The organism is Streptomyces sp. NPDC052064 (assembly GCF_055585925.1).
This window is the reverse complement of record NZ_JBVJJE010000008.1, coordinates 115,343-171,763: the sequence shown is the minus strand read 5'-3', so window position 1 is coordinate 171,763 and position 56,421 is coordinate 115,343. Positions and strand designations below refer to the sequence as shown.

The following is a 56,421-nucleotide window of genomic DNA, read 5'->3' as shown; positions in this document are numbered from 1 at the left end:
CGTGTCAGGGACGCCGACCCGATGAGGCTGGGGGTCCACCGCTCTATTCGCGTCACAGGTGCCGAGTCCACGGCATTGCCCGTCTACGTACCCCGTGACCTGGACGATCGGGACGGTGGGGTGCGTCCGATGATCAGAGCGGCCGCACGGCACGGCGGATTCGTTCTCCTGGTGGGTGGCTCATCGGTCGGCAAGACCCGGTCGCTCTACGAGGCGATCCGCGCCCTGCTGCCCGACTGGTGGCTACTGCATCCTGCCGATGCCGGCAGGATCGCTCCCGTCATGGACCAGTTGCCCGGCCGGCTGGTGATCTGGCTCGACGAACTACAGAATCATGTGTCCGGCACGCACCAGCTCACGGCGGCGACCGTCCGAGCCCTGCTGGCCCGGCCGGATCCCGTGGTGCTCGTGGGCACGCTCTGGCCGCACTACTACGACGCCTGGACTGCGACACCCCTCTCCGCGACGGACGAGGACCGACACCGTGCCGAGCGGGAACTGCTCAAGCTCGCGGAGACAGTGCACGTCAGCGCCGTTCTCAGCCCCGCCGAACGGGAACGCGCGGTTGCTCTCGCCGAGTCGGACGGCCGGCTGCGCGTGGCTCTGGAGTCCCAGGACTTCGGGTTGACCCAGGTCATCGCCGGCGCTCCGCAGCTCGTCCATCGGTGGGAGAACGCCGACCCATATGCCCGCGCCCTGATGACCGCGGCCGTGGACGCGACCCTCATCGGGGTCCAATCACCCATCCCGGAGGGGCTCCTGCGATCCGCCGCGCCGGGCTACTGCAGCCCCGCCCAACGGGCCGGCGCCTCGGACGGCTGGTTCGAGGAAGCGCTCGGCTACGCGACCGGACCGCTGCTGGGCGCCACCTCGGCTCTCGTCCCCGTCAGCCACGGCACTGAGATGGGGCGTCCCGACGGCTATCGGGTGGCCGACTACGTTCTGCACCACACCGGCCGGGCTCAACGTGCCGTACCGCCGCCGGAGACCTTCTGGCAGGCATGCGCCGAGCATCTCACCGACCGTGCGGATGTCGTCAGGACGGGAGCGGCCGCCGCTGCACGGCAACGCCTCGCTGCCGCCGTTCCCTTGTTGCGCAAGGCGGTCGAGGCGGGCTCCGTGTCCGCCATGTGCGAGCTCGGTGAGCTGTACCGCCGGTCGGGGGACGCGGCCGGTGCCCAGGAGATGGCCGACCGGCTGACGGCGTCCAGCGCCCCGGACGCCGCTCTGTACCGGACGATTCTGGCGGGCTGGGACTTCGAGGAACTGCTCGACCTGGCGGAGGCCGGCAACAAGTACGCGGTCGGCCATCTCATCGAGTACGGGGACCCCCAGCTGGCGATCGAACTGCTGCTGGACGATCTCGACCCGGACGACCTGTGGTCCTGGTACCGGCTGGCGGAGCTCTTCCATGACGAGGACGAGAACGAACGGGCCATCCCCATCCTGGAGATGCTCCACCGACGCGAGTACCCCGACGCCCTCCTGTTCCTCGCCGAGCTGCACAAGGAAGAGGGCAACGTCGAGCAGCTGTACGAGCTCGCGGAGGACGGGTACTTCGACGCGGCCTGCTGTCTCGCCGACCTTCTCCACGAGAAGGGCCGAACGGACGAGGGCATCGAGATGCTCTGGGACTTCGTGGATCAGGGCAACGGCGAGGTCGACTTCATGCTGGCCCATCTGCTGGCGCAGAGCGGTGACGTCGACACGTTGCTGGAGCGGGCGGCGGACGGGCACGCCGATGCGGCGCGGGAGGCGGCTCGGCTCCTGCGGGACCGAGGTGACGTCGAGCAGGCGGTGGCGGTTCTCACCCGTCACGCCGACGAGGGTTCTTACGTGGGCGGGGACTTGGCCGAACTGCTGCGCGTCACCGGGCGGGTGGAGGACCTGCGGGCGCGCGCGGCGTCCGGTGACACCTACGCGGTGGGCGAGCTGACCAGACTGGCCATCGAGGAGGACGATCTCGACGAGGCCGTCCGGCTGCATGCCCTCGGAGGCCGCACAGCCGGCTTGTTCGACACCACGCGTGAGCTCGTGAACGCCCTCGTGGCGCGTGGCGAGACCGACCGGGCCGTAGCCCTCCTCACCGGACCCGGCGGGGACACTCCGCCCTACCACCGACGAGACCTGCTCAAGAAACTCGGCCGGACCGAGGAGCTGCGCGCGCTCATCGACCAGGGTGATCACCACGCCGTGAGGGACCTCGTCGAGGTGCTCCGGGCCCAGGGCGGGGCGGACGAGGCCTATGCCTTGCGGACCCGGGGTCTCACCGCCGACGGCCGAGTACTGCCGACCGGCCCGCCGGACTGACGGTAAGGCCGCGCTACGCTGCGGACGCATGTCCCTGCGTTCAGGGATCGGAGAAGAAGGAGAGCCGTGCCCGAGTTGCCCGAGGTCGAGGTCGTACGGCGCGGTCTGGAGCGGTGGGTCGCCCACCGGACCGTCGCCGAGGCCGAGGTGCTGCACGCGCGCGCGGTGCGCCGCCACCTCGCGGGCGCCGACGACTTCGCGCACCGCCTGAAGGGCCACCGCATCGGCGTCCCGAGCCGCCGCGGCAAGTACCTGTGGCTGCCCCTGGAGGACACGGACCAGTCGATCCTGGCCCACCTCGGCATGAGCGGCCAGCTGCTGGTCCAGCCGCAGACGGCCCCGGACGAGAAGCACCTGCGCATCCGCGTCCGCTTCACCGACGCCCTGGACACCGAACTCCGCTTCGTCGACCAGCGCACCTTCGGCGGCCTGTCGCTGCACGACAACACCCCCGACGGCCTGCCCGACGTCATCGCCCACATCGCCCGCGACCCGCTCGATCCGCTCTTCGACGACGAGGCCTTCCACCGGGCGCTGCGCCGCAAGCGGTCCACGATCAAGCGGGCCCTGCTCGACCAGTCGCTGATCAGCGGCGTCGGCAACATCTACGCGGACGAGGCCCTGTGGCGCGCCCGCATCCACTACGAGCGCCCGACCGCGACCTTCACCCGCCCACGGGCCCTGCTGCTCCTGGGGCATGTGCGGGACGTGATGAACGCGGCCCTCGCGGTGGGCGGCACCAGCTTCGACAGCCTGTACGTCAACGTCAACGGCGAGTCGGGCTATTTCGACCGGTCCCTCGACGCCTACGGCCGCGAGGGCCTGCCCTGCCGGCGCTGCGGCACCCCGATACGCCGACGGCCCTGGATGAACCGGTCGAGCTACTACTGCCCGAAGTGCCAGCGGCCCCCGAGGATCACGCCCTAGCGGAGTCGTACCGCTCCCGCGCGGCCAGGACGTCGTCCATGTTGCCCTCCACGAAGTGGATCAGGGCGAGCAGCCGCTCGGCCACGCCGTGTCCCAGCGGCGTCAGTTCGTAGTCCACGCGGGGCGGATTGGTCGGCTGCGCCTCGCGGTGCACCAGGCCGTCGCGCTCCAGCGCGTGCAGCGTCTGGGAGAGCATCTTCTCGCTGACGCCGTCGACGCGGCGACGCAGCTCGTTGAAGCGGAGCGAACCCTCGTACAGGGCGCCCAGCGTCAGTGCGCCCCAGCGGCCCGTGACGTGCTCCAGCGTGCCGCGCGAGGGACAGGCCTTGGCGAACACGTTGTACGGGAGGTCGTCCAGCCCCGCCGTGGGCTCCTGGGTGGTGGTCATATGCCCAGCCTACGCCAGTGCAGCGCTGACCAACAGATTGCGCTAACTCTTGGTTAGCGCTCCTGGTGGGGCTCAGTAGCCGAAGTTCTGGGTCCACCACGGACCGCCCGACCCGAACTCGACACCGACGCCGAGCGTCTTGAAGTCGCAGTTCAGGATGTTGGCGCGGTGGCCGGGGCTGTTCATCCAGGCGTCCATCACGGCCGCGGCGTCGGCCTGGCCGCGGGCTATGTTCTCCCCGCCGAGGTTGGATATCCCGGCCTTCTCGGCCCGGTCCCACGGCGTCCTGCCGTCCGGGTCGGTGTGGTCGAAGAAGCCCCGCGCGGCCATGTCCTCGCTGTAGTTCTGCGCCAGCTCGGTCAGCGCGCTGTTCGCGGCGACCGCGCTGCACCCCACCTTGGCCCGCTCCTCGTTCACGAGCTTGAGCACCTGGGCCGCGGCGGCGGACTCCTCGGAGAGGACGGCGGACGCGCTGGGTTTCTGCGGCGCCTTCGTGGCCGTACGGGAGGGGGTGTTGTCGGGCTTCTCGCTGGGGGTGGCCGCCGGCTTCTTCTTCTCCGGGGTCTTCTCCGGGGTCTTCTCCTGCGTCTTCTCCGGCTTCTCCGGCTTCTCCGGCTTCTCCGGCTTCTCCGGCTTCTCCGGCTTCTCCGGCGTCTTCGTCGGCGCGGCCGACGACTTCGAGGCGGACGGCGACGGCGACAGGGAACGCTCGGCGTCCCGGCTCGTGGGCGCGCCGTCCCGGTCGTCGGCGCTGCCGGTGGTGCCGCCCTGCTCGATCGGGCTGTTCGTCGGGGTGTCCCCGGCCTGCACCTTGTCGGCGCCGCCGCCACCACCGAGCTGGTAGTTCTCGAGGCCGGGCACCGCGCCCGTCGCGACCGCGACCGTGCCGAGGGCGACCGCCGCGGACACGCCGAGCAGCCCGGTGCGCATCGGCCGCGCGGTCTTCTTCCGGCGGCGGTGGGAGCCCGGGCGCCGGGCGCCGCCGTCGGGCGTGAAGCCGTCGGCGGCGAAGGCGGCCGTGTCGGCAGTCCGGGCGTCATACCCGTCACCCGACTCGGAGGCACCCGTGTCGAACAGGTAGGCATCGCTCGTCGCGTAGGTGTCGGCGTACGCCTCGGGGTTCAGGTAGGGCGCGATGCCCATCGTCGGGCCGTCTCCCGCGGTGGGGTGCAGCGGGTCCTGGCCCGCCACGGAGCCGTCGGCCTGCGTGATCCCCGTGGCGCGGCCCGTGGCGGCGCGGCCGGCGGCGGAGCGTCGGTGGCGTCCCATGTCCTGGCCTTCCTCGTCCTGGCGGTCGACTCGTCCTCGAGATCAACACCAAACTCACTCGATCGTGTGAGTTTCATATGAGATTCGTTGGGTGGGGACGGTACCGCATGGCGCAAGTGGAGGAAGTGTCCGGAGAGGAGATCGGGCGGTTAGGTTGCAGTCATGAGCGAGGATGTGCGACTGGTCGCCTGGGTGCGTGGACGCGTCCAAGGTGTGGGTTTCCGCTGGTTCACACGGGCCAAGGCCCTGGAGATCGGCGGCCTGAGTGGTTTTGCTCTCAATTTGGGAGACGGACGCGTCCAGGTGGTCGCGGAGGGCGCGCGAGAGGGCTGTGAAGGCCTGCTGGAGTGGCTCCGGAGTGACGACACGCCCGGCCGCGTGGACGGCGTCACCGAGATCTGGGACACACCTCGCGGCGGCTACGAGGGCTTCGCCGTCCGCTGATCCCACACCGCCGGGCGGCCCCCGGGGCCGCCCGCGGACCGGTCGCCGACGGCCGCCTCGGACGGAAACTTGCTGGTGATTGCCAAGAATCACTTGCCTTGGCAGGCCGCACACGCAAGGATGATCGCCACGCCCCGAGGGCCCCGCAGAAGTCGCAGCACCGCCGTTCCAGGCCGTGCGCGCCCGGGTCGCCGCCAATACGGGGCGTGATCGTGTTGACCGTCAAACTTTTTGGTGAGACGCTGAAAGCACCCCGCGCACCTAGCTGTTTGGCATGGCTGAACGGCAGTACAACTCCAGGCCCTGCCAAGACTGCGGGTGCGGAATCCCTCACGACCCACACCGCATCGGTCGGTCACTCATTGTGGAGGACCATCCATCATGGCAAAGGCGCTTCTCGGTTACGTCGGCGGCTCCGACCCGCGACTCCTCGCCGAGATGCGACGGCTCCAGCAGCGCGTCCAGGACCTGGAATCCGAGCTTGTACGGATCCAGGCTGAGAACGAAGCGCTGACGGCTGCCGCTTCTCACGACAGGATCATGGAGAGCGTTGACGCACACCAGGCGGAGCCTGCGCTCACCTGATCACTGCACCGCTCCACAACAGCACCGCAGTGGTTGGGCCGCCCGTCACAACCGCTGAGTTGTCAGAAGTGCAAGGGACGCCGTCGGCGTCCCTTCTTTCTTTCCCCCGCGCATCCTTCCACTGTCTTTAACGTCTGATGTGCCCTGCGCGTTCAGCGGCGAAACCGTGGGTTCATGGAGTGAGACGAACCCGAGCGGTAGAGTCCAGCGGCGTGCACCTCAAGGCCCTGACCCTCCGCGGGTTCAAGTCGTTCGCCTCGGCGACCACCCTCCGGTTCGAGCCGGGGATCACGTGCGTCGTCGGACCGAACGGCTCGGGCAAGTCCAACGTCGTCGACGCGCTCAGCTGGGTCATGGGCGAGCAGGGCGCCAAGTCGCTGCGCGGCGGCAAGATGGAGGACGTCATCTTCGCCGGCACCACCGGCCGCCCACCGCTGGGCCGGGCCGAGGTGTCCCTGACCATCGACAACTCCGACGGGGCCCTGCCCATCGAGTACGCCGAGGTCACCATCACGCGGATCATGTTCCGCAACGGTGGCAGCGAGTACCAGATCAACGGCGACACCTGCCGCCTCCTCGACATCCAGGAGCTCCTCTCCGACTCCGGCATCGGCCGCGAGATGCACGTCATCGTCGGTCAGGGCCAGCTCGACTCCGTGCTGCACGCCGACCCCATGGGCCGCCGCGCGTTCATCGAGGAGGCCGCCGGCGTCCTCAAGCACCGCAAGCGCAAGGAGAAGGCGCTGCGCAAACTGGACGCGATGCAGGCCAACCTCGCGCGCGTGCAGGACCTCACCGACGAGCTCAGGCGCCAGCTCAAGCCTCTCGGCCGTCAGGCCGCCGTGGCCCGTCGGGCCGCCGTCATCCAGGCCGACCTGCGTGACGCCCGGCTGCGGCTGCTGGCCGACGACCTCGTGCGGCTCCGGGAAGCCCTCAAGGCCGAGGTCGCCGACGAGGCCGCGCTGAAGGAGCGCAAGGAGGCCGCCGAGCAGGAGCTGCGCAGGGCGCTCCAGCGCGAGGCCCTCCTGGAGGACGAGGTACGGCAGCTCACGCCGCGCCTCCAGCGCGCGCAGCAGACCTGGTACGAGCTCTCGCAGCTCGCCGAGCGGGTGCGCGGCACGATCTCGCTGGCCGACGCCCGCGTGAAGAGCGCCACCTCCGCCCCTCCCGAAGAGCGGCGCGGCCGCGACCCGGAGGACATGGAGCGCGAGGCCGCCCGCATCCGCGAGCAGGAGGCCGAGCTGGAAGCGGCCCTGGACGCGGCCGAACGCGCCCTGGAGGACACGGTCGCCCACCGCGCCGAGCTGGAACGCGCGCTCACCCAGGAGGAACGGCGCCTGAGGGACGCCGCCCGGGCCATCGCCGACCGGCGCGAGGGCCTGGCCCGGCTCAGCGGCCAGGTCAACGCCGCCCGCTCCCGCGCCGCCTCCGCCCAGGCCGAGATCGAACGCCTGGCCGCCGCCCGTGACGAGGCGCAGGAACGTGCAGTCGCCGCGCAGGAGGAGTACGAGGCACTCAAGGCCGAGGTCGACGGCCTCGACGCCGGCGACGCGGAACTCGCAGAACAGCACGAGACGGCGAAGCAGCAGCTCACCGAGGCCGAGGCCGCCCTCACGGCAGCTCGCGAGGCGAGCACGGCGGCGGAACGCAAACGCGCCGCGACCCAGGCCCGCCACGAGGCCCTGGCGCTCGGCCTGCGCCGCAAGGACGGCACCGGGATACTGCTCGCGGCGAAGGACCGTCTCTCCGGCCTCCTCGGCCCGGCGGCGGAACTCCTGACGGTGACCCCCGGCCACGAAGTCGCCCTGGCCGCAGCGTTCGGTGTCGCCGCCGACGCCCTGGCCGTCACCACCCCGTCCGCGGCCGCCGACGCCATCCGCCTGCTGCGCAAACAGGACGGAGGCCGGGCAACTCTGCTCCTGGCGGGAGATCCTCGCCCTGGGGGCGCGGGGAACTGCGCGACCGGCCACGACGGTCCCGCAGACGCACGACACACGTTCGCCGCCGACCTGGTCCGCGGCCCCTCCGAACTGATGCCTGCCGTACGACGGCTGCTCCACGGCATCGTCGTCGTCGGCACCCTCGAAGACGCCGAAGAACTCGTCTACGCCCACCCCGACCTCACCGCCGTAACGGCCGAAGGCGATCTCCTCAGCGCCCACTTCGCCCACGGCGGCTCCGCAGGCGCCCCCAGCCTCCTCGAAGTACAGGCCTCCGTGGACGAGGCCGCAGCCGAGCTCGAAGAGCTGGCCGTCCGCTGCGAGGCGCTGACCGAGGCCCAGCAGACGGCGGTGGAACGCCGTAAGGAGTGCGCCGCGCTGGTCGAGGAGCTGGGGGAGCGGCGCCGGGCCGCCGACCGGGAGAAGTCGGCCGTCGCCCAGCAGCTCGGCCGGCTCGCCGGGCAGGCACGGGGAGCGGCGGGGGAGGCCGAGCGGTCCACCGCCGCCGCGGCCCGGGCACAGGAGGCCCTCGACAAGGCACTCGCGGAGGTCGAGGAACTCGCCGAGCGGCTCGCTGTCGCCGAGGAGATGCCGATCGAGGAGGAGCCCGACACCTCCGTACGGGACCGGCTCGCCGCCGATGGTGCCAACGCGCGCCAGACGGAGATGGAGGCCCGCCTCCAGGTCCGTACGCACGAGGAACGGGTCAAGGGCCTGGCCGGCCGGGCCGACTCCCTGGACCGGGCCGCCCGCGCGGAACGCGAGGCACGCGCGCGTGCCGAGCAGCGGAGGGCCCGGCTGCGGCACGAGGCCGCCGTCGCGGAGGCCGTCGGCTCGGGCGCCCGGCAGCTGCTCGCGCACGTCGAGGTCTCCCTCACCCGCGCCGACGAGGAGCGCACCGCCGCCGAAGCCGCCAAGGCCCGCCGCGAACAGGAACTCGCCCGTGCCCGCACCGAGGGACGCGATCTCAAGGCCGAGCTCGACAAGTTGACGGATTCGGTCCACCGCGGCGAGGTACTCGGCGCCGAGAAGCGGCTGCGGATCGAGCAGCTGGAGACCAAGGCGCTGGAGGAGCTGGGTGTCGAACCGGCGGGGCTGGTGGCGGAGTACGGACCGCACCAGCTCGTGCCGCCCTCGCCCCCCGCCGAGGGCGAGGAGCTGCCGGAGGACCCGGAGCACCCGCGCAACCGGCCGAAGCCGTTCGTCCGGTCCGAGCAGGAGAAACGTCTGAAGTCGGCCGAGCGCGCCTACCAGCAGCTCGGGAAGGTGAACCCGCTCGCCCTGGAGGAGTTCGCGGCGCTGGAGGAACGCCACCAGTTCCTCAGCGAGCAGCTCGAGGACCTCAAGAAGACGCGGGCGGATCTCCTCCAGGTGGTGAAGGAGGTCGACGAGCGCGTCGAGCAGGTCTTCACCGAGGCCTACCGGGACACGGCCCGCGAGTTCGAGGGCGTCTTCAGCCGGCTGTTCCCGGGTGGTGAGGGGCGGCTGATCCTGACCGACCCCGACAACATGCTCACCACGGGCGTGGACGTCGAGGCCCGTCCGCCGGGCAAGAAGGTCAAGCGGTTGTCGCTGCTCTCCGGCGGGGAGCGGTCGCTGACCGCCGTGGCGCTGCTCGTGTCGATCTTCAAGGCACGGCCGAGCCCGTTCTACGTCATGGACGAGGTCGAGGCCGCTCTTGACGACACCAACCTCCAGCGGCTCATCCGGATCATGCAGGAGCTCCAGGAAGCCTCCCAGCTGATCGTGATCACGCACCAGAAACGCACGATGGAGGTCGCCGACGCGCTCTACGGCGTCTCCATGCAGGGCGACGGTGTGTCGAAGGTCATCAGCCAGCGCCTCCGCTAGGTGAGTGTGCTCTACACCGGTCTCACCTGCGGCCCTCGGTGACTTCAATTCTTGAACACATCACCGACACACTCCTGCCTCAGATTCACAGCTACTGATCTATTGACTTCGAAACTTGAAGGCATAGTCTCGGCAACGTTCCTTTTACCTTCAGGTACCTTCAGGTGGCACCTCGAAGGCTGATCCGCTCCGGCAGCGTTGCCGGTGGCCCGAGGAGTACACGTGACCAGCACAGCGCAGGCACCCAAGTCAGGAGCCAGGGCGGCTCATCCCGAGCATCTCGGGCATGTCATCTTCATCGCGGCGGCGGCCGCGATGGGCGGTTTCCTCTTCGGCTACGACAGTTCCGTGATCAACGGCGCCGTCGAGGCCATCCGGGACCGCTATGACGTCGGCTCCGCAGCCCTCGCCCAGGTCATCGCCATCGCCCTCATCGGCTGCGCCATCGGCGCCGCGACCGCCGGCCGCATAGCCGACCGCATCGGCCGCATCCGGTGCATGCAGATCGCCGCGGTCCTCTTCACCGTCAGCGCCGTCGGCTCCGCGCTCCCCTTCGCCCTGTGGGACCTCGCCTTCTGGCGCGTCGTCGGCGGCTTCGCCATCGGCATGGCCTCGGTGATCGGCCCGGCCTACATCGCCGAGGTCGCCCCGCCCGCCTACCGCGGTCGGCTCGGCTCCTTCCAGCAGGCCGCGATCGTCATCGGCATCGCCGTGTCGCAGCTGGTCAACTGGGGTGTACTGAACGCCGCCGACGGTGACCAGCGCGGCAAGCTGATGGGCCTGGAAGCCTGGCAGGTCATGCTCGGCGTCATGGTCGTCCCGGCCGTCCTCTACGGGCTGCTCTCCTTCGTCATCCCGGAGTCCCCGCGCTTCCTCATCTCCGTCGGCAAGCACGAGCGCGCCCGGGAGATCCTCACCGAGGTCGAGGGCAAGGACGTCGACCTGGACGCCCGTGTCACCGAGATCGAGCACGCCATGAAGAGCGAGCACAAGTCCAGCTTCAAGGACCTGCTCGGCGGCGGCTTCTTCTTCAAGCCGATCGTCTGGGTCGGCATCGGCCTGTCGGTCTTCCAGCAGTTCGTCGGCATCAACGTCGCGTTCTACTACTCCTCGACGCTGTGGCAGTCGGTCGGTGTCGACCCGACGGACTCGTTCTTCTACTCCTTCACCACGTCGATCATCAACATCGTCGGCACCGTCATCGCGATGATCTTCGTCGACCGCATCGGCCGCCGGCCGCTCGCGATCATCGGCTCGGTCGGCATGGTCGTCGGCCTGGCGCTGGAGGCCTGGGCGTTCTCGTACCACCTGGTCGACGGGAAGCTGCCCGCCACGCAGGGCTGGATCGCCCTGATCGCCGCGCACATCTTCGTCCTCTTCTTCGCCCTGTCCTGGGGTGTGGTCGTCTGGGTCTTCCTCGGCGAGATGTTCCCCAACAAGATCCGCGCCGCCGCCCTGGGTGTGGCCGCCGCCGCGCAGTGGATCGCCAACTGGGCCATCACCGCGAGCTTCCCGTCGCTGGCCGACTGGAACCTGTCCGCGACCTACGTGATCTACACCGCGTTCGCCGCGCTCTCCATCCCGTTCGTCCTGAAGTTCGTCAAGGAGACGAAGGGCAAGGCCCTGGAGGAGATGGGCTGAGCCCGTCCCGCACACTCGGGGAGGAGGGCCAAAGTCCCCGCTGCCCCCTCCCCGTAACCCGCCGTCGCCCCGGTTCGGCCACTGCCAGAGCCGGGGCGGCGGTCTCTTGTGTCACCGGACGACGCCGCCCCCCGATCACCCGGGCGGGCAGCGCGGCGACTTCCAGGTCCCGCAGCCGCCGTACCAGACTCTGCCGGTGCTTCGCGAGCCTCGCGGCCGCCGCGTGCTCTCGGCGATCGCGTCGAGGTGGTCACGCGGCAGCGCCGCCTCGTCCAGGAACTCCGCGACATCCTCGGCCTCGATCTCCAGATCACCGTCGGCCGACACCGGAAGGAACCGGGCGCCCAGCGCACGCACCGGCTCCGATACCCGCACTGTCGTGCGTCAGGATGCAAAGCCGGCCGAGTCGTCGCGTCCCTCGGTGGCGTCGGGCATCCGCCGCCGTCCGTCCGGCCCTCGCGGGAGTACATCGACCGACAGGCTCATGGCGTCAGTGGCTCACCGAGGGGCAACGGCTGACCACCGGATATCCGTGAGCGTCAGCTCCCCAGGCCCGGCAGCACCTGCTCGCAGAACAGATGCAGACTCCGCCACCCCTCCTCCACCGGCATTCCGCCCGCCAGCGGATGCAGGACGAAGGAGTCCATCCCCAGTCCCACGCACTGCTCCGGCGTGAGGATCCGGTACACGCCCTCCGCCCGCAGATCCTCGACCGTCGTCGCGGCCGACTTCACCGCCGAGCGCACGCCGCCCGACTGCCAGGAGGCGTACGTCCGCGCCTCGTGCAGGAAGTGCTCCCCGTACTCCTCCCAGGCCCGGTCCGGATCCTCGGCCACATGCAGCAGCGGTGTCTCCGCGGCCGGCATCATCACCCAGCCCTCGGTGCCGTACTCCACGAGCCGCTCCTTGTAGTACGCCTCCAGCTCCGGCAGATGGGCGCTGGGGAAGAAGGGCAGGCCGAGCCGGGCGGCCCGGCGGGCGGCGGCCCTGGAGGAGCCGCCGACCAGGAGCAGGGGGTGCGGTTCGGTGTACGGACGCGGGGTGATCCGGACCGTGCGGCCCCGATAGGTGAAGGGCTCGCCCGTCCAGGCCGCGAGCAGCGTCTCCAGCAGCTCGTCCTGGAGCCGCCCGCGCCGGGCGAAGTCCACGCCGAACAGGTCGTACTCCTCGGGCCGGTACCCGATCCCGGCGACCGTCACCAGCCGGCCGCCGCTCAGCAGGTCCAGCACGGCGATCTCCTCGGCGAGCCGCAGCGGGTCGTGCAGCGGGCCGATGACCGCCGAGACGGTGACCGCGACACGCCGGGTCGCGCCGAAGACGGCCCCCGCGAAGGCGAACGGCGACGGCAGCCAGTTGTTGCCGGCCCCGTGGTGCTCCTCCGTCTGCACGGTGGTCACACCCCGGTCGTCGGCGTACGCGGCCATCTCCAGGGCCGCCCGGTAACGGGCGCCGAGCTCGGCGGAGGTGGCCCCGGGAGCGACGAGGTTGAAGCGTACGACCGAGACGGGCATGGGACGTCTCCCTTCACCGGGCGGGTGTCCGGAGGACGTTAGCTGACGGGGCGTCAGACATCCAGGGGCGTGGAGATCCGGCAGCCCTTGTCCCGGGAGGACGGCACAAGCAGGGTGACCCGGGGCCCCATGGCTGATACTGGACGGGTTATGGACATCGTCATCCTTGCTGTAGTCATCGCCGTGGTCGTGCTCGCCGCGCTCGGCGGGCTCATCGTCGGCAGCCGGCGCAAGAAGCAGCTGCCCCCGCCCCCGCCCGCAGCGCCCGACATCACCGCCCCACCGGCCGAGCCGCACGTCGGCGACGAGGCCGAGACGCCGCGGGAGGAACCGCGGCGCACGATAGAGGAGGTGGATCTCCCCGACGGCTCGGCTCCGGTCGTCGTCGAGGAGCCGCCCACCGAGGCTCCCGAGATCGAGATCCCGGAGCCCACCGCGGGCCGCCTGGTCCGGCTGAGGGCCCGGCTCTCCCGCTCGCAGAACGCTCTCGGCCAGGGCTTGCTGACCCTGCTGTCGCGCGAGCACCTCGACGAGGACACCTGGGAGGAGATCGAGGACACCCTGCTCACCGCCGACGTCGGCGTGCAGCCCACCCAGGAACTGGTCGAGCGCCTGCGCGAGCGTGTGAAGGTGCTCGGCACCCGCACCCCCGAGGAACTGCGCACCCTGCTGCGCGAGGAACTCATCACGCTGGTCGGCCGGGACATGGACCGTGCCGTCAAGACCGAGCCGGAGGACCGCAAGCCGGGCATCGTGATGGTCGTCGGCGTCAACGGCACCGGCAAGACCACCACCACCGGCAAGCTCGCCCGTGTCCTGGTGGCCGACGGCCAGAGCGTCGTCCTCGGCGCCGCCGACACCTTCCGGGCCGCCGCAGCCGACCAGCTCCAGACCTGGGGGGAGCGCGTCGGGGCCCACACCGTGCGTGGACCGGAGGCCGGCGACCCCGCCTCCGTCGCCTTCGACGCGGTCAAGGAGGGCAAGGAGATGGGCGCGAACGTCGTGCTCATCGACACCGCCGGCCGCCTGCACACCAAGACCGGCCTCATGGACGAGCTCGGCAAGGTCAAGCGGGTGGTGGAGAAGCACGCCCCGGTGGACGAGGTGCTGCTCGTGCTCGACGCCACCACCGGCCAGAACGGCCTGGTCCAGGCCCGGGTCTTCGCCGAGGTCGTCGACATCACCGGCATCGTCCTCACCAAGCTGGACGGCACGGCCAAGGGCGGCATCGTGGTCGCGGTCCAGCGCGAGCTGGGCGTTCCGGTCAAGCTGGTCGGACTCGGGGAGGGCGCGGACGACCTGGCGCCGTTCGAGCCGGAGGCGTTCGTCGATGCCCTTATCGGAGAGTGAGCTGCGGCAACCGCCGAGCAGCCACGTCCGAGAATTCGTATGCGACAACGAAGCGCCCGCCCCGATATGCCGTCGGGTCGGGCGCTTCGCTGTGCACGACAGGTCCTAGGCCCGTGACCGGTGCGCCACATACGCCAGCGTGCCCAGCACCAGGCGGGCCTCCGGTGGCCTGGACGCCGAGTCCAGGGCGGGGGAGCGCAGCCAGCGCACCGGACCGAGTCCGCCGCGATCGGAGGGCGGTGCCGTGATGTGCGTGTCGGGGCCGAGACCGCGCAGGTCGAGGGCGGCCGGGTCGTCCCAGCCCATGCGGTAGAGCAGGCCGGGCAGATCGGCGGAGGCGCCGGGGGCGACGAAGAAATGGGCGCGGCCGTCCGGGGTCGCCGCGACCGGGCCGACGGGCAGGCCCATGCGCTCCAGCCGGGCCAGTGCGCGGCAGCCGGCGGGTTCGGCCACCTCGATGACGTCGAACGCCCGGCCGACCGGCAGCATCACCGAGGCGCCTGGGAACTCGCCCCACGTCTCGGTCACCTCGTCCAGCGTCGCCCCGGCGGGGATCACCGGCGCGAAGTCCAGCGGATGCGCGCCCGGCGCCGGGCAGTCACGGCGGCCGCAGGAGCAGGCGCCGGCCGCGGCCCGGGCCCCCGGCATCACGTCCCAGCCCCACAGGCCGGTGTACTCGGCCACGGCGATGCCGTCCGACATGCGGCCGCGGCGGCGTGAGCCGGACCGGATGTCGCGCATGCCCCGGCTGATGCCGATCGTGAAGCCCATGCCCCCTCCAACGGGTCCGAACCACCGGTAGTTACGCAGCGGACGCAATACGTGACTCTCTGTTCCGGCCTTCCCGGTGGTGATCGGTTCACTCGGCGCCCGGAAGTGCTCAGGGCGGTGCGTCTGGCGGCACGCGCCCCTGAGTGCACCGCTGCACCCGCTCCTGGTTGTCCCGTGTCAAGTGAATCGCGATGACGCGTGCGTGAGTTCATTCGTTGGGGTGGCGAATGGTGGCGTTTCCGTGTGGACCATGGTTGGACGGGTGATCGTAGGATTACTTTGTGTGCACGAGTCCTGGGGGCACATGCACTCGTGGGTATGCCGGAGGCAAGTCGGCATTCCGTTCGAAGGGTGACAAGGACCGGACGGGCGGCCGTACGAACCGGCATGCTGATAGGGCTTGGCGCACTAGGCGACAAGTGGTCTCAGGGATGGGGGCGTTCCAGTGAGCGGCAACGGCGGAAGCGGGACGAACGCTGCAAACGCGACGCACGCTGACAAGCGCCCGAACGAGCTGCTCACCTCCTGGTTCGTGCGCAGCGGCTGGTCCAAGGGCGAACTCGCCCGCCAGGTCAACCGCCGGGCACGCCAGCTGGGCGCCAACCACATCTCCACGGACACCTCGCGCGTCCGCCGCTGGCTCGACGGCGAGAACCCCCGCGAGCCGATCCCCAGGATCCTGTCCGAGCTGTTCTCGGAGCGCTTCGGCGTCGTCGTCTCCGTCGAGGACCTGGGGCTGCGCACCGCGCGGCAGTCACCCTCCGCGACCGGCGTCGACCTGCCCTGGACGGGCCCGCAGACCGTGGCCCTGCTCAGCGAGTTCTCGCGCAGCGACCTGATGCTGGCGCGGCGCGGCTTCCTCGGGAGCTCGCTGGTCCTGTCTGCGGGCCCGGCCCTCATCGAGCCCATGCAGCGCTGGCTCGTCCCCTCGCCCCCGGCTCCGCGGCCGGAGCCCGAGCCCGCGGCCGGCCCCTCCGGGCGGGCCCGCGGCCGGCTCTCCAAGCCGGAGCTGGACCTGCTGGAGTCCACGGCCGTGATGTTCCGGCAGTGGGACGCCCAGTGCGGCGGCGGCCTGCGCCGCAAGGCGGTCGTCGGGCAGCTGCACGAGGTGACGGACCTGCTTCAGGAGCCCCAGCCCGAGGCCACCACCCGGCGCCTGTTCAAGGTCGCCGCCGAACTCGCCGAGCTGGCCGGCTGGATGTCGTACGACGTCGGGCTCCAGCCGACCGCCCAGAAGTACTTCGTCCTCGCGCTGCACGCCGCGAAGGAGGCCGGTGACCGGCCCCTCGGTTCGTACGTGCTGTCCAGCATGAGCCGGCAGATGATCCACCTCGGCCGACCCGACGATGCGCTGGAGCTGATCCACCTCGCGCAGTACGGCAGCCGGGACTGCGCGAGCCCGCGCATCCAATCGATGCTGTATGCGATGGAGGCCCGCGCCTACGCCAACATGGGCCAGCCCGGCAGGTGCAAGCGGGCGGTCCGGATGGCCGAGGACACCTTCGCCGAGGCCGACGAGTGGGACGAGCCCGACCCCGACTGGATCCGCTTCTTCTCCGAGGCCGAGCTGTACGGCGAGAACTCCCACTCGTACCGCGACCTGGCCTATGTCGCCGGCCGCAGCCCCACGTACGCCTCGCTGGCCGAACCCCTGATGCAGCGGGCCGTCGAGCTCTTCGCCGAGGACGGCGAGCACCAGCGGTCGTATGCGCTGAACCTGATCGGGATGGCCACGGTGAACCTCCTCCAGCGCGAGCCCGAGCAGTGCACGGTCTTCGCCTCGCAGGCCATGCAGGTCGCCAAGAAGGTCCGCTCCGAGCGGGTCAACACTCGTATCCGAAAGACGGTCGACTCGGCCGCACGCGACTTCGGTGACCTCGGCGAGGTTGTCGACCTCACCGAGCGGCTCGCCGCCGAGCTGCCCGAGACGGCCGAGGCGGTCTGAGCCCCCCTCTCCGAAGAACCTGCCCGCGCCCCTGAACCCCGGCCGTGGCCGGCCCTCCCGAACTGCCCGACTCGGCTCCCCCATGCCAGGTCATCGGAAGGCCGACCGCGGCCGGACCCGCTTCCGCGCGGAAGATTGCGGCACGATAACGATCGACGCAGCCGCAATCCGGCAGTTCATCGAGGCGTAACACACAGAGCGCCTTCGTCACGGCGGCGAAACAACGAGGGGCTTCCACCGAAACCGCGCTGCGCCAATCTCGTGGCGCATAACCGGCCCACCCCTCATACCGCTCGAGGCTTCGCCCGCACGGGGCCGTACCAACGACGAGGAGACGCCGATGGCACCAGCCATCACCCTTGCCGCAGAAGCACCCAAGCTGTCTGCCGCCAACACAGGGTTCATGCTCATCTGTTCCGCCCTGGTGATGCTCATGACACCGGGCCTGGCCTTCTTCTACGGAGGCATGGTCCGCGTCAAGAGCACCCTGAACATGCTGATGATGAGTTTCATCAGCCTTGGGATCGTCACCATCCTGTGGGTGCTGTACGGCTTCTCCATGGCGTTCGGCACCGACTCCGGCCACCTCATCGGCTGGAACTCCGACTGGATCGGCCTCAGCAGCGTCGACAAGGGCGAGCTGTGGAGCTCGGCGGGCACGACGTACAACATCCCGCTGCTGGTCTTCTTCGTCTTCCAGCTGATGTTCGCGATCATCACGCCCGCCCTGATCAGCGGTGCTCTCGCGGACCGCGTGAAGTTCTCCGCCTGGGCGCTGTTCATCGCGCTGTGGGCCACGGTCGTGTACTTCCCGGTCGCCCACTGGGTCTGGGGCGATGGCGGCTGGGCCTTCGACATGGGCGTGATCGACTTCGCCGGTGGTACCGCGGTCCACATCAACGCGGGTGCCGCGGCGCTCGGCGTGATCCTGGTCATCGGCAAGCGGGTCGGTTTCAAGAGGGACCCGATGCGTCCGCACAGCCTCCCGCTGGTCATGCTCGGCGCCGGTCTGCTGTGGTTCGGCTGGTTCGGCTTCAACGCCGGCTCGTGGCTCGGCAACGACGACGGCGTCGGTTCCCTGATGTTCGTCAACACGCAGATCGCCACCGCCGCCGCCATGCTGGCCTGGCTTGCCTACGAGAAGATCCGCCACGGCGCGTTCACCACGCTGGGCGCCGCCTCCGGTGCGGTCGCGGGTCTGGTCGCCATCACCCCGGCCGGTGGTTCGGTCACCCCGATGGGCGCGATCGCCGTCGGCGCCATCGCCGGTGTCCTGTGCGCCATGGCCGTGGGCCTGAAGTACAAGTTCGGCTACGACGACTCGCTCGACGTCGTGGGTGTCCACCTCGTCGGTGGCGTGGTCGGCTCCATCCTGATCGGCTTCTTCGCCAGCGGTAAGGGCCAGTCCGAGGCCACGGGCGTGTTCTACGGCGACCACACGTTCGACCAGCTGTGGAAGCAGCTCGCCGGTGTCGGCGGTGTGCTCGCCTACTCGCTGATCGTCTCGGCGCTCCTCGCCTTCATCCTCGACAAGACCATCGGCATGCGGGTCCCCGAGGACGACGAGATCGCCGGCATCGACCAGTCCGAGCACGCCGAGACCGCATACGACTTCAGCGGCGCCGGTGGCGGTGCCGCCAAGACCGCCGCCGTCGCGGCCGCCGTGGCCGGAGCCGAGAGCAAGAAGGTGGACGCATGAAGCTCATCACCGCCGTCGTGAAGCCGCACCGGCTCGACGAGATCAAGGAAGCCCTCCAGGCCTTCGGCGTACACGGCCTGACGGTCACCGAGGCCAGCGGCTACGGTCGGCAGCGGGGCCACACCGAGGTCTACCGCGGCGCCGAGTACACCGTCGACCTGGTCCCCAAGATCCGCATCGAGGTCCTGGTCGAGGACGACGACGCCGAGCAGCTGATCGATGTCGTCGTCAAGGCGGCCCGCACCGGCAAGATCGGTGACGGCAAGGTCTGGTCCATCCCGGTCGACACGGCCGTACGGGTCCGGACCGGCGAGCGCGGCCCCGACGCGCTCTGAGGCAGGCAAACAGAACAGGAGTCGCTGGGTGACGGGTACGGACGTGCAGAAGGAAGCAGAGGACTCGGGACCCAGCGGCTACGCGGCGGCCCGGCTGCGTCTCCTCACCGAGGAGGCGCGGTCCGGGCCGCCGCGCCGTGCGGCCCTGGCCGAACTGACGGACGACTGGCTCACCGGGTTGTTCACCGCGGGCGCGGAAGGGCTGCGCGGGGCCTCCCTGGTCGCCGTCGGCGGCTACGGACGCGGCGAACTCTCCCCGCGCAGCGACCTCGACCTGCTCCTGCTGCACGACGGCAGCGACAGCAAGGCGGTCGCCGCCCTCGCCGACCGGCTCTGGTACCCGGTGTGGGACCTGGGCCTGGCCCTCGACCACTCCGTCCGGACGCCGGCCGAGGCCCGCAAGACCGCCGGCGAGGACCTCAAGGTGCAGCTCGGCCTGCTGGACGCCCGGCACCTCGCCGGCGACCTCGGCCTCACGGCCGGGCTGCGTACGGCCGTGCTGGCCGACTGGCGCAACCAGGCGCCCAAGCGCCTCCCCGAACTCCAGGAGCTGTGCGCCGAACGCGCCGAGCGCCAAGGCGAGTTGCAGTACCTCCTGGAGCCCGACCTGAAGGAGGCCCGCGGCGGGCTGCGCGACGCCACCGCCCTGCGGGCCGTCGCCGCCTCCTGGCTCGCCGACGCCCCGCGCGAGGGCCTCGCCGACGCACGGCGCCGGCTCCTCGACGTACGGGACGCACTGCACCTGGCCACCGGTAGGGCGACCGACCGGCTCGCCCTCCAGGAGCAGGACCAGGTGGCCGCCGAGCTGGGTCTGCTCGACGCGGACACGCTGCTGCGGCAGGTGTACGAGGCGGCGCGGCTCGTCTCGTACGCCAGTGACGTCACCTGGCGCGAGGTAGGGCGCGTACTGAGGTCGCGCGCCGTGCGGCCCCGACTGCGCGCCATGCTGGGTGGCGGGAAGCCGACCGCCGAGCGTTCTCCGCTGGCCGAAGGCGTGGTGGAGCAGGACGGCGAGGTGGTGCTCGCCCGTGCCGCGCGCCCCGAGCGCGACCCCGTACTGCCGCTGCGCGCCGCGGCCGCCGCCGCGCAGGCCGGACTCCCGCTCTCCCTGCACGCCGTACGGCGCATGGCGGCCACCGTGCGCCCGCTGCCCACGCCCTGGCCCGCCGAGGCGCGTGAACAGCTCGTCACCCTGCTCGGCTCCGGCCGCCCGACCATCGAGGTCTGGGAGGCGCTGGAGGCCGAGGGTCTGATCACGCGGCTGCTGCCCGACTGGGAGCGGGTGCGCTGCCGCCCGCAGCGCAACGCCGTGCACCTCTGGACCGTCGACCGGCATCTCATCGAGACCGCCGTGCGCGCCTCCGAGTTCACCCGCAGGGTCAGCCGCCCCGACCTGCTGCTGGTCGCCGCGCTGCTGCACGACATCGGCAAGGGATGGCCCGGCGACCACTCGGTGGCCGGCGAGATCATCGCCAAGGACGTGGCCGCCCGCATCGGTTTCGACCGCCACGACGTGACGGTCGTCGCCACCCTCGTACGGCACCACCTGCTGCTCGTCGAGACGGCCACCCGGCGTGACCTGGAGGACCCGGCCACCGTGCGCTCCGTCGCCGAGGCCGTCGGCTCCGAGGGCACCCTGGAACTGCTGCACGCGCTCACCGAGGCCGACGCTCTCGCCACCGGCCCGGCCGCCTGGTCGTCCTGGCGCGGTTCGCTCGTCGCCGACCTCGTCAGGCGGGTCGCGGCGGTGCTCGCCGGGGACGCCCCGGCCGATCCCGAGGAGGCCGCGCCGACCACCGAGCAGGAGCGGCTCGCCATCGAGGCGGTCGCGACGGGCAGCCCGGTCCTCTCCCTGCGGGCACAGACCGAGCCGCCCGCCGGGCAGGAGCCCTCCGGTGACCCCGAGCCGCTGGGCGTGGAGCTGCTCATCGCCGTGCCCGAGCAGCCGGGTGTGCTGTCCGCGGTGGCCGGTGTCCTCGCGATGCATCGGCTGACCGTACGAACGGCGGAGCTGCGGTCGCTGACCCTCCCGGACGGTGTCGACGGCTCCGTCCTGCTGCTGGACTGGCGGGTCGCCGCCGAGTACGGCTCCCTGCCGCAGGCGGCCCGCCTCCGCACGGACCTCGTCCGGGCGCTGGACGGCTCCCTGGACATCGCCGGCCGCCTCGCCGAACGGGACGCGGCCTATCCGCGCCGCCGGGGCGTGGTGGCCCCGCCGCCCCGGGTGTCGGTCCACCCGGCCGCCTCCCGGCTGGCCACGGTGATCGAGGTCCGCTCCCAGGACGCCCCCGGCCTGCTGTTCCGCATCGGCCGCGCCCTGGAGGACGCGAGCGTGCAGATGCGCAGCGCGCACGTCTCGACGCTCGGTGCCAACGCCGTGGACGCCTTCTACGTGACCGGCCCGGAGGGCGCGCCGCTGCCCGGTGACGAGGCCGAGTCGGTGGCGCGGAAGCTGGAGGAGACACTGCGTGGGTGAGGGCGACCCGGCGACTTGTCACGCCGGGATACCCTGGAGGGCGATTCCCCAGTCTGTCTCCGACCCCGAGGACCGCGAGCGCCGTGTTCGATACTCTTTCCGATCGCCTCTCAGCGACCTTCAAGAACCTGCGCGGCAAGGGACGGCTCTCCGAGGCGGACATCGACGCCACGGCGCGCGAGATCCGGATCGCGCTCCTCGAGGCGGATGTGGCGCTGCCGGTCGTCCGCACGTTCATCAAGAACGTCAAGGAGCGCGCGCTCGGCGCCGAGGTCAGCAGGGCGCTGAACCCTGCCCAGCAGGTCCTCAAGATCGTCAACGAGGAACTGGTCACCATCCTCGGCGGCGAGACCCGCCGCCTGCGCTTCGCCAAGCAGCCGCCCACCGTGATCATGCTGGCCGGTCTGCAGGGTGCCGGTAAGACCACCCTCGCGGGCAAGCTCGGCCGCTGGCTGAAGGAGCAGGGCCACTCGCCGCTGCTGGTCGCCTGTGACCTCCAGCGCCCCAACGCCGTGAACCAGCTCAGCGTCGTCGCCGAGCGCGCGGGCGTCAGCGTTTACGCGCCGGAGCCGGGCAACGGCGTCGGTGACCCGGTCAAGGTCGCCAAGGACTCCATCGAGTTCGCCAAGTCCAAGGTCCACGACATCGTGATCGTGGACACCGCCGGCCGCCTGGGCATCGACCAGGAGATGATGCAGCAGGCCGCGGACATCCGGGACGCGGTCAGCCCCGACGAGATCCTGTTCGTCGTCGACGCGATGATCGGTCAGGACGCCGTCAACACCGCCGAGGCCTTCCGCGACGGCGTCGGCTTCGACGGCGTGGTGCTCTCCAAGCTCGACGGTGACGCCCGCGGTGGTGCGGCCCTGTCGATCCGGCAGATCACCGGCAAGCCGATCATGTTCGCGTCGAACGGCGAGAAGCTCGACGACTTCGACGCCTTCCACCCGGACCGGATGGCCTCCCGCATCCTCGACATGGGTGACCTGCTCACCCTGATCGAGCAGGCGGAGAAGACCTTCGACCAGGCCGAAGCCCAGAAGATGGCCGAGAAGCTGGCCTCCAAGAAGGGCCAGGACTTCACCCTCGACGACTTCCTGGCCCAGATGGAGCAGGTCAGGAAGATGGGCTCCATCTCCAAGCTGCTCGGCATGCTCCCGGGCATGGGCCAGATGAAGGACCAGATCAACAACCTGGACGAGCGGGACGTCGACCGCACGGCCGCCATCATCAAGTCGATGACCCCGGCCGAGCGCCAGGAGCCGACGATCATCAACGGCTCGCGCCGCGCCCGCATCGCGCGGGGTTCCGGTGTCGACGTCAGCGCGGTGAAGAACCTGGTCGAGCGGTTCTTCGAGGCCCGCAAGATGATGTCCCGCATGGCCCAGGGCGGCGGCATGCCCGGGATGCCCGGCATGCCGGGCATGGGCGGCGGTCCCGGCCGGACGAAGAAGAAGCAGAAGCAGGCCAAGGGCAAGCAGCGCTCCGGCAACCCGATGAAGCGCAAGCAGCAGGAGCAGGAGGAGGCCGCCCGCCGCGCGGCCGCCGCCGAGGGCGGCAACGCCTTCGGGCTGCCGCAGCAGGGCGGCAAGGACTTCGAACTCCCCGACGAGTTCAAGAAGTTCATGGGCTGACGGCCCGTTCCTGTACGCCACGGGTTCCTGAACGGCACTGAGGGCGCCCCCCTTCGAAAAAGGGGGGCGCCCTCAGCGGTTCGTCCAGTGGTTCGCCGCCGGCTCGCCGGTCAGGTGTTCGGGAACGTCCAGATGTAGGGCTCGCCGTCCTCCTCGGACCAGTGGACCTCGACGCTCTTGGCGTTCGCCGGGACCACGTACGTCTCGCAGAAGACGTGGCTCTCGCCCTGCTTCCAGCTCTCGACGTCGTACGGGTCCTCGCAGCCCGCCGCGTCCTCGGACGCGCCGATGAGGACGGTGCCGCGCTGCCCGTCGGCGAAGACCGTGGTGCCGTCGTGCACGTCGGAGCCGTCGGTGAGGGCGGGCCCGCTCTTGTGCGTGTACTTCACATGGGCGACGGCCAGCACCTTGCCCTTGACCTTGTCCGGCTCCGAGACGGCCTTGGCGGCCTCCGCCTCGGTGCCCAGGTCGACCTTCTGCGCCACGACGTCATAGGTGACCTCGCCCGGGTCCTCCGCGACCTTGCCCGTGGCGCTCTCGCCGGTCCCCAGCTCACCGCCGGAAGTCGGCTCCGGCGAAGGGAAGACCTTGGCCTTCTCGGTGTCCGGGCTCTTCGCGTCGGCCTTGTCGTCGCCGCCACCGCAGGCGGTGAGCGTCAGAGCGAGGACGGCGACGGGCGCGACGAGACGCAGCGCGGTCTTGTGGTGCGGCAAAACAGCTCCTGTATGCAGATGTTCAGGTCCCCCGGGCGGTGGATCACATTAAGCGTTCATGATCCACTTGATGAAACCCGAAGGACCCCATGGTGCTTTCTTCACACCATTCACACCTGCACTGAAGACCTGTTCGTCACGGTGTCCGGGCGATCAGATACCGGAACACGTTCGGCATCCACACCGTCCCGTCCTGCCGCTGGTGCGGATGCAGAGCCTCGGTCAGCTCCTTGTCCACCTGAACCTGGTCCGTCGCCGTGATCGCCGCGTCGAACAGCCCCGTCGCCTTGAGCCCGCGCACCGCGCTGTCCACATCCGCGTACCCGAAGGGGCACGCCACCCGCCCGGACCCGTCCGGCTTGAGGCCGGCCCGCTGCGCGACGTCCTCCAGGTCGTCACGGAGGGCGGGGCGCCAGCTGCCCGCGCTGCGCAGCGGCTCAGCCAGTTTGGTGGCGACCCGCAGGACGGACGTTGTGGCGCACCGCTCCGGCGGACCCCAGCCGGCCAGCACCACGGCCGCTCCACGCCCCGCCATCGGCGTCGCCTCCGCGAGCAGCCCGCCCAGCCCCTCCGAGTCGCCCGCGAGGCACCCGATCGGCTCGAAGGCGGTCACCAGGGTGTACGCGGGAGCGCCAGGCTCCGCCGTGTCCCGGGGTGAGCCGTCGACCAGCCGGGTGCCCGCACGCGCGGGCGTGGCCCCGGCCTCGGGCAGCAGTCGCTCCCGTGCGAGGGCCATTCTTTCGGGGGAAGCGTCGACACCGGTGACCGCCGCTCCCCGGGCGGTGGCCATCAGCAGGGCGAGTCCGGAACCGCAGCCGAGGCCGAGCAGCCGCGTCGAGGGACCCACGTCCAGTCGCTCGTAGACGGCCTCGTAGAGCGGTACGAGCATCCGCTCCTGGATCTCGGACCAGTCACGCGCGCGTGCACGCAGGTCCACGCGGGGTGCGGCCCCCGCGTGAGGCAGGTGCTGCCGCACGAGCGTAGGTGTCATAAGTAAGCGCCCCAATCCGCCGAGAGTTGCCTCTTGCCCGATTCCATGGCCCCCGTGACAGTGCGCTCGCACTACCCCCGTATGCCAGGAAACTCCCCCCTCGACCTGTCGTCCAGTGGAATGCGGCACGGCATATGAGTTGTCATGTGCCTATGGCGAGATTTCACATTCCGGCAACGCGGGCCCGTACCATCTCGCCATGGCCAAGGCACCCGTTCTCACCCCCCAGGCGGACGATTTCCCGCGCTGGTACCAGGACTTGATCACCAAGGCGGAGCTCGCCGACAACGGTCCGGTGCGCGGCACCATGGTCATCCGACCGTACGGGTACGGGCTGTGGGAGCGGATGCAGGCCGAGATGGACGCCCGCATCAAGGAGACAGGCACTCAGAACGCGTACTTCCCGCTCCTGATCCCGCAGTCGTACCTCACGCGCGAGGCGGACCACGTCGAGGGCTTCGCGCCGGAGCTCGCGGTCGTCACGCACGGCGGCGGCAAGGCTCTCGAAGAGCCCGCCGTGGTCCGGCCCACCTCCGAGATGATCATCAACGACTACTTCTCGAAGTGGGTCCAGAGCTACCGCGATCTGCCGCTGCTCATCAACCAGTGGGCGAATGTCGTGCGCTGGGAGCTGCGGCCCCGCCTCTTCCTGCGGACCACCGAGTTCCTCTGGCAGGAGGGCCACACCGCGCACGCCACGTACGAGGAGGCGCGCGATTTCGCCGCGCACATTCACCGGCAGGTCTACGAGGACTTCATGGCGAACGTCCTCGCGATGGACGTCGTCCCCGGCCGCAAGACCGTCAAGGAGCGGTTCGCCGGCGCCGTCAACACCCTCACGCTCGAAGGCATGATGGGCGACGGCAAGGCCCTCCAGATGGCCACCAGTCATGAACTGGGCCAGAACTTCGCCAAGGCCTTCAATACGCAGTACCTGTCGAAGGACGGCCGGCAGGAGCTGGTCTGGCAGACCTCCTGGGGTTCCACCACCCGCATGATCGGCGCCTTGGTGATGATGCACGGCGACGACAACGGACTGCGCGTCCCGCCGCGACTGGCCCAGATCCAGGCCGTGGTGCTCGCGATCAAGGGCGACGAGGCGGTTCTGGCCAAGGTCCGCGAGCTCGGCGACCGGCTGCGGGCGGCCGGGGTCCGTGTCCACGTCGACGACCGCACCGACACCCCCTTCGGCCGCCGCGCCGTCGACTGGGAGCTCAAGGGCGTGCCGGTCCGGATCGAGATCGGCCCGCGCGACCTGGAGAACGGCACCGCGATGCTGGCCCGCCGCATCCCGGGCGGTAAGGAACCGGTCTCCCCGGACGCCCTGGAGTCGCTGCTGCCCAAGGTTCTCGAAGAAGACCAGGCCCTGCTGCTGAAGCAGTCCCGGGAGCGCCGCGAGTCCCGTACCACCGAGGTCTCGACGATCGACGAGGCCGTCGAGGCCGCGGGCGCCGGCGGCTGGGCGCGCATCCCGTGGGCGGTGCTCGGCGAGGAGGGCGAAGCGAAGCTGGCCGATCACGCGATGACCGTACGGTGTCTGGTCGCCGAGGACGGGTCGGTGCCGGACGCCGACGACGCACCCGGTAACCTCGCGGTCGTCGCACGCGCTTACTGAGTTGGGCGCAAGGCGGCCGAAACGCCTCTTGCGTTCCCGTGCATCCCTGGTGCCCCCGCGCGCGGACATCCGATACGCGCCGGGGCGTACGCGGGGCTACGCACCACCTTGTGGTGAGCTGTGAGACTTCTCCACAGATCAGCGCACCCGCCCTCGTCGGGACGCATCAGAGGCAACTGACGGGTACGTGCAAATTATTTGGGATGCCCGGAATCGGAACACTGGGGCACCCCGGCTCGTTGTCATTACGTGAGCACGACACAGACACCACCTGTTCTCGCCGCAGAGCTGGCACAGGCGTGGGCCGACATTCAGCGGTACCACCCCGAGCTGCCCGACCTTGCCGCGCCAGAATCCCTGATCGGGGAGTCGTCGTCCGCGTGCGGTCACGAGCTCTCCTTCGAGCGACTGCTCCATGAGGCAGTCCATGGCATCGCCGCTGCCCGCGGCGTCCGCGACACGTCCCGTGCCGGCCGCTACCACAACCGCAGATTCCTCGCGATCGCCGAGGAGCTGGGCCTGGACCACCCCGAGGAACCGCACCCCAGCAGCGGCTTCTCCCTGGTCACGCTCACCCCCGAGGCGAAGCGCCGCTATCGCCCGACGGTGGAGCGCCTCCAGCGCGCCCTGAAGGCCCACACGGCCGCGACCTCATCCGACACCTCCCGCACCTTCCGGGGCCCGGCCGCCCGGCACGGCTCCTCCGGCGGCGGCGTCCGCGTCAAGGCGGTCTGCGACTGCGGCCGCAACGTACGCGTCGTGCCGTCGGTCCTCGCCCAGGCGCCGATCGTCTGCGGCGGCTGCGGCAAGCCGTTCCGGATCCCGGACGTCGTGGGAGCGGGAGCTGTGGCGAGCTGACGTCGGCACCGGCATCTCGTGGCTGCCGGTCGAGGCGTCCGTGAACCGCAGGCGGCAACCGCCCACGCGGAGTCGCGCACCCGACGTACCTCACCTCCACGCCGGGTGCCGGCTCGGCGTGCTCGCACGGCGCCCCCTGGCCAAGAGCGACCCGCAGGGTATGGCACAATGGCTAGCTGTACTCGACAGCCGCACAGGACCCCTCTCTCCTCCGGCTGACGCGTCCATCGGGCACTCGGGTACCGCAACCCCACGCGGCCATCTCGCCGTGCCCAACCACGTCAAATCCAGGAGAACCCACTCCCGTGGCAGTCAAGATCAAGCTGAAGCGTCTGGGCAAGATCCGTTCGCCTCACTACCGCATCGTCGTCGCCGACTCCCGTACCCGTCGTGACGGTCGTGCGATCGAGGAGATCGGCAAGTACCACCCGACGTACAACCCGTCGGTGATCGAGGTCGACGCCGAGCGTGTGGCGTACTGGCTCGGTGTCGGCGCCCAGCCGACCGAGCCCGTGATGGCCATCCTCAAGAAGACCGGCGACTGGCAGAAGTTCAAGGGCGAGCCCGCCCCGGCTCCGCTGCTGACGCAGCCCGAGAAGGCCGCGCGCCCGTCGTTCGAGGCTCTCGGCGGTGACGACGAGGGCAAGGGTGAGGCGATCACCCAGAAGAAGAAGGCTGAGAAGAAGGACGAGGCCGCCGCTGAGTCCGCTTCGACCGAGGCCTGAGCATGCTCGAGGAGGCTCTCGAGCACCTCGTGAAGGGCATCGTCGACAACCCTGACGATGTGCAGGTCGCCTCACGCGACCTGCGCCGCGGGCGAGTGCTCGAGGTCCGGGTCCACCCGGACGACCTCGGCAAGGTGATCGGCCGCAACGGCCGCACCGCACGCGCCCTGCGTACCGTCGTGGGCGCCATCGGCGGTCGCGGTGTCCGCGTCGACCTCGTCGACGTGGACCACGTCCGCTGACGCTTATCGCAACCGGCTCGGGCCGGGGAGGGCCTGAGGGCCGTCCCCGGCCCGCAGTCGTATGACAGGAGACTGGACACGTGCAGCTGGTAGTCGCACGGATCGGCCGTGCCCATGGCATCAAGGGCGAGGTCGCCGTCGAGGTACGGACCGACGAGCCGGAACTGAAACTCGCCCCCGGCGCCGTACTCACCACCGATCCCGCCTCCGCGGGACCGCTCACCATCGAGACGGGCCGCGTCCACAGCGGCCGTCTCCTGCTGCGCTTCGAGGGCGTCAGCGACCGCACCGGCGCCGAGGCCCTGCGCAACACCCTCCTGATCGCCGAGATCGACCCGGAGGAGCTGCCCGAGGGCGAGGACGAGTACTACGACCACCAGCTCATCGACCTCGACGTGGTCACCGCGGACGGCACGGAGGTCGGCCGGATCACGGAGATCTCGCACCTGCCCACCCAGGACCTGTTCATCGTGGAGCGTCCGGACGGCAGCGAGGTGATGATCCCCTTCGTCGAGGAGATCGTCGCCGAGATCGACCTCGAGGAGCAGAAGGCCGTCATCACCCCGCCGCCGGGCCTGATCGACGACCGCGCCGAGATCGCCTCCAGCCGGGAAGACGTCTCCAGCCGGGAAGAGTCGTAATGCGCCTCGACGTCGTCACGATCTTCCCCGAGTACCTGGAACCGCTGAACGTCTCCCTCGTCGGCAAGGCACGCGCGCGTGGACAGCTGAACGTGCACGTCCACGACCTGCGCTCATGGACTTACGACCGCCACAACACTGTCGACGACACGCCCTACGGCGGCGGCCCCGGCATGGTCATGAAGACCGGGCCCTGGGGAGAGGCGCTGGACTCCGTCCTGGCCGACGGCTACGAGACCGGCTCCCACACGCCGGCCCTCATCGTGCCCACGCCCAGCGGCCGCCCCTTCACCCAGGAGCTCGCCGTCCACCTCTCCGAGCGCCCCTGGCTGATCTTCACACCGGCCCGCTACGAGGGCATCGACCGCCGGGTCATCGACGAGTACGCGACGCGCATGCCGGTGTACGAGGTGTCCATCGGTGACTACGTCCTGGCCGGCGGCGAGGCGGCCGTCCTCGTCGTCACCGAGGCGGTGGCGCGGCTGCTGCCCGGCGTCCTGGGCAACGCCGAGTCCCACCGGGACGACTCCTTCGCACCCGGCGCCATGGCGAGCCTGCTGGAGGGTCCCGTCTACACCAAGCCGCCCGAATGGCGCGGCCGGGACATCCCCGACGTGCTGCTCAGCGGCCACCACGGGAAGATCGCCCGCTGGCGGCGGGACGAGGCCCTGAAGCGCACCACGGCCCACCGGCCCGACCTCGTCGAGCGGTGCGACCCCAAGGCCTTCGACAAGAAGGACCGCGAGATGCTGTCCATCCTGGGCTGGGAACCGGACCCCGAGGGGGAGCCGTACGGGCGATTTTGGCGCAGGACCGACGGCGTGGAAGAATAGCCAGCTGTTGTGCGTCCGTCCGGCGCGCGCCCCTGCCACAGGGGGAGACGACGCCCGCTCCGACTCGCACAGCCCTGATCCGAAACACCTAGTTTCCGTTGATGACCTGTGGCATCAACGAAGAAAGCAGACGAAATGTCTCACCTGCTCGACACCGTCGACTCCGCGTCGCTGCGCAGCGACGTCCCCGCCTTCCGCCCGGGCGACACGGTCAACGTGCACGTCCGCGTCATCGAGGGCAACCGCTCCCGTGTGCAGCAGTTCAAGGGCGTCGTGATCCGCCGCCAGGGCTCCGGCGTCCGTGAGACCTTCACGGTCCGCAAGGTCTCCTTCTCCGTCGGCGTCGAGCGCACCTTCCCGGTGCACACCCCGATCGTGGAGAAGATCGAGCTGGTCACCAAGGGTGACGTCCGCCGCGCCAAGCTGTACTACCTGCGCGAGCTGCGCGGCAAGGCCGCGAAGATCAAGGAGAAGCGCGAGAACTGAGCGCTCTCCGGGGTTCGCGTCGGGGCCGGATAGCATCTGGCCCCGATGGACACCGAAGCTCAGCCGACGGAGCGCGACCGCTCCTCCCGCCCTTCCGACTCCGAGGACACCTCGGATCCCGGAGGGCCGGAGGAACGGTCGCGTTTCGCGTTGTCGCGTGTCACCGAGTGGGTCCCGGGCGGCTGGATCACTCTGACGCTGCTGGCCTGCCTGCTCTTCCTGCTGCTGCTCAGCACGTTCGTGCTGCGGCCGTTCCAGATCCCCAGCGGATCCATGGAACAGGGATTGAGGATCGGGGACCGGGTTCTCGTAAATAAGTTGGCGTACCGTTTCGGTGCCGAGCCGCAGCGGGGAGACATCGTCGTGTTCGACGGGACCGGTTACTTCGGGCACGCGGACTACATCAAACGCGTTGTCGGCGTGGGGGGAGACCACGTGGTCTGCTGCGACAAGGAGGAGAGGATCCAGGTGAACGGGCGGCCGGTCGACGAGTCGGGCTTCCTGTACCCCGGCGACAGCCCCTCCACGGTTCCCTTCGATGTCGCCGTGCCCGCCGGAACCCTCTTCGTCCTCGGCGACCACCGCGGCGACTCCAGCGACTCCCGCGACCACCTCGGCTCGCCGGGCGGCGGAATGGTCCCGGTCGACGTGGTGATCGGCCGCGCTGACTGGATCGTCTGGCCCTTCGGCCACGCCACCCGGCTGCACCGCCCCGACGCCTACGCGCGCGTGCCCGCGCCCGCCGCCGGAAGGGCGGGCGCCCATGGGTAACCGCGGCAAACCGCGCGGCGTCTCCGCCAGCCCCGCGGACAACCTGCTGCCCACCGGCGCCCGGCGCGCCGCCAGCCCGGCCGGCGGCCGTACGCGCGCCGAGCGGCGCAAGCTCCAGAAGAAGGTCAAGCGGCGCCGCAGGCGGGGTGCCGTCAAGGAAATACCTCTCCTCGTCGGCGTCGCCGTCCTCATAGCTCTCGTGCTGAAGACGTTCCTCGTCCAGGCCTTCGTCATCCCGTCCGGCTCCATGGAGCAGACGATCCAGATCGGCGATCGCGTCCTGGTCGACAAGCTCACCCCGTGGTTCGGCTCCAAGCCGCAGCGCGGGGACGTCGTCGTCTTCAAGGACCCCGGCGGCTGGCTCCAGGACGAGCAGACCACCCTTCCGAAGGACGACCCCGTCGTCATCAAGCAGGTCAAGGAAGGGCTCACCTTCATCGGCCTGCTGCCGTCCGACGACGAGAAGGACCTCATCAAGCGGGTCGTCGGCGTCGGCGGAGACCGCGTCAAGTGCTGCGACGCGCAAGGACGCGTGACCGTCAACGGCATCCCGCTGAACGAGGACTACCTGTACCCCGGCAACGCCCCGTCCGACACGCCGTTCGAGATCACGGTTCCCTCGGGCCGGCTGTGGGTGATGGGCGACCACCGGAACAACTCCGCGGACTCCCGCGCCCACCAGGACACCGACTACGGCGGCACGGTCTCCGAGGAAGAGGTCGTGGGCCGTGCCATGGTCATCGCCTGGCCCTTCGGGCACTGGAGCACCCTGGAGGAACCGAACACCTACGCTTCCGTGTCCGACTCGGCCACCGGGTCGACCGCTGCTCCCGTCCTGTCGCATAGGGTTGCCTCCTACGAATCGAACGGAACGATCCATCTCCCGACCCCTGCGGAACTCCCGCTCGTTATGGGAGTGGTAGGCCTGCGCCGTGTATGGGGCAGGCGGCGGCACAGAGTGAGGAGTTGGCGTGGGGGATGTGGCGGTTGGCGCACGGTCCGGACACGACGGCGAGGAGAACCGCGGACGCCCCGCGGAATCCGCCGTCCCGGCCGCGGACAGCGCCGTGACCTCCGGGAATGACTCCGGGACAGCCGAGGACGACAGGTTGACAGGCGAGTACAGCACAGCCGAGGGCGAGGGGCCGGGTGGTACGGCCCGGACACCGAAGAAGCCACGCTCCTTCTGGAAGGAGCTGCCCATCCTGATCGGCATCGCGCTGGTGCTCGCGCTGCTGATCAAGACCTTCCTGGTGCAGGCGTTCTCCATCCCCTCGGACTCGATGCAGAACACTCTCCAGCAGGGCGATCGTGTCCTGGTCGACAAGCTGACCCCCTGGTTCGGCTCCGAGCCCGAGCGTGGCGAGGTCGTCGTCTTCCACGACCCCGACAACTGGCTGGCGGGCGAGCCGACGGCCGATCCGAACGCCTTGCAGACGTTCCTCAGCTGGATCGGCCTCATGCCGTCCGCGGAGGAGAAGGACCTCATCAAGCGGGTCGTCGGCGTCGGCGGCGACACGGTCGAGTGCAAGGGCACCGGCCCGCTGACGGTCAACGGCAAGGCACTGGACGAGCGGTCGTACGTCTACGCCGGCAACACGCCGTGCAGTGTCGACGACCAGGGCGGTCAATTCAAGGTAAAGGTTCCCGACGGCTACATCTGGGTCATGGGCGACCACCGGCAGAACTCCCGGGACTCCCGTTACAACCAGTCGGACGAGCACCACGGCATGGTCCCGGTGAAGGACGTCGTCGGCCGGGCCATCGTCATCGCCTGGCCGATCAACCGCTGGGACAACCTGCCGGTGCCGGACACCTTCGACCAGGCCGGCCTCAACACCCAGTCGGCCGCGGCCGGCCCGGCGGTGGCGCCGCAGGGGCTGGCGCTGCTGGGCGTGGTGCCGGTGGTGCTGTGGCGCCGCAGGAAGCAGTGATCCCGACGGCGGGCTGACCCCGGTCGGTACCCCCGGGTAGGGTGCGGACCTATGGGTGGCGAGAGTACGACGCACACAGTCCCGCGCAGCGGTGGCACAGGCTCGGGCCCGGTGGGCAGCCGGACCGGACAGCGGTTGTCCGGGCTGGCCGTCGCACTGGGCCTTGTGCTGTTCCTCGGTGGGTTCGCCTGGGGAGCGGTGGTCTACCTGCCGTACACCGTGCCCACCGCTTCGATGACGCCGACGATCGACGCGGGCGACCGGGTGCTGGCGCAGCGCATCGACGGCGCTGACGTGCGCCGCGGCGATGTCGTCGTGTTCAAGGACGCCACCTGGGGCAACGTGCCGATGGTCAAGCGCGTGGTGGCCGTCGGCGGCGACACGGTCTCCTGCTGCCAGGACGGCAAGCTGAAGGTCAACGGCAAGGAGATCGACGAGCCGTACCTGCCCGAGGGCACACCGGCGGAGATCACCGGCTTCCCGACCGTGACCGTCCCGAAGGGGCGCCTGTTCCTGCTCGGTGACGAGCGCGGCAGCTCCATGGACTCAACCGCCCACCTGACCGACGCCGCCAGCGGCACGGTGGCGCGCGGCGCCGTGGACGCGCGCGTGGACGCCGTCGTCTGGCCCACGAACGGCATGCTGGCGCGCCCCACCGGCTTCGAGGCGCTCGGCGCCCTGTCCCCGCCCGGACCGCTGCGGACGATCACCGCCCTGGTGATCGTCGGTGCCGTGCTCGTCCTGGGCGGAGGCGCCTACGGTCCCGTCGCCAAGCGCACGGGCGCGGCCCGGCCCCGGCGGGCGAGCGCGGAGCCCGCAGGTGTCCGCTGAGGCCGTGAGGGGCCAGGACACCTACGAGGGCGGGCTGCGCAAGGTCGCCCGGGTCGTGCTGCTCGACCCGCAGGACCGCATTCTGCTGCTGCACGGGCACGAGCCGGACGATCCGGCCGACGACTGGTGGTTCACCCCCGGCGGCGGTGTGGAGGGCGAGGAGACCCGTGAAGAGGCCGCTCTGCGGGAACTCGCCGAGGAGACGGGCATCACCGAGGTCGAGCTCGGCCCGGTGTTGTGGCGGCGGATGTGCTCCTTCCCGTTCGCGGGCCGCCGCTGGGACCAGGACGAGTGGTACTACCTGGCTCGTACGGACCGTACGGCGATCGAGGCCGTGGGGCTGACCGAGCTGGAGCGGCGCAGTGTCGCCGGAGCGCGCTGGTGGACGTGCCCGGAACTTTGCCGGGCACATGAGACGGTGTATCCGACCAGACTCGCCGGGCTGCTGCGCACGCTGCTCGACGAAGGTCCCCCCGCCAGGCCCGTGATCCTTGACCCGGAAATCGTTTAGGGGCACACGGGACTGACGCACAATGGTGGGATCGCACGGCTGAAGGGGAACATGCCATGAGCGCCGAGGACCTCGAGAAGTACGAGACCGAGATGGAGCTGAAGCTCTACCGGGAGTACCGCGATGTCGTCGGTCTGTTCAAATACGTGATCGAGACCGAGCGGCGTTTCTACCTGACCAACGACTACGAGATGCAGGTGCACTCGGTCCAGGGTGAGGTGTTCTTCGAGGTGTCCATGGCGGATGCCTGGGTGTGGGACATGTACCGGCCGGCGCGGTTCGTGAAGCAGGTCCGGGTCCTCACGTTCAAGGACGTGAACATCGAGGAGCTGAACAAGAGCGATCTCGAGCTGCCGAGTGGGTGACGGAGTTATCCACAACCGCTGAGTCGTCCACCAAGATCCACTTCGTGGGGACGGCTGCGTGATCGTTGGCGCCGGAGGTGGTGCCGACATGAACGCACATCGGGCACGCAGTGCAATGGGCAAGTACGGGGAGCGCCTGGCCGCACGGCGGCTGGCCGAGACCGGTCTGACGGTCCTGGAGCGCAACTGGCGCTCCGGCCGGACCGGTGAGATCGACATCGTGGCCAGGGACGGGGACGTCCTGGTCGTCTGCGAGGTGAAGACCCGCAGGCAGGGGCCCTTCGAGCATCCGATGGCCGCCGTGACCCCGCGGAAGGCGGAGCGGCTGCGGGATCTCGCCGAGCGGTGGATCCAGACGCACGGGGGCGCACCGCCCGGCGGGGTCCGCATCGACGTGGTCGGGGTGCTGCTGCCGGCGCGTGGCGCGGCCGTAGTCGAGCACGTGCGGGGGGTGGCCTGATGGCATTCGCCCGTACGTGTTCGGTGGCGCTCGTGGGTGTCGAGGGCGTGGTCGTCGAGGTCCAGGCCGACCTGGAGCCGGGTGTCGCGGCGTTCACGCTGGTGGGACTGCCCGACAAGAGCCTGACGGAGAGCCGGGACCGGGTGCGGGCCGCGGTCGTCAACTCGGGCGCGGCCTGGCCCCAGAAGAAACTCACGGTCGGCCTGAGCCCGGCCTCCGTCCCCAAGAGCGGCAGCGGCTTCGACCTGGCCGTCGCAGCGGCGGTCCTCGGCGCGGCGGAACGCATCGACCCCCGGGTCCTCGCCGACATCGTGATGATCGGGGAACTGGGGCTGGACGGGCGGGTGCGGCCGGTGCGGGGGGTGCTGCCGGCCGTGCTGGCGGCGGCGGATGCCGGGTATGAGCAGGTGGTGGTGCCGGAATGTGCCGCCGCCGAGGCGTCCCTGGTGCCCGGGGTCTCCGTACTGGGCGTCCGGAGCCTGCGCCAGCTGATCGCCGTGCTGGCCGACGAACCCGTGCCCGATGAGGATCCGGACGAGCAGGGCCGCCCGGACCCGCTCCTCGCCGGCCTGCGCATGCCGGGCACGGGCGCTGCCACGGGCATGCACAGCGTCGGTGCGGCCCAGCACGAGCCGGGCCACGACCTGGCCGACGTCGTCGGGCAGATCTCGGCGCGCACGGCGGTGGAGGTGGCCGCGGCGGGCGGACACCACCTGTTCCTGGAAGGGCCTCCCGGCGCCGGCAAGACGATGCTCGCGGAGCGGCTGCCCGCCATCCTGCCCCGGCTCGGCCGGCAGGAGTCACTGGAGGTCACCGCGGTGCACTCGGTGGCGGGCCTGCTGCCCCCGGGCAAGCCCCTGATCGACGTCGCCCCCTACTGCGCCCCGCACCATTCGGCGACCATGCAGGCGCTCGTCGGTGGCGGCCCGGGCATCGCGCGGCCCGGCGCGGTGTCCCTGTCGCACCGGGGAGTCCTCTTCCTGGACGAGACGCCCGAATTCAACAGCCAGGCCCTGGACGCCCTGCGCCAGCCGCTGGAGGCAGGGCATGTCGTCATCGCGCGCAGTGCGGGAGTGGTCCGCTTCCCGGCGAAGTTCCTGATGGTGCTCGCGGCCAACCCCTGCCCCTGCGGCCGGTTCTCGCAGCGGGACGACCTGTGCGAGTGCCCGCCCTCGGCCGTCCGCCGCTACCAGACCAGGCTCTCCGGCCCGCTGCTCGACCGGGTCGACCTGCGCGTCGAGGTGGACCGCGTCACCCGCACCGAGCTGACCTCCTCCGGCGCGCGGGGCGAGTCCACCGCGACGGTCGCCGAGCGGGTACTGGCGGCCCGGGAGCGGGCCATGGAGCGCCTCGCCGGCACTCCGTGGCGCACGAACAGCGAGGTACCCGGCCGCGAGCTGCGCAGCCGTTGGTACGCCGCGTCCGGGGCGATGGACGAGGCGGAGCGGAACCTGGAGCGGGGCGTCCTGACCGCCCGCGGCCTCGATCGCGTCCTGCGCGTGGCCTGGACCGTCGCCGATCTCGTCGGCCACGACCGGCCCGACGCGACGGACGTCGCCCTCGCGCTCCAGTTGCGCACCGGTGTCCCGAGGGGTGTCCCCATGGCCATCGGAGCGCTGACGTGAGCGTCGCCGACGAGCCGGACGAGGAACTGCTCGCCCGGGTCCTTCTCACCCGTGTCATCGAGCCGGGTGACGAGGTCGGTGGGCGATGGGTGCGCGAGCTCGGGGTGCGGGACCTGACCCGGCGGCTGGTGGAGGGTGGACGGCCCCTGGCCGGAGTGAGCGGGAAGCGGTGGCAGGGCCTGCTGGCCAGGGCCGAGACGGCTCGGCCACGTGTGGACCTCGCCGTCGCCCGGGAGGCCGGGGTGCGGTTCGTCGCCCCCGGGGACGCGGAGTGGCCGGGGCAGCTCGACGATCTCGGGGATGCCCGGCCGCTGGGGCTGTGGGTGCGTGGGCGGGCCAGTCTGCGTATGTGGGCGCTGAGGTCGGTGGCCGTCGTCGGCGCCCGCGCCTGCACCGAGTACGGGGCGCACATGGCGGCCGGTCTCGCCGCCGGCCTCGCCGAGCAGGGCTGGGTCGTGGTGTCCGGCGGCGCCTACGGAGTCGACGGCGCCGCCCACCGCGGCGCCCTCGGAGCGGGCGGCGCCACCGTGGCCGTACTCGCCTGCGGCGTCGACCGCCCCTACCCGCGCGGACACACCCAGCTGATCAGCAGAATCGCCGAACAGGGACTGGTCATCGGCGAGTTGCCACCCGGTGATCACCCGACGCCGAGCCGGTTCATCCTGCGGAACCGGGTGATCGCGGCACTCACCCGCGGCACCGTGGTCGTCGAGGCCGCCCACCGCAGCGGCTCCCTGGTCACGGCACGGGCGGCCCAGCGCCTGGGCCGGCACACCATGGGCGTACCGGGCCCGGCCACCAGCGGCCTGTCCGCCGGGGTGCACGAGCTGCTGCGCGGGGAGGCGGCCCTGGTCACCGACGCCGCGGACGTCGTCGAACTGGTCGGTGACATCGGACAGCTGGCCCCCGACCGCCGCGGCCCCGTCCTGCCCCGGGACCTGCTGGAACCGGCCAGCCGACAGGTGCTCGCCGCGCTGCCGGGTGGGCGGGCGGCCCGGCCGGACGAGATCGCGCGCCGCGCACAGACCGCACAGGACGACGCGATCGCGAGACTGTACGAACTCCGAGCACTCGGTTACGTCGAACGACACGGCGACGGCTGGAAGTTGACACGCCAGGCGATGATGTCGGTCCGCGGCGGTCCCGGACCATGCTGACCGCGCCTGTTCGGCCGTCCGGGGGAACCCCGACATCCCTTGGAAATTCCCCCAGTTGGGGTGCTCCGGTGATCACACCGAGCGGGCTCGCCGACCCCGTGGGACGCCATTCGGAACGTATCTGCGCCCTCCTTGACCTCCGTCCTTCGCGCACCGCGACACCGCAGTCACGCTACGCTCACGAGGGTCCCCGATACGGACCGGCAACTCGACATCAGACAGACAGCCCATCCCACCAGTACACTCCGCAGCAGAACGGCACAAGGCGACGAATGCCCCAGCACACCTCCGGGTCCGACCGGGCGGCGATCCCCCCAGCCGCCCGTGACGGTGGCAGCGTGCGGCCGCCCGCTCCCTCGACGCTCGACGAGCTGTGGCGGTCGTACAAGGCGACGGGGGACGAGCGGCTGCGGGAGCAGCTGATCCTGCACTACTCGCCGCTCGTGAAGTACGTCGCCGGCCGGGTCAGCGTGGGCCTGCCGTCCAACGTCGAGCAGGCGGACTTCGTCTCGTCCGGGGTGTTCGGGCTGATCGACGCGATCGAGAAGTTCGACATCGACCGCGAGATCAAGTTCGAGACGTACGCGATCACCCGGATCCGGGGCGCGATGATCGACGAGCTGCGGGCCCTGGACTGGATCCCTCGGTCGGTGCGGCAGAAGGCGCGCAACGTGGAGCGCGCGTACGCCACGCTGGAGGCGCGGCTGCGGCGGACGCCGACGGAGGGCGAGGTGGCCGCCGAGATGGGCATCGAGGTGGAGGAACTCCACGCGGTGTTCAGTCAGCTGTCGCTGGCCAACGTGGTGGCCCTGGAAGAGCTGCTGCACGGCGGAGCCGAGGGCGGCGACGGGCTGAGCGTCATGGACACGCTGGAGGACACCGCCGCCGACAACCCTGTGGAGGTCGCCGAGGACCGGGAACTCCGCAGGTTCCTCGCGCGGGCGATCAACACGCTGCCCGAGCGGGAGAAGACCGTGGTCACGCTGTACTACTACGAAGGGCTCACCCTGGCCGAGATCGGGAACGTGCTGGGTGTGACCGAGAGCCGGGTCAGCCAGATCCACACCAAGTCGGTGCTCCAGCTGAGAGCGAAACTGGCGAGCTTCGGCCGCTGACCTGGCCGGAAGACGACGGGGCGACGGGAGCCTCTCCCGCCGGGCCTGGCGCGTCCGTAGAGTGGTTGACGTGCCAAGGATTCGAGCGGCCTCCGTGGCCGAGCACCGGTCGATGCAGCGAGCCGCCCTGCTGGACGCGGCTCGTTCCTTGTTGTCCGAGGGTGGTACGGAGGCGCTGACCTTCCCGGCCCTCGCCGAGCGGACGGGACTCGCGCGGTCGTCCGTCTACGAGTACTTCCGGTCACGGGCGGCCGTGGTCGAGCAACTGTGCGAGGTCGACTTTCCCGTCTGGGCGGCGGACGTGTCGGCGGCGATGGAGCGGGCCGGGACGGCCGAGGCCAAGGTCGAGGCGTATGTGCGACAGCAGCTGGAGCTGGTGGGGGACCGGCGGCATCGGGCCGTGGTGGCGATCTCGGCGAGTGAGCTGGACGCCGGGGCTCGCGAGAAGATCCGGGCGGCGCATGGTGGGCTGGTCGCGATGATCGTCGAAGCGCTGGGTGAGATGGGGCATGAGCAGCCTCGGCTGGCGGCGATGTTGTTGCAGGGGGTCGTCGACGCGGCGGTGCGGCGGATTGAGCTGGGAGCTGCGGAGGAGCCGGGCGTTGTCGTGGAGGCGGCGGTGAGTATGGCCCTGCGGGGGGTGCGGGGCTGAGCGGCGTTGGTGCTGGGGGTGGGTGCGCAGCCCGGCGTAGCGGGGTGCGGGGTGCCTCCCCCAAGCTCTTCGAGCAGGGGGTACCCCAGCGCTCACCTTCCCCCCAAGCCCGGCTTCGCTCGAGCAGGGGCCCCATCGCCCCAGCGGCACGACTGCCGGCAGCTGGGTCAATAGACCGGCAACAGCCTCGACGGGCCCCTGCGCAGGAGCCACGGGGGCAGTAGAGACAGCGGGTTCAGGTACGTCTCGTCCCGCAGCAGGCCCCAGTGCACGCACGTAATCCTGCAGTGTGAGCCTGTCGCGTCCACCGTGCCGATCACCTCGCCCGGTTCGACCTCCTCGTCCTCCTCCACCGTCGCTGTCACCGGCTCGTAGGTCGTGCGCAGGGGTGGGTCGCCCGTTCCTGTGAGTTCCACCGAGATCACTCCCCTTCCGGCCACCCGGCCCGCGAAGGACACCCGGCCCGCCGCCACCGCACGTACAGGCGTCCCCGGCGCCGCCGTCAGGTCCACGCCGCGGTGGCCCGGGCCGTAGGCCGTCGCCGGGGGTTCCCAGCCGCGCAGGATCTGGGGGCGTAATCCCACGGGCCAGGCGCGTCCGAGCGTCGGGACGGTGGCGTCGGGGACGGGCAGGGCGGCGCCCGCCGCGAACAGGGGCGGCGGAGGGGCCAGCAGGACGGCCGTCGTCATGACCAGCACCAGGACCAGGCGCGTACAAACAGGTACACATCGCTTCGCTCGCATACGGAAAGCGTCCCGGACCGCTGTCCGTCACCGGCCGTGACTGTGGACCGCCGTCCGGTTGTGGACAACGGCGTCACCCGGTGCCCCGCGGGTCCCGTACACTTCTGGTGGCGATCCGGGTCACCGGGTCGACTTCGCACGCCCCGATACGCACCCCGGCAACGGGTTGTATCAGCGCCCCTCGGTCCCTCGTGGCACGGCGCGCAGTGGGCGTCAGGCGCGGAAGCCGTCCGGCATCCGCGGCACAACCGAGAAGCACAAGGAGATACGGCCATGGCCGTCGTCACGATGCGGGAGCTGCTGGAGAGCGGCGTCCACTTCGGTCACCAGACCCGTCGTTGGAACCCGAAGATGAAGCGCTTCATCTTCACGGAGCGCAACGGCATCTACATCATCGACCTGCTCCAGTCGCTGTCGTACATCGACCGCGCCTACGAGTTCGTCAAGGAGACCGTCGCCCACGGCGGCACGGTCATGTTCGTCGGCACGAAGAAGCAGGCGCAGGAGGCCATCGCCGAGCAGGCCACCCGCGTCGGCATGCCCTACGTCAACCAGCGCTGGCTGGGCGGCATGCTCACCAACTTCTCGACCGTCTACAAGCGTCTGCAGCGCCTCAAGGAGCTTGAGCAGATCGACTTCGAGGACGTCGCCGCGTCCGGTCTGACCAAGAAGGAGCTTCTCGTGCTCTCGCGCGAGAAGGCCAAGCTGGAGAAGACCCTCGGCGGTATCCGCGAGATGCAGAAGGTGCCCAGCGCCGTCTGGATCGTGGACACCAAGAAGGAGCACATCGCCGTTGGTGAGGCCCGGAAGCTGAACATTCCGGTCGTCGCGATCCTCGACACCAACTGCGACCCCGACGAGGTCGACTACAAGATCCCGGGCAACGACGACGCGATCCGCTCCGTCACGCTGCTCACCCGTGTGATCGCGGACGCGGTCGCCGAGGGCCTCATCTCCCGCTCCGGTGTCGCCACCGAGGGCAAGGGCGAGAAGGCCGCGGGCGAGCCGCTGGCCGAGTGGGAGCGCGACCTGCTCGAGGGCGAGAAGAAGGCCGACGAGGCTGCCCCCGCCGCCGAGGCCGCTCCGGCCGCCGAGGCTGCTCCGGCCGCTGAGGCCGCTCCGGCCGCCGAGGCCGAGGCTGAGAAGCCGGCCGAGGGTGAGAAGCCGGCCGAGGCCGAGCAGGCCTGACCCGTCAGTCCGAGTTGACGGCGGGAGCGGCACCGCATCCACCAGCGCCTCCGGCGCGGTGAAGTCCGCTCCCGCCGTTCACCCGTAGGTCAGCGGACGGACAGCGCCTTCCGGCTCCATGGGGCGCATCCGCAGATCTTCGATCTTCCAGACTTCGAGAGAGATTCACAGACTCATGGCGAACTACACCGCCGCCGACGTCAAGAAGCTCCGTGAGCTCACGGGCGCCGGCATGATGGACTGCAAGAAGGCGCTGGACGAGGCCGAGGGCAACGTCGAGAAGGCCGTCGAGGCGCTCCGCATCAAGGGCCAGAAGGGCGTCGCCAAGCGCGAGGGCCGCTCCGCCGAGAACGGCGCCGTCGTCTCGATCATCGCCGACGACAACTCCTCCGGCGTTCTCGTCGAGCTGAAGTGCGAGACGGACTTCGTCGCCAAGGGTGACAAGTTCCAGGCTGTGGCCAACACCATCGCCGAGCACGTCGCCAAGACCTCCCCGGCCGACCTCGAGGCCCTGCTCGCCTCCGAGATCGAGGCCGGCAAGACCGTCCAGGCGTTCGTCGACGAGGCCAACGCCAACCTGGGCGAGAAGATCGTCCTGGACCGCTTCGCGCAGTTCGCCGACGGCTACGTGACGGCGTACATGCACCGCACGATGCCCGACCTGCCCCCGCAGATCGGTGTCCTCGTCGAGCTGGACAAGCCGAACGCGGAGATCGCCAAGGGCGTCGCCCAGCACATCGCCGCCTTCGCGCCGAAGTACCTCTCCAAGGAGGACGTGCCGGCCGAGGTCGTCGAGTCCGAGCGCCGCGTCGCCGAGGAGACCACCCGCGCCGAGGGCAAGCCCGAGGCCGCCCTGCCGAAGATCGTCGAGGGTCGCCTCAACGGCTTCTTCAAGGACGCCACGCTGCTCGGCCAGCCGTACGCGCTCGACAACAAGAAGTCCGTCCAGAAGGTCCTGGACGAGGCCGGTGTCACCCTGAAGCGCTTCACGCGCATCAAGGTCGGCATCTGAGTCCGTACCGCGATCGACGCCCGACCCCGATAGGGTCGACAGCAGTCGTCCGCGTACGCCGTCACATGAGTGGCGGACGACAGCAGATCTGACGAGGAGGCCATTGCCGTATGGGATGCGAAACACGCCCCACCGGCAATGGCCTTCTTGGTATGTGCAACACGTGAAAGAGGCGGGATCCCCCATGACCACCAAGGCCCAGAAGAGCGACGACGGCAAAGTAAGCGGCCGATTTCTGCTGAAGCTGTCCGGAGAGGCCTTCTCCGGTGGCGGCGGCCTGGGCGTCGACCCCGACGTGGTGCACAAGATCGCCCGCGAGATCGCGGCCGTCGTGCGCGACGGTGCCCAGATCGCGGTCGTCATCGGCGGCGGCAACTTCTTCCGCGGTGCCGAGCTCCAGCAGCGCGGCATGGACCGGGCCCGCTCCGACTACATGGGCATGCTCGGCACCGTCATGAACTGCCTGGCCCTCCAGGACTTCCTGGAGAAGGTGGGGGTGGACTGCCGGGTGCAGACCGCCATCACCATGGGCCAGGTCGCCGAGCCGTACATCCCGCTGCGCGCCGTACGGCACCTGGAGAAGGGCCGCGTGGTCATCTTCGGTGCAGGGATGGGCATGCCGTACTTCTCCACCGACACCACCGCCGCCCAGCGCGCCCTGGAGATCGACGCCGAGGCGCTGCTGATGGGCAAGAACGGCGTGGACGGGGTCTACGACTCCGACCCGAAGACCAACCCGGACGCCGTGAAGTTCGACCACCTCGGCTACGGCGAGGTCATCACGCGCGACCTGAAGGTCGCCGACGCCACGGCCGTGACGCTGTGCCGCGACAACAAGCTCCCGATCGTGGTCTTCGAGCTGCTGGCGGAGGGCAACATCGGACGCGCCGTCAAGGGTGAGAAGATCGGCACGCTGGTGGGGGACCCCGGCAGCCGGGACTGATACCCGAGAACCACCCCGTCCGGGGGACGGACGGGACGGAGCCGGGCCGGGGGATGGACAATGTCCCGCCGGTCGGGAACCGTTCAGAAGAAGACGCGACGCAGCCGGCCGCCGCCCCACATGGAACCGCAGCCGGGCCTACTCAAGACACGCAGGAGCAAGTGGTGATCGAAGAGACCCTCCTCGAGGCCGAGGAGAAGATGGAGAAGGCCGTCGTGGTCGCCAAGGAGGACTTCGCCGCGATCCGCACCGGCCGTGCGCACCCGGCGATGTTCAACAAGATCGTGGCCGAGTACTACGGCGCGCCGACGCCGATCAACCAGCTGGCCTCGTTCTCCGTGCCCGAGCCGCGTATGGCCGTGGTGACCCCGTTCGACAAGAGCGCGCTGCGCAACATCGAGCAGGCGATCCGCGACTCCGACCTGGGCGTCAACCCGAGCAACGACGGCAACATCATCCGGGTGGTGTTCCCCGAGCTCACCGAGGAGCGCCGCCGCGAGTACATCAAGGTCGCCAAGAGCAAGGGTGAGGACGCCAAGGTCTCCATCCGCTCCGTGCGCCGCAAGGCCAAGGACGCCATCGACAAGCTGATCAAGGACGGCGAGGTCGGCGAGGACGAGGGCCGCCGTGCGGAGAAGGAGCTCGACGACACGACGTCGAAGTACGTCGCGCAGGTGGACGAGCTCCTGAAGCACAAGGAAGCGGAACTGCTCGAGGTCTGATGAACGACTCTTCCTGGGGCGCGCCGTCACAGGCCGGGTACTGGGGGCCCACCGACCAAGGCCATGGTCATGGGCACGCCCACAGCCCTGGCCACGGGCACGTCCAGGGGGCCGCTCCGGCGGGTCCCGCATACGATGCGTATGAAGCGCCTCAGACTCGCCCCATGCCCATCGTGCCCGACGTAGCCGAACACGGCGGAAACCAGGATGACGACCGGGGGGCCGCTCGGCTGAGCGGCCCCCCGGTCCGAAACGAGACGAATCCGGAGCCCATGCCCGACGCCGCAGAGCCGGCACCCAAGCCGCAGAAGAAGAGCGCGGGTCGCGATCTGAGTGCCGCGATAGGGGTCGGGGTCGGGCTGGGCGCGGTGATCGTCGCGTCGCTGTTCGTCGTCAAGGCCGTGTTCGTCGGCGTGATCGCGGTCGCCGTCGTGGTGGGCCTCTGGGAGCTGACCAAGCGACTGGACGAGCGCAAGGGCATCCGGGCGCCGCTCGTGCCGCTCGCGCTCGGCGGTGCCGCGATGGTCGTCGCCGGGTACGTCAGGGGCGCCGAGGGCGCCTGGGTCGCCATGGCGCTCACGGCACTGGCCGTGCTGGTGTGGCGCATGACGGAACCGCCCGAGAACTACCTCAGGGACGTCACGGCGGGCGTCTTCGCGGCGTTCTACGTGCCGTTCCTGGCGACCTTCGTCGCGATGATGCTGACGGCGGACGACGGACCGCAGCGGGTCCTCACGTTCCTGCTGCTCACGGTCGTCAGCGACACCGGCGCCTACGCGGTCGGCTGGCGCTTCGGCCGTCACAAGCTCGCGCCGCGCATCAGTCCCGGCAAGACCCGCGAGGGCTTGCTCGGCGCGGTCTCCTTCGCCATGGTCGTGGGCGCGCTGTGCATGCAGTTCCTCATCGACGACGGTGCCTGGTGGCAGGGCCTGGTGCTGGGCCTCGCGGTCGCGGTCAGCGCCACGCTCGGCGACCTCGGCGAGTCCATGATCAAGCGGGACCTCGGCATCAAGGACATGGGCACGCTGCTGCCGGGGCATGGCGGCATCATGGACCGGCTGGACTCGCTGCTGCCCACGGCTCCGGTGGTGTGGCTGTTGCTCGTGCTCTTCGTGGGGTCCGGCTGAGGCGATACGGCTTTCACGGTTTTTGCGGGTTACAGCGAGCTCTCGTCCGATGGTCGGCGGGGGCTCGCTGTCGTTGTGCGGGGGTGCCTGTGGCGTCACCAAGTGGGACGATTCAGGTGTACGTCGTGAAGGGGGACATCATGTCCAGCATTCGACAGACCATCGATGTCGACCGGCGTCCCGAAGACGTCTACGACTACGTCATGGACACCCCGCGGCTGCCGGAGTGGCAGCTGAGCGCCGTGTCCGCGGAACGACTCGACGAGGGGCCGGTCGGCGTCGGCTCCCGGATGCGGGTCACCCGGCACGTCGGCCGCCGGGTCATGCCGATGACCATGGAGGTCACGGAGTACGACCCGCCGCACAGCTGGGGCATGCGAGGTGTCGACGGCCCCGTCCGGGCACGCGTGCACGGCGAGGTCGAGCCGTTCGACGAGGGGCGGCGCTCCCACGTGACGATCGAGGTCGACTTCGAGGGCCACGGCGTCGGCAAGGTCCTCGTCCCGCTCGTCGTACGCCCCCAGGTCCGCAAGGAACTGCCCCGCAACGAGCAGCTCCTCAAGGACCGGCTGGAGCACACGGGACAGTAGGAAGGCTGTCACACCGAGGAGACCCAGGGTGACGATCCAGCGGATGGACAACGTCCTCATCGTTGTCGACGACCTCGACGCTGTTCTTTCGTTCTTCGTCGAACTCGGCATGGAGCTGGAGGGCAGGGGGCCGGCCGAGGGGCCTTGGGTGGAGCGCGTCATCGGGCTCGAGGACGTCCGACAGGAGGTCGCGATGCTGCGGACCCCGGACGGTCACGGCCGAATCGAGCTGGCGATGTTCCACCAGCCGAAGGCGATCCGCCCCGAGCCGAAGGACGCACCGGCGAACACGCTGGGCATTCGTCGCATCATGTTCGCCGTCGACGACATCGAGGACGTCATCGCCCGCTTGCACACCCACGACGCCGAACTCGTCGGCGAGGTGGTGCGGTACGAGGACAGCTATAGGCTCTGCTACGTCCGCGGCCCCGAGGACATCATCGTCGGGCTGGCCGAGCAGCTCGGCTGAGTGCAAGTCACAGGAATCGACCTGCACTGGTACAGCCATGCCTGACTCTTCCCACACCCGCTCCAGTTCCTGCTTCTGCGAGTTGGTCAGAATGCCTCGGTCAAGGCCTTCACCTTTACCCGAGTTCCACCAAGGCTCTCAACGACGCCGTGCTCCGGAAGTCAACAGTCTCCCTGCGTGATCTCTCATATCAGGCCCTCCCCAAGTCGCGGACTACGCCTGATCGTAGGAAATGCAGCCATCGAAGGTGGTGTCGATGGCCTTCCGGGCACGCTCGCTGCTGGGCATCAGGTGGGCGTACACCCGCAGCGTCATCGCCGGATCGGAGTCCCCGAGATATTCGCTCACGGCCTTGATGCTCTCGCCCGCGTCCAGGAGGCCGAGGCGTAGAAGTGGCGAAGGGCGTGCATTCCGTGCTGCCGGGCGGAGGTGTACGGCTCCCCGGGTTCCGGCGTCGGGATAAGGCCGGCCACCGCAAGGCCGGGCTTCCACTCCTGGATGTTGAAGTTGGCGTTGGCCCCGGCTGGCCGCGTCGGCGGCGCGCTCGGCGGCTGCGGGCATGAAGGGGGAAGGCACCCTCTGTGGCTGGGGCGGTCGGCTCCACGGCTTTAGGCAGCCACTTTGGGGCGAGCCTCCAAGATCATGGCCCCAACGTCGTGCTTCAACGGGCAGGTCCACAGACTGCCCGACGCGCCGGAAGCTTACGGGGCCATGATCACTCGCGCCAAAGCAGCTCCCGGCCAAAGCCGTTCCGCCGACCGCGTGGGCCCCTTAACGTTCTGACCTGCTCGGGGTGGGGTCGCTACGGTGATCGCATGACGCCCGACTCCATCTCACCCGCAGACATCGCGTCGATGCCCAGGACCGAGTTCGCCTTCCCTGGCTCACTGCGCGACCAGCTTGTCTCAGCGATCCTCAATGGTTCCAAGACCTCCACAACAGGACTAGTCGTCGCCTACGAGCATGAGGGAGAGCCCTTGCCGGAAGTCGGGAACCGTTCGGTGGTCATCGACTCGGACGATCGGCCGGTTGCGGTTATCGAGGTGACCAGCGTGCGCGTCGTCCGGCTGGCGCAGGTGGATCTTGCTCACGTGACAGATGAGGGCGAAGGGCACACCAGTGTGGCGGAGTGGCGCGAAGGGCACGAGCGGTTCTGGCACAGCGAGGAGATGCGTGCGGCCTTGGAGGACCCCGGCTTTGCCGTCGACGACACGACGCTGGTGGTTCTGGAACGCTTCCGCGTCGTCGGCGACCTTCGCCTCTCCGATGCTGCCCGGATCTACGAGTGACGCCGTGCCCCTGACGTGCCCGACGGAACGGCGAACAGAGGGGAGTGTCGGGGAACAGCAGAGCTGGCCGGAGACACGCTGGTCAGCGTCTCGCCCGGTTGGCAGAGAGATTCCGCTCTTCCCGGCAGGCGCGGCGGTGATGAAATACGGGATCATCGGAGAACCTCTTTTCTTGATCCTCGACAATCCGACGCCCAATGGGCCATCTATGCGTAGCACGTCGCCGGACGGCGAAGACCCGCACCGCGTCGGGAACGCCTTGCTGCGACTCTCGTGGAATTGCGAATGACCCAAGCCTTTGGCGATCTCATATCCCGGATCGCCGATGAGGTGTTCTTCGTCGTGTTCGCGAACCGGAATCATCGACACGTTTGACACATGATTCCGGTTGGCGTGTGGCGGGCTGAAAACGGCAGAGCCCCCTGGGCCGTCCCTGGGCCGCCCCTGAGCCGTGCGAGCTGATCGACGATGACAGACGGTGATCACGGGTGACCGCCCCCACCCCTCTCTGGCCTGGGCTCCCGGAGTTGATCTGCCACACTGGACGGGTTATGCCTGCACCCGGAGAACTCACTTTCGTAGCCCCGCGCGGAGCCAAGAAGCCGCCGCGGCATCTCGCCGACCTCACTCCTGCCGAGCGCAAGGAGGCCGTTGCCGCTGTCGGGGAGAAGCCGTTTCGTGCCAAGCAGCTCTCGCAGCACTACTTCGCGCGGTACGCGCACGATCCGGAGCAGTGGACCGATATCCCGGCCGGCTCCCGCGGCCGGCTTCAGGAGGCGCTGCTCCCCGAGCTGATGTCCGTCGTGCGGCATCTGTCGACCGACCAGGGCACCACGCGCAAGACACTGTGGCGGCTGTTCGACGGGACGCTCGTCGAGTCCGTGCTGATGCGCTACCCGGACCGGGTGACCATGTGCATCAGCTCGCAGGCCGGGTGCGGGATGAACTGCCCGTTCTGTGCGACCGGGCAGGCGGGGCTCGACCGGAATCTGTCCACCGCCGAGATCGTGCACCAGATCGTCGACGGTATGCGGGCGCTCAGGGACGGTGAGGTGCCGGGCGGGCCGGCGCGGCTCAGCAACATCGTGTTCATGGGCATGGGCGAGCCGCTCGCCAACTACAACCGGGTCCTCGGCTCCATCCGGCGGCTCACCGACCCCGAGCCCGACGGGCTGGGGCTCTCGCAGCGCGGGATCACCGTCTCGACGGTCGGTCTCGTCCCTGCCATCCACCGGTTCGCCGACGAGGGCCTCAAGTGCCGCCTCGCGATCTCGCTGCACGCCCCCGACGACGAGCTGCGCGACACCCTCGTCCCCGTGAACACGCGGTGGAAGGTGCGCGAGGTCCTCGACGCCGGGTTCGAGTACGCGGCGAAGTCCGGACGCCGGCTGTCCATCGAGTACGCGCTGATCCGGGACATCAACGATCAGGCCTGGCGCGGTGACCGGCTCGGGCGGATGCTCAAGGGCAGGCCCGTGCATGTGAACCTGATCCCGCTCAACCCGACGCCAGGCTCCAAGTGGACCGCCTCGCGCCCCGAGGACGAGAAGGCGTTCGTGGAGGCGATCGCGGCCCATGGTGTGCCGGTGACGATCCGGGACACCCGTGGTCAGGAGATCGACGGGGCGTGTGGTCAGCTCGCGGCCACCGAACGGTAGTCTGACCGGCGTAAGCACACCTGCATTTCCGACACCTTCATATTCCGACAGGGGAGCGCCACAGCGCTGAGAGTGCGGCACACGGCCGCAGACCCTCCGAACCTGGCCCAGGTCATTCTGGGTAGGGAGATCGGTCATCACTCGAGCTGTTGCGCCCTGCCCGGGACCCCCGACAAGTCCCGGGCAGGGCCGCGTCTTCTCCTGGTCACTCCAGGAGGAATCCAGTGAGCAACAACAAGAAGCGGCTGACGGCAGTGGTCGTCGGGCTCGGCATGGCCGGCGCGCTCGCCGCGTGCGGGTCGTCCGACGACGGCCAGGGGTCCGGCGACTCCAAGACCGTGACCCTCGTCAGTCACGACTCGTGGGCCGCCTCGAAGGACGTCATCGCGGCCTTCGAGAAGCAGTCCGGCTACAAGGTGAACGTCCTCAAGGACGGCGACGCCGGGCAGGCCGTGAACAAGGCCATCCTGACCAAGGACAACCCGCAGGGCGACGTCTTCTTCGGCGTCGACAACACGCTGCTGTCCCGCGCCCTCGACAACGGTCTCTTCCAGCCGTACGAGCCGAAGGGCTCGGACCGGATCGCGCCGGAGTACCGGGCCGACCAGGACAAGCACCGGGTCACGCCCATCGACACCGGCGACATCTGCGTCAACTACGACAAGAAGTACTTCGCCGACCACAAGCTCGACCCGCCGCGGAGCCTCGCCGACCTGGTCAAGCCCCAGTACAAGAACCTCCTGGTCACCGAGAACGCCTCCACCTCCTCGCCCGGCCTCGGCTTCCTGCTCGGCACCGCCGCGAAGTACGGCGACGGGGGCTGGGAGGGGTACTGGAAGAAGCTCAAGGCCAACGGCGTGAAGGTCGTCGACGGCTGGGAGCAGGCCTACAACGAGGAGTTCTCCGGCTCGGCCAGTGGGAAGAAGGCCAAGGGGGACCGGCCGCTCGTCGTGTCGTACGCCTCCTCGCCGCCCATCGAGGTCGTCTACGCCGACCCGAAGCCGGCCGCGGCACCGACCGGGGTCGCGCAGGGCACCTGCTTCCGGCAGGTCGAGTACGCCGGGCTGCTGAGCAACGCGAAGAACACCAAGGGCGGCAAGGCGTTCCTCGACTTCCTGATCAGCGAGCGGTTCCAGGAGGACATGCCGCTCAACATGTACGTGTACCCGGTGCGCGAGGGCGCCCAGGTGCCGCCGGAGTTCGTGAAGTACGGGCCGCAGGCCAAGGACCCGGAGACCATGGATCCGGCGAAGATCGCCGACAACCGTGACCAGTGGGTCAAGTCGTGGACCTCGCTCGTACTGAAGTAACCGTCCGCGAGGACCGGCGCGGGAGCGCGGCGCGGCTCGGGCTCATCGCCGTGCCCGTCGCGTTCTTCGCGGTCTTCTTCGCCTACCCCGTCGCCGCGATCGTCGCGCGCGGTCTGAAGGTCGAGGGGGTCTGGCAGTTCGGGCGGATCGGGGAGGTGCTGGCGCAGTCCGATGTCCGGCACGTCCTGTGGTTCACCACCTGGCAGGCGATTGTCTCCACCGCGCTCACGCTGCTGGTCGCGCTCCCCGGCGCGTATGTCTTCGCGCGCTTCGACTTCCCGGGCAAGCAGGTCCTGCGGGCGGTCGTGACCGTGCCGTTCGTGCTGCCGACGGTCGTCGTCGGCACGGCGTTCCTGGCGCTGGTCGGGCGCGGCGGGCTGCTCGACGAAATGTGGGGCGTGCGGCTGGACACCACCGTGTGGGCGATCCTGCTCGCGCACGTCTTCTTCAACTACGCGGTCGTCGTACGGACCGTCGGCGGGCTCTGGGCGCAGCTCGACCCGCGGCAGGAGGAGGCCGCGCGGATGCTCGGAGCGTCGCCTCTGAAGGCCTGGCGGAAGGTGACCCTGCCGGCCCTCGCCCCCGCCGTGGCCGCCGCCGCGCTCATGGTCTTCCTGTTCACCTTCACATCCTTCGGCGTCGTCCAGATCCTCGGCGGGCCCACCTTCTCGACCCTGGAGGTGGAGATCTACCGGCAGACGTCGGAGATCTTCGACCTGTCCACGGCGGCTGTACTGACGTTGATCCAGTTCGTCGCGGTGGGCGCGATCCTCGCCCTGCACGCCTGGACCGTACGGCGGCGGGAGACCGCGCTGCGGCTGGTGGACCCGTCCGTGACCGCCCGCCGGCCGCGCGGCACCGGGCAGTGGGCGCTGCTGGGCGGGGTGCTCGTCACCGTCGTCGTGCTGCTCCTGCTGCCGCTCGCCGTGCTGGTCCAGCGGTCCCTGGGCGTTCCCGGCTTCGGCTACTACCGGGCGCTGACCAGGGACGACGGCGGGGTGTTCCTGGTGGCGCCGATCGAGGCGATCGGCAATTCGCTGTCGTACGCCGTCGCCGCCACCCTCATCGCCGTGGTGATCGGCGGTCTCGCCTCCGTCGCGCTCACCCGCCGGGACGCCGGGCGGTTCGTGCGCGGCTTCGACGCCCTGCTGATGCTGCCGCTCGGGGTGTCCGCGGTGACCGTCGGCTTCGGGTTCCTGATCGCCCTCGACGAGCCGCCGCTGGATCTGAGGTCCTCGTGGATCCTGGTGCCGCTCGCGCAGGCGCTGGTCGGTGTGCCGTTCGTCGTCCGGACGATGCTGCCCGTGCTGCGGGCGGTGGACGTGCGGCTGCGGGAGGCGGCCTCGGTGCTGGGGGCCTCGCCCTGGCGGGTGTGGCGTGAGGTGGATCTGCCGATGGTGCGGCGGGCGCTGCTGATCGCGGCCGGATTCGCCTTCGCGGTGTCGCTCGGGGAGTTCGGGGCGACGGTGTTCATCGCGCGGCCCGACAACCCGACGCTGCCGGTGGCCGTGGCGCGGCTGCTGGGCCGGCCCGGGGAGCTCAACTACGGCCAGGCGATGGCCCTTTCGACGATTCTGATGGTGGTCTGCGCCGTGGCCCTGCTGGTGCTGGAGAGGCTTCGCACCGACCGGAACGGGGAGTTCTGATGCTGCTGGCTCTGGAGGGCGCGACGGTCCGTTTCGGCGGGCGTGCCGTGCTGGACGCCGTCGACCTGGAGGTCGCCGAGCACGAGATCGTGTGCGTGCTCGGGCCCAGCGGCAGCGGCAAGTCGACGCTGCTGCGGGCGGTGGCGGGGCTCCAGCCGCTCGACTCCGGGCGGGTGTCGCTCGACGGGCGCGACCAGGCGGGCGTGCCCGCGCACCGGCGCGGGGTCGGGCTGATGTTCCAGGACCACCAGCTGTTCCCGCAGCGGGACGTGGGCGGCAACGTCGCCTTCGGACTGCGTATGCACGGGGCGGCGAAGCGGCACCAGGTCGAGCGCGTACAGGAGTTGCTGGATCTGGTCGGCCTGCCTGGCGCATCCCGCCGGGCCGTCGCGGCGCTGTCGGGCGGGGAGCAGCAGCGGGTGGCGCTGGCCCGGGCCCTGGCGCCGAGCCCCCGGCTGCTGATGCTGGACGAGCCGCTGGGGCAGCTCGACCGGTCGCTCAGGGAGCGTCTGGTCGTCGAACTGAAGGAACTGTTCGGCCGGTTGGGCACGACCGTGCTCGCCGTGACACATGACCAGGGGGAGGCCTTCGCGCTGGCCGACCGGGTCGTGGTGATGCGGGACGGGCGGATCGCCCAGTCCGGTACGCCTCTTGAAGTGTGGCAGCGGCCGGCCGACGCGTTCGTGGCCCGCTTCCTCGGCTTCGAGAACGTCGTCGAGGCGACGGTCGGGGCGGAGGCCGCGGACACGCCGTGGGGCAAGGTGCCGGTGCCGGAGGGCGCCCCGCAGGGCACACGGACCCTGCTGGTGCGGCCCGCCGGTGTGCGCCTGGTGTCCGCCGACTCGGGCCTGCGCTGCACGGTGGCCGCGCGCACCTTCAAGGGCACCCATGTCGCCGTCCACCTCCAGCCGGAGGACGCCCCGCGCCTGGAGGCGGCATGCGCGCTGCGGGCGGCACCTGAGGTCGGGGACGAGGTCGGTGTGGCGTTCGACGCGACCGAAATCGTGGTGCTCGGCTGATCGGCTGCCGCCTATGGTGCGGGGCATGACGCTACTCTTACACGACCGCTACTGCGACGAAATCGCCCACCAGGTCGCTCAGTTGAGGTCCGTGGTGACGTCCGGCGCCGATCTGTCCGCCACCGTGCCGACCTGCCCGGACTGGTCGCTGGAGGACCTGGCCCGGCACACGGGCGGTGCCCTGCGCTGGGTGGAGTTCATCGTGCGGACCCGGGCCCAGGAGGAGGTGCCCGAGGAGCGGGTGCCGGGCCTCTCCGGACCCGAAGCCCGGGGTGACGCCGCCGTACTGGACGCATGGCTGGCGGAGAGCGGAGAGCGGGTCGTCGCATCGCTGCGGGAGGCCGGGCCGGACACGACGGTGTGGAGCTGGGCGGGGATCCTCAACTCCGGGTTCTGGGCCCGTCGGATGACGCACGAGATCACCGTGCACCGCGCGGACGCCACGCTCGCCGCCGGACTGCCCTACGAGGTCGCGCCCGACGTGGCCGCCGACGCCATCGACGAGTGGCTCCAGATCGTGGAGTTCGTGCAGCGGACGGCACCGCACGACACGGTGAGGGAACTGCGTGGTCCGGGCCGCAGCATCCATCTGCACGCCACCGACACCGGGTCCGGCCTGAACGCCGAGCGAAGCGAGATGGAGGTCCCCCCGCCCGAAGGGTGGGGGAGGCTCATCGAGCTCACCGAGGACGGTGTCGTCTGGCGCCGGGGCCACGAGAAGGCCACGGTCGCCCTGCGCGGGCCGCTCACCTCCGTCCTGCTCGCGTTCTACCGCCGGCTGCCGCTGGACGCCCCGGAGCTGGAGGTGCTGGGGGAGCGGGAACTGCTGGAGTTCTGGCTGGAGCGGGCGACGTTCGGGTAGGGCCGGGACAGGCGATGGCCCGCCCCCACGAGGGGGACGGGCCACCACCGGGCGCTGATGCGCGGCGTCAGCTGTCGCTGCTGCTCGCCCCACGACGGCGCATGCCGAAGAACACCGCGCCGCCACCGACGACGACCAGGGCCGCCGCGATGCCGGCGATGATGCCGGTGTTGGAGTTGGCACCGGTCTCGGCGAGGTTGGAGTCACCGGCCGCGGGCGCGGGCGCGTTGCCCGCCGGCGTGGTGCTCTCGCTCTCCGACGGCGACGGAGCCGGGGTGTCGGTCTCCTCGGCCGGCTTCGACGGGGAGGCCGACGGGGTCGGCGTGGCCGGCGGAGTCGCCGGCGGCTCCTCCTCTTCCTTCTTGCAGGCGGTGGCCGGGGTGACGAGGTTCGGCTTGATGTCCTCGTCGACGTACGGAGTGGCCTTGACGTGGATGCGGTACTCCGCGTTCGGCTTCCAGTCCTCGGCGAAGGTGATGGTGGTGCCTTCGCGCGAGCCCTTGACCACCTGCTCGCCGACCTTCTTCACGTCGGCGCCGTTGTTCTCCAGGTACACGGTGACCGTCGCCGGGACACCGGCGGGGTCCACGTCGGTGACGGTGATGACGCCCTTGTCGCCGTCGCACTTCGCCTCGGCCGAGAACTCGTTGATGTTGCAGGCGAGCGCGTTGCCGGCGGCACCGAGCGCGAGCGCGGCCGAGGCGGAGACGACACCGAGGATCCGCACGGAACGTGCGACGGTACGGCGCGAAGCCGTACGGCGTGATACGGACAGAACTGCCACGTTTGTCCTTTACAGGATGCGCAAATGCGGGGGGTGGAGGCAGTGTTGACGGAACATCAGCACTACCGGGAGGCTCCCAGGTCTATAAGCGCCGCATAAGTAGTGTCAACGCATATGCAGCTTGCAAGCACTTGCTTTGCCAGCTTATTAACCGCCGAGACGTTTCAACGCCTCCGGCGCCTCCTCGATCCGCTCCACCAGCGCGATCCGCGCCTCCATCGAACGGCCCCTGGCCAGCGACTGGAGCAGCGGCCACGTCGGCAGCCTCTCCGTCCAGTGCGCGCGGTTCACGAGCACCATCGGCGTCGGCTCGCCGCGCGACTCGTAGTAGTTGGGCGTCGCGTTGTCGAAGATCTCCTGTACGGTGCCGGCGGCGCCCGGCAGGAACACCACGCCCGCGTTCGACCGGGCCAGCAGACCGTCCTCGCGGGTGGCGTTGGCGAAGTACTTGGCGATGTGCGACGCGAAGGCGTTCGGCGGCTCATGGCCGTAGAACCAGGTCGGGATCCCCACGGAACGCCCGCCTTGCGGCCAGCGCGTGCGTATCTCGAAGGCGGCCGTCGCCCACTGGGTGATCGACGGAGTGAAGTGCGGTGCCTTGGCGAGCAGTTCGAGCGACTCGGCGAGCATCTCGTCGCCGAACGGGGCGGCGTGGGCGCCGAGGTTCGCGGCCTCCATCGCGCCCGGTCCGCCGCCCGTGGCGACCGTGAAACCGGCACGGGTCAGCTCTCGGCCGAGCCGCGCCGCCCCCGCGTACTCCACCGTGCCACGGGCCATCGCGTGGCCGCCCATCACGCCCACGACCGGGGCCCCGGACAGGAGTTCGTCGAGTGCGTCGGAGACCGAGTCGTCGTGGACCGAGCGCAGCATGGAGGCGTAGATGTCCCGGTCCGCCTTCGTGCGCTGGAACCAGGCGTACGCCTGGGCGTCGGGCGTGGCCTCGTAGCCGTCCGCCAGCGACTCGAAGAGCTCGTCCGGCGAGTAGACATGGCCGCGGTACGGGTCGAAGGGCAGGTCCGGGACCGGCGGGAAGACCAGGGCGCCGTCCGTGCGGATCTTCGCGGCGGCCTCCTCGCGCATCGCGCAGCCGAGGAAGACGGCACCCGCCGTGTCCGTGCCGAGCAGTTCGCGCGTACGGTCCGTCAGGTCGACGGCCTGGACGCGGTGACCGGCGAGCGTGCCGCGCGCCGAGACGGTCGCGTCGAATTCCTCCAGCGTCTCGATCTCACGGTCGTCGTGGTGGGCCGCATGGGCGGGCATCGTCTGCACGCGCCCATGCTGGCACAGCGCGTCTCAGCCCTCGACGGCCGCCGGGTCCATCCACACGACCTCGAAGGTGTGGCCGTCCGGGTCGTCGAAGGCGCGGCCGTACATGAACCCGTGGTCCTGGGTCTCGCCGGAGACGGAACCGCCCGCCGCGACCGCCTTCTCGACCAGCTCGTCGACCTTCTCGCGGCT

At 70.2% G+C, this 56,421-nt stretch carries 54 protein-coding genes, 1 pseudogene and 1 riboswitch (1 of these 56 running past the window's edge); of the genes and pseudogenes, 43 read left to right on the top strand and 12 right to left on the bottom strand.

Going from position 1 to position 56,421, the window contains the following annotated elements; genetic code table 11:
- Window positions 1-129: 129 nt before the first annotated feature.
- Together ACZ6TU_RS22710 and mutM are read left to right on the top strand one after the other, a co-directional pair.
- Window positions 130-2,310: a tetratricopeptide repeat protein gene (locus ACZ6TU_RS22710; protein ID WP_467676957.1), complete on the top strand. Its 2,181-nt coding sequence runs from the start codon at window positions 130-132 to the stop codon at window positions 2,308-2,310.
- A gap of 66 nt (window positions 2,311-2,376) precedes the next feature.
- Window positions 2,377-3,237: a bifunctional DNA-formamidopyrimidine glycosylase/DNA-(apurinic or apyrimidinic site) lyase gene (gene mutM, locus ACZ6TU_RS22705; RefSeq protein WP_467676959.1), complete on the top strand. Its 861-nt coding sequence runs from the start codon at window positions 2,377-2,379 to the stop codon at window positions 3,235-3,237.
- On the opposite strand, the gene ACZ6TU_RS22700 is transcribed toward mutM, so the two are convergent.
- Together ACZ6TU_RS22700 and ACZ6TU_RS22695 are read right to left on the bottom strand one after the other, a co-directional pair.
- Window positions 3,227-3,625: a winged helix-turn-helix transcriptional regulator gene (locus ACZ6TU_RS22700; protein WP_467676961.1), complete on the bottom strand. Its 399-nt coding sequence runs from the start codon at window positions 3,623-3,625 to the stop codon at window positions 3,227-3,229. The two genes, mutM and ACZ6TU_RS22700, sit on opposite strands and share 11 nt — an antisense overlap.
- A 72-nt stretch (window positions 3,626-3,697) precedes the next feature.
- The gene (locus ACZ6TU_RS22695) at window positions 3,698-4,894 is read right to left on the bottom strand and encodes a CAP domain-containing protein (protein WP_469550600.1); all 1,197 of its coding nucleotides are present in this window, start codon (window positions 4,892-4,894) and stop codon (window positions 3,698-3,700) included.
- Window positions 4,895-5,056: 162 nt separating this feature from the next.
- On the opposite strand from ACZ6TU_RS22695, the gene ACZ6TU_RS22690 reads away from it, so the two are divergent.
- The 4 genes from ACZ6TU_RS22690 (at window position 5,057) to ACZ6TU_RS22675 (ending at window position 11,355) form a co-directional block, all read left to right on the top strand.
- Entirely contained in the window at window positions 5,057-5,338 is a 282-nt protein-coding gene (locus ACZ6TU_RS22690) for an acylphosphatase (RefSeq protein ID WP_467676965.1), read from the top strand.
- Window positions 5,339-5,719: 381 nt separating this feature from the next.
- Complete coding sequence (locus ACZ6TU_RS22685) at window positions 5,720-5,923, top strand: hypothetical protein (RefSeq protein ID WP_003993245.1); 204 nt, start codon at window positions 5,720-5,722, stop codon at window positions 5,921-5,923.
- Window positions 5,924-6,135: 212 nt separating this feature from the next.
- Window positions 6,136-9,714 (top strand): chromosome segregation protein SMC, encoded by a 3,579-nt coding sequence (gene smc / locus ACZ6TU_RS22680; protein WP_469550597.1) that lies wholly within the window; start codon window positions 6,136-6,138, stop codon window positions 9,712-9,714.
- 222 nt (window positions 9,715-9,936) lie between these two features.
- Entirely contained in the window at window positions 9,937-11,355 is a 1,419-nt protein-coding gene (locus ACZ6TU_RS22675) for a sugar porter family MFS transporter (protein WP_467676969.1), read from the top strand.
- 135 nt (window positions 11,356-11,490) lie between these two features.
- Here the strand turns inward: ACZ6TU_RS22675 and ACZ6TU_RS22670 are convergent, their stop codons facing one another.
- Entirely contained in the window at window positions 11,491-11,712 is a 222-nt protein-coding gene (locus tag ACZ6TU_RS22670; RefSeq protein ID WP_469550595.1) for a hypothetical protein, read from the bottom strand.
- 182 nt (window positions 11,713-11,894) lie between these two features.
- Entirely contained in the window at window positions 11,895-12,866 is a 972-nt protein-coding gene (locus ACZ6TU_RS22665; protein WP_467676973.1) for an LLM class flavin-dependent oxidoreductase, read from the bottom strand.
- A gap of 150 nt (window positions 12,867-13,016) precedes the next feature.
- Between ACZ6TU_RS22665 and ftsY the strand changes: the two genes are divergently transcribed.
- On the top strand, window positions 13,017-14,216 hold the full coding sequence (gene ftsY / locus ACZ6TU_RS22660) for a signal recognition particle-docking protein FtsY (protein WP_467676975.1): 1,200 nt from the start codon (window positions 13,017-13,019) through the stop codon (window positions 14,214-14,216).
- Window positions 14,217-14,321: 105 nt separating this feature from the next.
- Here the strand turns inward: ftsY and ACZ6TU_RS22655 are convergent, their stop codons facing one another.
- Window positions 14,322-14,987 carry a bifunctional DNA primase/polymerase gene (locus tag ACZ6TU_RS22655; protein WP_467676977.1) on the bottom strand — a complete coding sequence of 222 codons (666 nt, stop codon included), beginning with the start codon at window positions 14,985-14,987 and terminating at the stop codon, window positions 14,322-14,324.
- Between the two features lie 445 nt (window positions 14,988-15,432).
- Between ACZ6TU_RS22655 and nsdA the strand changes: the two genes are divergently transcribed.
- The 5 genes from nsdA (at window position 15,433) to ffh (ending at window position 23,076) form a co-directional block, all read left to right on the top strand.
- Window positions 15,433-16,932 (top strand): transcriptional repressor NsdA, encoded by a 1,500-nt coding sequence (gene nsdA / locus ACZ6TU_RS22650; protein WP_469550591.1) that lies wholly within the window; start codon window positions 15,433-15,435, stop codon window positions 16,930-16,932.
- A gap of 340 nt (window positions 16,933-17,272) precedes the next feature.
- Window positions 17,273-18,631 carry an ammonium transporter gene (locus ACZ6TU_RS22645; RefSeq protein WP_467676981.1) on the top strand — a complete coding sequence of 453 codons (1,359 nt, stop codon included), beginning with the start codon at window positions 17,273-17,275 and terminating at the stop codon, window positions 18,629-18,631.
- Window positions 18,628-18,966 (top strand): P-II family nitrogen regulator, encoded by a 339-nt coding sequence (locus tag ACZ6TU_RS22640; RefSeq protein WP_003993253.1) that lies wholly within the window; start codon window positions 18,628-18,630, stop codon window positions 18,964-18,966. The genes ACZ6TU_RS22645 and ACZ6TU_RS22640 overlap by 4 nt, the downstream gene beginning before the upstream one ends.
- Before the next feature lie 28 nt (window positions 18,967-18,994).
- Complete coding sequence (locus ACZ6TU_RS22635; protein WP_467676983.1) at window positions 18,995-21,442, top strand: [protein-PII] uridylyltransferase; 2,448 nt, start codon at window positions 18,995-18,997, stop codon at window positions 21,440-21,442.
- Window positions 21,443-21,525: 83 nt separating this feature from the next.
- Window positions 21,526-23,076, top strand: coding sequence for a signal recognition particle protein (gene ffh / locus ACZ6TU_RS22630; protein ID WP_467676985.1), 1,551 nt, complete (start codon window positions 21,526-21,528; stop codon window positions 23,074-23,076).
- Window positions 23,077-23,186: 110 nt separating this feature from the next.
- Here the strand turns inward: ffh and ACZ6TU_RS22625 are convergent, their stop codons facing one another.
- On the bottom strand, window positions 23,187-23,789 hold the full coding sequence (locus tag ACZ6TU_RS22625; RefSeq protein ID WP_467676987.1) for a hypothetical protein: 603 nt from the start codon (window positions 23,787-23,789) through the stop codon (window positions 23,187-23,189).
- Between the two features lie 136 nt (window positions 23,790-23,925).
- A complete protein-coding gene (locus ACZ6TU_RS22620; RefSeq protein WP_467676989.1) occupies window positions 23,926-24,780 on the bottom strand; it encodes a methyltransferase domain-containing protein in 855 nt (284 codons plus the stop codon).
- A 199-nt stretch (window positions 24,781-24,979) separates the two neighbouring features.
- On the opposite strand from ACZ6TU_RS22620, the gene proS reads away from it, so the two are divergent.
- The 18 genes from proS to ACZ6TU_RS22530 all read left to right on the top strand — a co-directional run bounded on the left by proS (window position 24,980) and on the right by ACZ6TU_RS22530 (window position 39,601).
- Window positions 24,980-26,395, top strand: coding sequence for a proline--tRNA ligase (gene proS, locus ACZ6TU_RS22615; protein WP_467676991.1), 1,416 nt, complete (start codon window positions 24,980-24,982; stop codon window positions 26,393-26,395).
- Between the two features lie 249 nt (window positions 26,396-26,644).
- Complete coding sequence (locus tag ACZ6TU_RS22610) at window positions 26,645-27,253, top strand: hypothetical protein (protein WP_467676993.1); 609 nt, start codon at window positions 26,645-26,647, stop codon at window positions 27,251-27,253.
- 305 nt (window positions 27,254-27,558) lie between these two features.
- Window positions 27,559-27,978: a 30S ribosomal protein S16 gene (gene rpsP, locus ACZ6TU_RS22605; protein WP_020270730.1), complete on the top strand. Its 420-nt coding sequence runs from the start codon at window positions 27,559-27,561 to the stop codon at window positions 27,976-27,978.
- Between the two features lie 2 nt (window positions 27,979-27,980).
- Window positions 27,981-28,220, top strand: coding sequence for an RNA-binding protein (locus ACZ6TU_RS22600; RefSeq protein WP_005479813.1), 240 nt, complete (start codon window positions 27,981-27,983; stop codon window positions 28,218-28,220).
- Between the two features lie 80 nt (window positions 28,221-28,300).
- A complete protein-coding gene (gene rimM, locus ACZ6TU_RS22595) occupies window positions 28,301-28,861 on the top strand; it encodes a ribosome maturation factor RimM (RefSeq protein ID WP_467676995.1) in 561 nt (186 codons plus the stop codon).
- The gene (trmD, locus tag ACZ6TU_RS22590; protein WP_467676997.1) at window positions 28,861-29,694 is read left to right on the top strand and encodes a tRNA (guanosine(37)-N1)-methyltransferase TrmD; all 834 of its coding nucleotides are present in this window, start codon (window positions 28,861-28,863) and stop codon (window positions 29,692-29,694) included. The genes rimM and trmD overlap by 1 nt, the downstream gene beginning before the upstream one ends.
- Before the next feature lie 135 nt (window positions 29,695-29,829).
- Window positions 29,830-30,180: a 50S ribosomal protein L19 gene (gene rplS, locus ACZ6TU_RS22585; protein WP_030852073.1), complete on the top strand. Its 351-nt coding sequence runs from the start codon at window positions 29,830-29,832 to the stop codon at window positions 30,178-30,180.
- 45 nt (window positions 30,181-30,225) lie between these two features.
- Complete coding sequence (lepB, locus tag ACZ6TU_RS22580) at window positions 30,226-30,951, top strand: signal peptidase I (RefSeq protein WP_467676999.1); 726 nt, start codon at window positions 30,226-30,228, stop codon at window positions 30,949-30,951.
- Window positions 30,944-32,035: a signal peptidase I gene (lepB, locus tag ACZ6TU_RS22575; protein ID WP_467677001.1), complete on the top strand. Its 1,092-nt coding sequence runs from the start codon at window positions 30,944-30,946 to the stop codon at window positions 32,033-32,035. The genes lepB (ACZ6TU_RS22580) and lepB (ACZ6TU_RS22575) overlap by 8 nt, the downstream gene beginning before the upstream one ends.
- Window positions 31,923-32,885, top strand: coding sequence for a signal peptidase I (lepB, locus tag ACZ6TU_RS22570; protein ID WP_467677003.1), 963 nt, complete (start codon window positions 31,923-31,925; stop codon window positions 32,883-32,885). The genes lepB (ACZ6TU_RS22575) and lepB (ACZ6TU_RS22570) overlap by 113 nt, the downstream gene beginning before the upstream one ends.
- Window positions 32,886-32,936: 51 nt before the next feature.
- Window positions 32,937-33,716, top strand: coding sequence for a signal peptidase I (gene lepB / locus ACZ6TU_RS22565; protein ID WP_467677005.1), 780 nt, complete (start codon window positions 32,937-32,939; stop codon window positions 33,714-33,716).
- Window positions 33,706-34,227: an NUDIX hydrolase gene (locus ACZ6TU_RS22560; protein ID WP_467677007.1), complete on the top strand. Its 522-nt coding sequence runs from the start codon at window positions 33,706-33,708 to the stop codon at window positions 34,225-34,227. The genes lepB (ACZ6TU_RS22565) and ACZ6TU_RS22560 overlap by 11 nt, the downstream gene beginning before the upstream one ends.
- 56 nt (window positions 34,228-34,283) lie before the next feature.
- The gene (locus tag ACZ6TU_RS22555) at window positions 34,284-34,592 is read left to right on the top strand and encodes a DUF2469 domain-containing protein (RefSeq protein WP_003993268.1); all 309 of its coding nucleotides are present in this window, start codon (window positions 34,284-34,286) and stop codon (window positions 34,590-34,592) included.
- A 58-nt stretch (window positions 34,593-34,650) separates the two neighbouring features.
- Window positions 34,651-35,052, top strand: coding sequence for a YraN family protein (locus ACZ6TU_RS22550; RefSeq protein ID WP_467677009.1), 402 nt, complete (start codon window positions 34,651-34,653; stop codon window positions 35,050-35,052).
- On the top strand, window positions 35,052-36,677 hold the full coding sequence (locus tag ACZ6TU_RS22545) for a YifB family Mg chelatase-like AAA ATPase (protein ID WP_467677011.1): 1,626 nt from the start codon (window positions 35,052-35,054) through the stop codon (window positions 36,675-36,677). Before ACZ6TU_RS22550 ends, ACZ6TU_RS22545 begins: the two co-directional genes overlap by 1 nt.
- Window positions 36,674-37,834: a DNA-processing protein DprA gene (dprA, locus tag ACZ6TU_RS22540; protein ID WP_467677013.1), complete on the top strand. Its 1,161-nt coding sequence runs from the start codon at window positions 36,674-36,676 to the stop codon at window positions 37,832-37,834. Before ACZ6TU_RS22545 ends, dprA begins: the two co-directional genes overlap by 4 nt.
- Window positions 37,835-38,106: 272 nt before the next feature.
- Complete coding sequence (whiG, locus tag ACZ6TU_RS22535) at window positions 38,107-38,949, top strand: RNA polymerase sigma factor WhiG (RefSeq protein WP_467677015.1); 843 nt, start codon at window positions 38,107-38,109, stop codon at window positions 38,947-38,949.
- Window positions 38,950-39,043: 94 nt separating this feature from the next.
- Entirely contained in the window at window positions 39,044-39,601 is a 558-nt protein-coding gene (locus ACZ6TU_RS22530) for a TetR/AcrR family transcriptional regulator (RefSeq protein ID WP_467677199.1), read from the top strand.
- A gap of 167 nt (window positions 39,602-39,768) precedes the next feature.
- Here ACZ6TU_RS22530 and ACZ6TU_RS22525 read toward each other — a convergent pair whose 3' ends face one another.
- Window positions 39,769-40,290, bottom strand: coding sequence for a peptidoglycan DD-metalloendopeptidase family protein (locus tag ACZ6TU_RS22525; protein WP_469550578.1), 522 nt, complete (start codon window positions 40,288-40,290; stop codon window positions 39,769-39,771).
- A 327-nt stretch (window positions 40,291-40,617) separates the two neighbouring features.
- Between ACZ6TU_RS22525 and rpsB the strand changes: the two genes are divergently transcribed.
- The 7 genes from rpsB to ACZ6TU_RS22490 all read left to right on the top strand — a co-directional run bounded on the left by rpsB (window position 40,618) and on the right by ACZ6TU_RS22490 (window position 46,395).
- Entirely contained in the window at window positions 40,618-41,532 is a 915-nt protein-coding gene (rpsB, locus tag ACZ6TU_RS22520; protein WP_469550574.1) for a 30S ribosomal protein S2, read from the top strand.
- Window positions 41,533-41,707: 175 nt separating this feature from the next.
- The gene (gene tsf / locus ACZ6TU_RS22515; protein ID WP_467677019.1) at window positions 41,708-42,544 is read left to right on the top strand and encodes a translation elongation factor Ts; all 837 of its coding nucleotides are present in this window, start codon (window positions 41,708-41,710) and stop codon (window positions 42,542-42,544) included.
- A gap of 184 nt (window positions 42,545-42,728) precedes the next feature.
- Window positions 42,729-43,487 (top strand): UMP kinase, encoded by a 759-nt coding sequence (gene pyrH / locus ACZ6TU_RS22510; RefSeq protein ID WP_234847494.1) that lies wholly within the window; start codon window positions 42,729-42,731, stop codon window positions 43,485-43,487.
- A gap of 164 nt (window positions 43,488-43,651) precedes the next feature.
- On the top strand, window positions 43,652-44,209 hold the full coding sequence (gene frr / locus ACZ6TU_RS22505) for a ribosome recycling factor (protein WP_467677020.1): 558 nt from the start codon (window positions 43,652-43,654) through the stop codon (window positions 44,207-44,209).
- Window positions 44,209-45,336, top strand: coding sequence for a phosphatidate cytidylyltransferase (locus ACZ6TU_RS22500; RefSeq protein WP_467677022.1), 1,128 nt, complete (start codon window positions 44,209-44,211; stop codon window positions 45,334-45,336). Before frr ends, ACZ6TU_RS22500 begins: the two co-directional genes overlap by 1 nt.
- A gap of 140 nt (window positions 45,337-45,476) precedes the next feature.
- Window positions 45,477-45,926, top strand: a complete 450-nt coding sequence (locus ACZ6TU_RS22495; RefSeq protein WP_467677024.1) for an SRPBCC family protein — start codon at window positions 45,477-45,479, stop codon at window positions 45,924-45,926.
- Between the two features lie 28 nt (window positions 45,927-45,954).
- Window positions 45,955-46,395: a VOC family protein gene (locus tag ACZ6TU_RS22490; protein WP_467677026.1), complete on the top strand. Its 441-nt coding sequence runs from the start codon at window positions 45,955-45,957 to the stop codon at window positions 46,393-46,395.
- A gap of 213 nt (window positions 46,396-46,608) precedes the next feature.
- Here ACZ6TU_RS22490 and ACZ6TU_RS22485 read toward each other — a convergent pair.
- Window positions 46,609-46,904 (bottom strand): annotated as a pseudogene (locus tag ACZ6TU_RS22485) (site-specific integrase); the annotation flags it as partial.
- 306 nt (window positions 46,905-47,210) lie between these two features.
- Here ACZ6TU_RS22485 and ACZ6TU_RS22480 point away from each other — a divergent pair.
- The 6 genes from ACZ6TU_RS22480 (at window position 47,211) to ACZ6TU_RS22455 (ending at window position 54,179) form a co-directional block, all read left to right on the top strand.
- The gene (locus ACZ6TU_RS22480) at window positions 47,211-47,684 is read left to right on the top strand and encodes an ASCH domain-containing protein (RefSeq protein WP_469550569.1); all 474 of its coding nucleotides are present in this window, start codon (window positions 47,211-47,213) and stop codon (window positions 47,682-47,684) included.
- 551 nt (window positions 47,685-48,235) lie between these two features.
- Window positions 48,236-49,342 carry a dual-specificity RNA methyltransferase RlmN gene (rlmN, locus tag ACZ6TU_RS22475; protein ID WP_467677030.1) on the top strand — a complete coding sequence of 369 codons (1,107 nt, stop codon included), beginning with the start codon at window positions 48,236-48,238 and terminating at the stop codon, window positions 49,340-49,342.
- 39 nt (window positions 49,343-49,381) lie between these two features.
- A riboswitch (TPP riboswitch) is annotated at window positions 49,382-49,488 on the top strand.
- 126 nt (window positions 49,489-49,614) lie between these two features.
- Complete coding sequence (locus ACZ6TU_RS22470) at window positions 49,615-50,652, top strand: thiamine ABC transporter substrate-binding protein (RefSeq protein WP_469550905.1); 1,038 nt, start codon at window positions 49,615-49,617, stop codon at window positions 50,650-50,652.
- Window positions 50,628-52,298, top strand: a complete 1,671-nt coding sequence (locus tag ACZ6TU_RS22465; protein ID WP_469550566.1) for an ABC transporter permease — start codon at window positions 50,628-50,630, stop codon at window positions 52,296-52,298. The genes ACZ6TU_RS22470 and ACZ6TU_RS22465 overlap by 25 nt, the downstream gene beginning before the upstream one ends.
- Window positions 52,298-53,317, top strand: coding sequence for an ABC transporter ATP-binding protein (locus tag ACZ6TU_RS22460; RefSeq protein WP_467677034.1), 1,020 nt, complete (start codon window positions 52,298-52,300; stop codon window positions 53,315-53,317). Before ACZ6TU_RS22465 ends, ACZ6TU_RS22460 begins: the two co-directional genes overlap by 1 nt.
- Window positions 53,318-53,342: 25 nt before the next feature.
- On the top strand, window positions 53,343-54,179 hold the full coding sequence (locus ACZ6TU_RS22455) for a maleylpyruvate isomerase family mycothiol-dependent enzyme (RefSeq protein WP_469550564.1): 837 nt from the start codon (window positions 53,343-53,345) through the stop codon (window positions 54,177-54,179).
- Window positions 54,180-54,246: 67 nt separating this feature from the next.
- Here the strand turns inward: ACZ6TU_RS22455 and ACZ6TU_RS22450 are convergent, their stop codons facing one another.
- The 3 genes from ACZ6TU_RS22450 to ACZ6TU_RS22440 form a co-directional block, all read right to left on the bottom strand.
- A complete protein-coding gene (locus tag ACZ6TU_RS22450) occupies window positions 54,247-54,906 on the bottom strand; it encodes an LAETG motif-containing sortase-dependent surface protein (RefSeq protein WP_467677038.1) in 660 nt (219 codons plus the stop codon).
- 204 nt (window positions 54,907-55,110) lie between these two features.
- On the bottom strand, window positions 55,111-56,232 hold the full coding sequence (locus ACZ6TU_RS22445) for an LOG family protein (RefSeq protein WP_467677040.1): 1,122 nt from the start codon (window positions 56,230-56,232) through the stop codon (window positions 55,111-55,113).
- 24 nt (window positions 56,233-56,256) lie between these two features.
- Window positions 56,257-56,421, bottom strand: partial view of a VOC family protein gene (locus tag ACZ6TU_RS22440; RefSeq protein WP_467677042.1) — the final stretch only. The gene runs 243 nt beyond the window's last position; the window shows 165 of its 408 coding nt (coding positions 244-408); its start codon lies off the right edge, out of view; it ends in the stop codon at window positions 56,257-56,259.

Coding starts and splice junctions, on each gene's coding strand:
- ACZ6TU_RS22455 (WP_469550564.1), top strand. CDS start 53,343: ATGACGCTACTCTTACACGACCGCTACTGCGACGAAATCGCCCACCAG.
- ACZ6TU_RS22640 (WP_003993253.1), top strand. CDS start 18,628: ATGAAGCTCATCACCGCCGTCGTGAAGCCGCACCGGCTCGACGAGATC.
- ACZ6TU_RS22470 (WP_469550905.1), top strand. CDS start 49,615: ATGGCCGGCGCGCTCGCCGCGTGCGGGTCGTCCGACGACGGCCAGGGG.
- ACZ6TU_RS22525 (WP_469550578.1), bottom strand. CDS start 40,290: ATGACGACGGCCGTCCTGCTGGCCCCTCCGCCGCCCCTGTTCGCGGCG.
- ACZ6TU_RS22555 (WP_003993268.1), top strand. CDS start 34,284: ATGAGCGCCGAGGACCTCGAGAAGTACGAGACCGAGATGGAGCTGAAG.
- ACZ6TU_RS22480 (WP_469550569.1), top strand. CDS start 47,211: ATGACGCCCGACTCCATCTCACCCGCAGACATCGCGTCGATGCCCAGG.
- lepB (WP_467676999.1), top strand. CDS start 30,226: ATGGACACCGAAGCTCAGCCGACGGAGCGCGACCGCTCCTCCCGCCCT.
- ACZ6TU_RS22710 (WP_467676957.1), top strand. CDS start 130: ATGATCAGAGCGGCCGCACGGCACGGCGGATTCGTTCTCCTGGTGGGT.
- whiG (WP_467677015.1), top strand. CDS start 38,107: ATGCCCCAGCACACCTCCGGGTCCGACCGGGCGGCGATCCCCCCAGCC.
- ACZ6TU_RS22695 (WP_469550600.1), bottom strand. CDS start 4,894: ATGGGACGCCACCGACGCTCCGCCGCCGGCCGCGCCGCCACGGGCCGC.
- ACZ6TU_RS22700 (WP_467676961.1), bottom strand. CDS start 3,625: ATGACCACCACCCAGGAGCCCACGGCGGGGCTGGACGACCTCCCGTAC.
- lepB (WP_467677001.1), top strand. CDS start 30,944: ATGGGTAACCGCGGCAAACCGCGCGGCGTCTCCGCCAGCCCCGCGGAC.
- ACZ6TU_RS22620 (WP_467676989.1), bottom strand. CDS start 24,780: ATGACACCTACGCTCGTGCGGCAGCACCTGCCTCACGCGGGGGCCGCA.
- ACZ6TU_RS22645 (WP_467676981.1), top strand. CDS start 17,273: ATGGCACCAGCCATCACCCTTGCCGCAGAAGCACCCAAGCTGTCTGCC.
- ftsY (WP_467676975.1), top strand. CDS start 13,017: ATGGACATCGTCATCCTTGCTGTAGTCATCGCCGTGGTCGTGCTCGCC.
- ACZ6TU_RS22600 (WP_005479813.1), top strand. CDS start 27,981: ATGCTCGAGGAGGCTCTCGAGCACCTCGTGAAGGGCATCGTCGACAAC.
- pyrH (WP_234847494.1), top strand. CDS start 42,729: ATGACCACCAAGGCCCAGAAGAGCGACGACGGCAAAGTAAGCGGCCGA.
- ACZ6TU_RS22545 (WP_467677011.1), top strand. CDS start 35,052: ATGGCATTCGCCCGTACGTGTTCGGTGGCGCTCGTGGGTGTCGAGGGC.
- ACZ6TU_RS22495 (WP_467677024.1), top strand. CDS start 45,477: ATGTCCAGCATTCGACAGACCATCGATGTCGACCGGCGTCCCGAAGAC.
- rpsB (WP_469550574.1), top strand. CDS start 40,618: ATGGCCGTCGTCACGATGCGGGAGCTGCTGGAGAGCGGCGTCCACTTC.
- ACZ6TU_RS22500 (WP_467677022.1), top strand. CDS start 44,209: ATGAACGACTCTTCCTGGGGCGCGCCGTCACAGGCCGGGTACTGGGGG.
- ACZ6TU_RS22665 (WP_467676973.1), bottom strand. CDS start 12,866: ATGCCCGTCTCGGTCGTACGCTTCAACCTCGTCGCTCCCGGGGCCACC.
- trmD (WP_467676997.1), top strand. CDS start 28,861: ATGCGCCTCGACGTCGTCACGATCTTCCCCGAGTACCTGGAACCGCTG.
- ACZ6TU_RS22655 (WP_467676977.1), bottom strand. CDS start 14,987: ATGGGCTTCACGATCGGCATCAGCCGGGGCATGCGCGACATCCGGTCC.
- proS (WP_467676991.1), top strand. CDS start 24,980: ATGGCCAAGGCACCCGTTCTCACCCCCCAGGCGGACGATTTCCCGCGC.
- tsf (WP_467677019.1), top strand. CDS start 41,708: ATGGCGAACTACACCGCCGCCGACGTCAAGAAGCTCCGTGAGCTCACG.
- ACZ6TU_RS22690 (WP_467676965.1), top strand. CDS start 5,057: ATGAGCGAGGATGTGCGACTGGTCGCCTGGGTGCGTGGACGCGTCCAA.
- ACZ6TU_RS22460 (WP_467677034.1), top strand. CDS start 52,298: ATGCTGCTGGCTCTGGAGGGCGCGACGGTCCGTTTCGGCGGGCGTGCC.
- lepB (WP_467677005.1), top strand. CDS start 32,937: ATGGGTGGCGAGAGTACGACGCACACAGTCCCGCGCAGCGGTGGCACA.
- rlmN (WP_467677030.1), top strand. CDS start 48,236: ATGCCTGCACCCGGAGAACTCACTTTCGTAGCCCCGCGCGGAGCCAAG.
- ACZ6TU_RS22685 (WP_003993245.1), top strand. CDS start 5,720: ATGGCAAAGGCGCTTCTCGGTTACGTCGGCGGCTCCGACCCGCGACTC.
- rplS (WP_030852073.1), top strand. CDS start 29,830: ATGTCTCACCTGCTCGACACCGTCGACTCCGCGTCGCTGCGCAGCGAC.